Genomic DNA, 57,671 nt, shown 5'->3' with positions numbered 1-57,671 from the left:
GCCAGTTCAGATTACAAATGCTTGATGATGAGCGCTCCAAAGCTGTTCTGCGGAAAGTTTCTCGAGAGGGCAAGTGGGGAAGGAGAATGAAAAAAGGACGTGCCCAGGGCCTCGGGTTGCATAAAGAGTATAAGTCTCGAGCCGCAGTGCTTGTTGAATTACAAACGTTCAAAAATCCGGAGAAAGAATGTAAAGTCACTAAGATTGTTGTTGCGCTGGATGTGAACCGAGTATTGAATCCAACCGGCCTAGAGGCGCAAGTTATCGGTGCGGCAACCGATGCCATTACCTACATGATTCGCACCAGTTTACACCTCGACAATGGCGCAATACGCGAGAGCAGTTACGGCGATTTTGAAATTGCTCGAATGCGTAACACGCCACCGGATATTGAAGTGCACTTTATGCCGCCTAACGGAGAAACACCGGGAGGTGCAGGCGAGTTGGTAGTGCCTGCGGCGGCAGCGGCGATAGCCAACGCATTTGCCAGGGCGACGGGTATTGCACCACGTCGTTTTCCACTTCGTGACTTCTATCCAGAGGGTTAATTCATGCCACAAATTACATTTAATGTTAACAATAACCCGGTTTCTATCGACGCTGAAAACGACGATGAGCTCCTGTATCTCTTGCGTGATCGACTTGGTATTACTGGCCCAAAATATGGTTGCGGTGTTGGCGTGTGTGGCGCTTGCACTATCTTTAAAGACGGGGAACTAGCCCGCCCATGCATTGTTCCGATGGAAGAAGTGGAGGGTGCATCGCTAACCACTATTGAAGGGCTTGCGGTCGATGACATTCTGCATCCGGTGCAAGAAGCATGGATAAACGAAGATGTCGCTCAGTGTGGGTTTTGTCAGGCGGGACAAATTTTAACCGCCGTCAAACTATTGGAGTCTAATCCCAATCCCAACGATGATGACATTGATGATGCTATGAGCGACAACATCTGCCGCTGTGGTACCTATCATAGGATTCGAAAAGCCATTAAACATGCTGCAGCTTTGATTCAGCAGACGACATAAGAGGCTAATTTTTGGGGAAATGGGTTGGTCTGAGAAGAACACCTTAATTTATATAAGCTCAGATCTAATCTGAGTATTTCGCCTATAGGGTTGGCAGTCTTATAGGCTGCTTAAAGCGAATTACAGGAATTTCACCTGCTTTTAATTGGAGGGCTGCTCTACGTACACCTGCCATTCAAATACTTACAAATAGAAAACGGGGACTAGAGTGTTCACTCCATCAAATCATAGGCTCTTTAAAAACAGCCAAGTATCTATCACTGCACTTTTACCAATAGCATTGAGACAAGAGCCACACAAAAAATCGCAACGTTCATCAAAAAAGGCAGCCAAAAGGCTGCCCCAATCAAAACAAAAAAGTATAACCCCGTCTTTTTACGCCTTATCAAACGTCTCGCGCAGTGCTTTGGCGCCACTTAACATAAAACCGTGGTCAGAACCTAATAAGAATAGAGAAACACCTTTTTCTTTCCAGTAGGCCAGTTCTTCTAAATTACCCACGAACATACCCGTAGCCTTTCCTGCCCTGTGGCTTACTTCAACTAAGTACTCAACCGCTTGTTTAACTTTTGGGGCGTCTGCACTGGTTTCGCCAAGTGCTACGGTTAAATCCATTCGACCTATAAACAAGCAATCGACACCGTCAACGTGTGCAATGGCTTCTATGTTGTCAATTGCGTCTAAATCTTCAAGCTGGGCAACAATACTAACGTTTTTGCCCGCCTCTAAATTTTCACTCAGTGGCTTTGTTGTGTAGCCTGCAAATCGGCTTGAACCTGCATAGCCTCTTCCGCCTGCACCGTAGTGGCAATGTCTGACGATAGCACTTAACTGTTCCGCCGTTTTCACATGTGGCACAACCACACCGTCTGCGCCCATATCCAGCACATTTAGCAGTGTTTCTGGGGCATCGTTTGGTGTTCTTACTAGAACAGGCATGTTCCCTGCCCTTGCCGCAAGAATACAGGTGTCTAAATCCTGTCTTGAAAATGGTGCATGCTCAGCATCTAAACACAATACATCCATGCTAGCGTGCGCCAATACTTCAACTACATTGTAATGGGGCGTTTTTATGAACGTACCCAAAAGGCTTTGCTTGTTTTTAAGCGCTTGTTTAAGCATGTGCAGCACCTCCGAAAAAGTTATACAAATGCAGGTTCACTTGTGCGCTTTGCTCAAGCATTGCGAAATGCCCCGCGTCTTCAATCAGCACTAATTCACTATTTGCCGCCAGGTTATGCATTCTTTGCTGCTCTGACGGCGGGCAAAGCACATCGTTGCAACCGCCAATTATCAGCATTGGATGTGCGCAATTAGCTAACAGCTCGCTAGCATCAGGGCGTGTTGCAAGAATTTCGAGCTGGGCTTTATAACGCTCAATTCCCGTATCCTGCGCCATCAGAGCAATTAGTTTCATTAATGCTTCATTGGGTTTATGTAGGTATACATTGCTAAACTGATCGTGAATAAGCGTGTCTAAACCATGCGAAACGGCATAGTTTAGATGCTCGCTTCTGGCTGATCGCCCTTGAGGTTTGTCTGCATGTGCATTGCTGTCTAGCAATGCTATTTTTTCAATTCGCTCGGGAACGCGCGCTAAAAGTTCAAACGCCACCATACCGCCCATTGAAAAGGCGCAAATGCTGAAGGGCTCGCCTTCATCAAAAAGATGTAACGCGTGACTGGCAACATCGCTCAGGTTGTCATGCTGGTCATACTCTAAGGTAATGCACTGATGACCAGCATTGGTTAAGGTCGTTATTTGGTTGGTAAAAACGTTTCCGTTACAAAGGGTTCCGGGTATAAATAATAGTTTACTCATTATCTCTTGGCGCAGCGGCCACTGAGTTTCCTTCAATGAGCTTGCCCGGCCAGTAACGTGTCTCTGGCGGTATATCAGGGCTCTCAATTAAGTTAACCAGGGTTTCTACTGCTGCTTTTGTCATAAAATAGGTTGGCTGACTTACGGTAGTCAGCTGGTAGCTGTGCCACGAAGAAGCACTGATACCATCAAACCCAACAACTGAAATATCTTCAGGTACCCGCAAATTCAGGTTTTCCCGTATTTCGTCAATGGCACCAATTGCCATTGTGTCGTTGGCACAAATAATTGCAGTAGGAAGCGCATTTTTCTCGGCATAAGCACTTAAGCACTCTCTCGCCGAGTCATAGCTGTAGTCGCCATAAACCACGTTGGTGTCGGTAAACCCATGAGATAATAAGGCATTCCTTGCACCACTTAACCTTGCGCGGGCCACATCAGAATCTTTTGGGCCAGCCATAATTAAGAAGTGCTGGTGATGATGGTTAACTAGAATATCCACCAACATGCGAAGGCCTTGGTCATGGTTACAACATACCGAGCTTACACTGTGATCAGGAAGCTCACGGTTATACAACACCACTGGAATATTGTGTTTAGCAAACTGCGTGACACTGTCGGGTTCGAAGTGCGCTGTAAGCGCAACTACGCCGTCGACCTGGTACGCTAATATTTGCTCAATAACCGTTTCTAGCTGCTCTGCGTCATCAAGTGTGAATAACAGCACCCGCTTGTTTTTCTCAGCGATGTGTTTATTTAGCTGTGCCAATACTTCGGGGAAGTTCACATTAGCTCGCGATGAAATAATTACCGCAATCATGCCCGTGCTTTGGTTTATCAACATGCGTGCAATGGCGTTAGGTTTGTAGCCTAACTCCTCTGCGGCTTTTAGCACTTTTTCACGGGTTTTCTTAGATACGCTAACGCCCGGGCGATATACCCGCGACACTGCCGACTGAGAGACTCCTGCTGCATGGGCAACGTCATATGACGTCACCCTATTTTTTTTATTCAATTATTTTTTTCCGTAACGACGTAATCGAATGTCAGCCTGTTCTTTGTGACCTGCAAAACCTTCAATTGCACATAAACGTGAACAATACTCGCCAACCATCACTGAGGCTTCTTCCGTAACACGCTGGTATGTACAGGTTTTTAAGAATTTACCAACCCATAGACCCCCAGTATAACGACCTGCGCCCTTCGTGGGTAGAGTGTGGTTTGTACCAATACATTTGTCGCCGTAAGACACATTGGTTTCAGGGCCTAAAAACAGTGCACCGAAGTTACGCATGTTCTTTTGAAAGTACGGCACGTCTTTCGTCATAATTTGAACGTGCTCAAATGCTAGGTCGTTAGCGACCTCTAACATTTCATCATAGGTGTCGCATACAATGACTTCACCGTAATCTCGCCATGCGACAGAGGCCACATCTGCAGTAGGTAAAATAGTTAACTGGCGCTCTACTTCGGCCATGGTATCTTTACCCAGTTGCTCGCTGTTGGTAAGCAACACGGCCGGAGAATTAAGCCCATGCTCAGCCTGCCCTAGCAAATCCGCCGCACATAATTCGCCATCAACACTGTCGTCAGCAATGACTAACGTTTCTGTTGGACCCGCAAAAAGATCAATACCGATGCGCCCGAACAATTGGCGTTTTGCTTCGGCCACAAAGGCATTGCCCGGCCCAACAATCATACTTACCGGTTCAATAGTATCAGTGCCCACAGCCATAGCGGCAATCGCCTGTACACCACCAAAGGTATATATTTCATCAGCACCGGCTAAGTCCATGGCTACAATTACCGCTGGTGCGGGTTTACCCTGAAACGGAGGAGTAGCAGCAATAACCCGTTTCACACCAGCCACCTTTGCCGTAACAATGCTCATGTGTGCTGAAGCCACCAGCGGATACTTACCACCGGGCACATAACAACCCACACTATCTACAGGAATATTTTTGTGGCCAAGCACTACACCGGGCAGCGTTTCAACTTCAACGTCTTTCATTGACTCACGCTGAATGGTCGCAAAGTTTCGAACTTGTTCCTGCGCCCATTTGATATCGCTAATCTCTTGTTCGGTTAACTGCTCATAACATGCGTCAATTTCTTCACGACTCAACCTAAAAGACTCCGGAGTCCATTTATCAAACTGACCAGAATATTGCGAAACAGCCTCGTCTCCACGTCTTTCAATATCGCTAATTATATTTTCAACTATATCTTTAACTTTCTGATTATCAATTGCTTTTTCTTCAGCCTGCTTGCCTTGCTTCAAGTACTTGATCACGGTCTATTCCTCTACAAAGGTGAATGAGATGTTACATTAATCGAACAAATATTTATCTTGATCTTCACCAAAAATTACATAAGAATGACTTCGAATGCAATTATTATTTTGAGGTGACATGTGGCTTTCTCTCAAGACCTATTAAAAGACAAGACAATTTTGGTTACAGGTGCGGGTAAAGGCATTGGTAAAGCGTGTGCTTTATTGGCTGACATATGTGGTGCAAATGTTATTGCTGTGGCGCGTACCGAGAGTGACCTTGTGGCGCTTAAGAATGAGAGTTCAGAAAGGCTAAGCTTTTGGGTGGGAGATGTTCAAGATAAGGCGCTTTATGAAAAGATCCAAGCACTTCCCCTCCTCCATGGGTTAATCAATAACGCCGGAACGAACCGCGTTGCGCCGATGCAAGAACAGAGCGATGAGAATATTGACGATATTTTGAATTTAAATATTCGCTCTGCATACAAAGTTGCGCAGGCCGCTATTACGCCAATGCTTAAAAGTCAGGCTCCATCCATTGTTCACATGTCATCACAAATGGGCTTTGTGGGCTCTCCTGGCCGCACGCTTTATTGCTTAAGCAAACACGCCATTGAAGGCTTAACGAAAGCCATGGCTGTGGAACTGGCGCCGAATAATATTCGCGTCAATAGCGTAGCGCCAACATTTATTAAAACACCAATGACTGAGCCGATGCTTCAAGAACCAGCGTTTGCTGAAATGGTGATGAACAACATTCCCTTACAACGCTTAGGCAGCGTCGAAGACGTTGCTAACGCGTGCATATTTCTACTTAGTGAATTGTCTATGACCACCACGGGTAGTTGTCTTAAAGTCGATGGCGGTTGGACCGCCCATTAAATACGAGGTATCACCGTGTCAGTATTATCCCAGCGTTTAGTCCGCTATGAAGAATTAATCCCATGCCGCAACGCGTTTATCGATACGCGCTCGCCAGGCAGTGATCAAAAAGAGAACTTCACCATAATTGGCCCAGGTGTCGCCGAAAACCCTGACCAGCATGTTCACATTGCTATTCCGCACGGCTTTAACATTGGCGGAGCTCGTCAGCCTCCCGGCTGCCTTAACTCGCAGCATAGCCACCTAACCGAAGAAGTATTTGTTGTGTCTCAAGGTAGCTGGCACTTTACTACTGGCGTTGAAGGCAACGATGCCGTAGTGCGTATGGAAGAAGGCGATATTATTTCTATTCCTATGGATTTGTTTCGCGGATTTGAAAATGTAGGCGACGGCACGGGATACCTTTACGCAGTATTGGGACAAGACGATCCAGGTCGTGTACTTTGGGCTCCTCAAGTTTTTGATATGGCCAGCGACTACGGGCTTGTCTTGCTCGAAAACGGTGGTTTGGTTGATACTACTCTGGGACAAAAAATTCCTGAAGGCGTTGCGCCTATGCCAAAAACATCGGCAGAACAAATAGCACAACACCGCGTAATTGATGATGAAGCGTTAGAGCAGTGCGTGGTGCGTTTAGCTGATTTCCCGTTTAGCAACAACACGGCATTAACCCAAGGAACAGAAGTTTTGGAAGCGCCGCTTATCGGCCCTGCAAGTGCCGATGAAAAGCTTGGTGAAACAAAGCTAAACTGGTCTCATGGATTCTGCGTTCGCGCCCTTAAATTCAAGCCGGGTGCTTTTATTACTACGCATAAACGCTTCGAGGAAGAAGTAGTATATGTGCAAGAAGGCAGCATAAAAATGCTTGTTGACGGCGAAGCGCTCATTCTTAATAAAGGCGATACATTCACCACACCTATTGGCGCAGCCCGCAGTTTTGCCCAGCAAGGTGATGAGGTAGCATTAATTTATGTGACCCGACGTGGTGACACAGCCAAAGCCCCAGAATTTATTGATTAGAGGCCATTGCGATGTCTACTTTTTCAAATATAGCACTGAAAAAAGCGTTTCTTCCTTTTCGAGAAGCACAGTACGACTTTGACCTCGAAAAGCTAAAAACGCTGGGCGATACCCTTTTTTCACAGGATGCCGCCATTAAGTTTTGTGTGCCTTTTGATGACATGACAGGCCACCGCGAAATGCTAGATAAGGTGTATGCGCCACTGCTGGAGTCTGTCCCCGATCTTGAGCGCCGCGATACCATAATTATGGTTGGCGAGGACGACAAACAATTGCGCTGGTTAGGTTGCTGTGGTTACTACACTGGGCGTCTTGAAAAGCCTTGGTTAGACATCCCTGCGACTGGCGATCAAATTCATATGCGCTTTCATGAATTTTATCGTTTTGAAGGCGACACCATAGTAGAAGTTCAAGCCATTTGGGACTTGCCTGAAGTCATGATGCAGGCAAAGTGCTGGCCGTTTAGTCCAAGCTTAGGTACCGAGTGGCATGTGCCGGGGCCAACAACCCAAGACGGAATACACTTGTTTGAAGAAGACAAGTCGCTTACCGCACAGAGCCATCAGCTTGTGCTTGATATGCTAAATAGTTTAGGAAAATTCGCCGAAGGCGGTGTTGCTGCCATGAACCTAGACAAATACTGGCATCCTAAATCAAACTGGTATGGCCCATCTGGTATTGGTACCGGACGCGGTATTCAAGGCTTTCGCAATACCCATCAGGAAGCGTTTTTAAACGGGATGCCTAACCGCGTGGGCGACCCCGCAAACGGCCATTTGTTCTCCGAAAATAATTATGTGGGGTTCACTGGCTGGCCTGGCATGAGCATGACCATTTCAGGCGATGGCTGGCTTGGTATCGTGCCAAACGATAAGTCTATCACCATGCGTAGTTTAGATTTTTGGCGCAATGAGAACGGCATGATACGCGAAAACTGGGTGCTAATAGACTTACTTCACGTTTACCGTCAACTTGGTGTTGATGTATTCGCCCGAGTTAAACAGTTGACCCGTAACAAGTATCGATAACTCCCGTTAAAGATGCTTTTTGCCCCGTATTACTACTACGTAATACGGGGCTTTTTTATGGTTACCTCAATCCTATAAACTCTCTAAATCAAACGCGCCTTGCTTTGAGAGCTTTTCGTTTAATGGCTTCACTTCTTCACCAAACAAGGTTTCTAGCTGCACTTTATACTGCTGCCACTTTGACTCTAAGTCTTCCAACCGTTTTAGTGCACCAGCTTGTGCAGGCGCGCCCGTTCTGTCGAAGTTATCCATCAAGAAACGTACTTGTCTGTCGAGCATATTCGGCCAGTTAATGTCATCTTCAAAAGTTTGATGTTTGGGCTGAATAACCAACGCTTCCCAGTCGTCGATTGCACTAACAATGCGCTCGATTGAAGCCGACACATCGCTTGCCAGCATTACGTTATCTTCAGACACACCGTTTAATTGCGCTCTAACATCACGGGCTTTTTGCAGGTGAGCAAACAAATCATTGAGTAAAGTTTCTGTAGCCTGAATGCTCTTTTCAACCACTTGAAGCTGCGCTTTATCTGCTTCTTCCCTTGGGTCTGGAAGTACTTTAAATGCGCGGGTTTGTGCCTGTTCACCTACCGTAATTTTCGCTTTGTAGTCTCCAGGCATAACACGGGCGCCGTTCCAACCGCCAAACAGTTTTACGTTCTCGATGCAGTTCAATGGCTTACGACGAAGATCCCATACAAATTCGTTGTAACCCGCTTTTGTTGCAGGGTGTTTAAATTTAACAGGGCTGCGAACGTCTTCGTTACCCTTCGCGCACTTCTCAAATGCACCCGGTGCAGATGACAGTGTGCGAACAAGCTCGTTATCGGCATTAAATATATCAATGCGTAGCGTTTGCTCTTCTTCTAACGCGTCTTTCAGGTAATAACGGAAGGTAGCGCCACGTGGTGGGTTTTTCGCTTGAGGCTGGTCAGTCATGCCACCGCCAGATAGCAAGCGAATGCCATCTACGGGTTCAAACTGAAACAGCGCTTCGCCATCTAGCGACTTATGCACTTCGCGTAATGGTGCTATGTCGTCTAATATCCAAAAGCCTCGCCCTTGGGTCGCTACGACTAGATCATCACCTTTAACCTGCATATCGGTGATCGCCACAGGCGGAAGGTTTAAGTCTAATTCTTGCCAGTGTTTACCGTCGTCGAAACTAATAAACATACCGCTTTCTGTGCCCGCAAATAGCATACCTTCGCGCTCTGTGTCTTCACGCACTACACGAACAAAGGCGTCCTCTGGTAGGCCTTCGTCAATACGCTTCCAACGCTTGCCATAGTTGTCGGTTTTGTAAATGTAAGGAGTGTAATCATTTAATTTATAGCCTGCTACCGCAACGTAAGCTCTGCCTTGTGCGTGAGGGCTAAGTTCTATGGAATTGACCTGCGCTTCTTTTTTATGAGGCGTAACATCTTTCCAGTTTTTGCCTTCATCACGGGTTATATGCAGCTTACCGTCATCGGCTCCAACCCAAAGCTCGCCTTTGTTAACTGCCGATTCGGCAATATAGAAAACCGTATTGTAGTATTCAGCACCAGCTTGCTCGTTCGTTATAGGACCGCCATTCAGCCCCTGCTTTTCTGGCTCGTTACGGGTTAAGTCTGGGCTAATTTCCTGCCAGTTCACACCGCGATCTGTGGTTTTTAAGATCATCTGCGTGCCGTAGTACACGGTGTCAGGATCATGCTTTGACACTACCACTGGGGCATTCCAGTTGGTGCGATACTTTTGATCCCGTGCGTTTCGGCCAAACACATATTCAGGGTAAGGCATAATGGGCCGCGTTAGCCCAGTATCGCGGTTGTATTCGGTTAATGTACCGTTGATTGTAGTAGCGTAGATCAGTGTTGGATCGTCAGGGTTAAACGCAATATGCGCGCTTTCGCCACCACCCACGGCAAACTGATCTTCTATTCCCATGCCATCTCCCCAAGTTTGAGAAGGCGTTGCCATGGTCGAGTTATCTTGCTGTCCGCCATAAACATAGTAAGGATTTAAGTTGTCGGTAATTACACGATAAAACTGCGCCGTTGGCTGATTGTAAATGCTTGACCACGATTCACCGCCGTCGAAGGTAACAGTTGCGCCACCGTCGTTAGCGTTGATCATGTTTAAGCTATTTTCAGGGTTTATCCACATATCGTGGGTATCGCCATGGGGTAACGAAACCGTCTCAAAGGTTTTGCCACCATCAATAGATTTGTGCAACTGCACATTCATTACATAAAGGGTGTTTTCGTCGTTTGGGTCAACTTTGATGTGGTTGTAGTACCACGCACGTGCTTTAAGAATATTGTCGCCGTTCATTAGCGACCACGACTTGCCCGCATCGTCACTGCGATATACGCCGCCTTCTTCAGCCTCGACAATGGCATACAGGCGCTTCGGGTTAGACGCGGCAATATCCACACCGATTTTACCGATAAGCGTAGGCAGTCCTTTTTCTAACTTGTCCCAGCTTTCACCGCCATCCGTTGACTTATAAAGGCCACCGCCCTCACCGCCCGATTTAATAAACCAAGGCGTTCTGCCGTGATGCCACATACTGGCATAAAGAATTCTGGGGTTAGATGGGTCTATTGCTAAGTCAGCGGCGCCGGTATCGGCGTTCACTTTTAACACATGCTGCCATGTTTCACCGCCGTCTATCGTTTTGAATATACCGCGCGCTTCATTAGGCCCCCAAATATTGCCCTGTACTGCAGCCCAAGCTATATCGGGATTGGTGGGGTGTATACGAATTTTGGGGATTTGACCGCGTTTATCTAAACCCACCAGCTTCCAGGTTTCACCGCCGTCTGTAGATTTATAAACACCTTTTCCGTGGCTAGTGGTTACGCCTCGAATAGGGCCTTCACCAGTCCCTACGTAAATAACGTTAGGATCTGAAGGAGCAACCGCGATAGCGCCAATACTACCTACTTTAAATGTTTTGTCGGATATGGCTTTCCACGATAAACCCGCGTTTTCGGTTTTCCAAACACCGCCACCTGCGGTGCCCATAAAATAAAGGTTGGTATTACCTTCAACCCCGGTAACCGCCACCGAACGCCCACCGCGGTAAGGTCCAATAAATCGATACTCCATTTTATCGAAAAGCTCAGGGTTAACGGTATCTTCAAGTGCGAATGCAGAATGCGAGAAACTAGAAAGCGCGCTTACGCAAATAGCAAGCGCAGCCACCATTTTCCCAGAAACCAGTCTCTGTGAAACCATAGAAAGTGCCTTGTAGTGTTTTTATTTTTAATAAGAAGAATTTCTTATACTGCGTTGTTGAGGGCGTTATGGCAAAAGTTTTTGGTATAGAAAAAGCACTTGTTTATGAAAAATAGTGATGTAAACAATCAATTTCCCATGAGGGAAATTCTGCATAGGACATTGTCTTATAGAGCGGCTTACTTATCTGAGCTATAGATAGAAAAAGACTAATAAAAGCAGATAATTAAGAAGCTTCAAATGGACTATTACGTTTATATATTGTTTGATACAAAAACCAATGACGTTTTCTACGTAGGAAAAGGCAAAGGTTTTAGAATTGATCATCATGAAAATGATGCTATCGAGAGTGAAAAAACTGAAAAGATTAAAGCCTTACAAAAGGACAGCCGATTCGGTAAACGAATTGTAGGGCGCTACGCAACTGAAAACGAAGCCCATGCGGTTGAAACTGTGCTCATTAAATGGGTATACGGCTTTGATAACCTTACGAACAAAGTGCATGGCCGTTACTCGGCGTTAATACGTACGATGGGTGATTACGAGAACATTCCAGGTATTGACGTGGAGTACACGCCGAATCTCAATGACGGTTCGTTCACTAAAGCTCAGCAAGAAAAGTTTGTGAAAAACAATATTGAAGCCAAGCTTGAGTCAATCAAAGAAAATATCGAGCCTCTGCTTGAGGATACTGAATATTCAGTCAGTGAGATTATCGGTAAGTCGCCTTCTGACACTGGTTTATGGATAAATAATCCTTCGATGGACGTATCTATAAGACTCAAGCTACCACTAGCGGGAAGAACAATTAGCCCAGAATTCGTAAGTACGAATACAGATAAAGAATCGAAGGCGCGCTTTACAGAGGCCATGGCCCCACTAAAAATAAATAATGGGAGCGTAGGCAGCTACATTGGATTACAGAATTATCTTGAGCGAGCTGGGATTAAAAAAGATATTGAGGTACGCCCAAGAGCTGATGATATTGATGAGATCTTCAATGTCGTAACATTCATGATGGAACAACTTCAAACGAAATATAGTTAGGCGATTGAATAGCCAGGTCCATAGGTTTTATTTGTATGGACCTGAACTAATTCTTAGCTTTCTCTTTAAAAATAATCCCTTAACACGCACTCGCTATTGGAAAGTCTAGCGACAATTCGGTCGCCAAAACCGGGGAAGAACTCGATGGTAATTGAAACGCCTTCTCCTCGGCTTTCCAAAGGAAAACCGCTTAACCACGTTAAGTAGGTCTCTACTTCGTTTTCTGTTAGCACCATTGACTTATTCAATTCATCTTTTGTTGATTGAAGTGTTTCTTTGTCAACATCGCTGCTGCTTACCCTTTGTTGTTTAGGCTCTACAGTGTTAGCTGAATTCGTATGCGGTTGTGTTTTCATGGTGCTTCCTTCAACTCATTCCTACCAGACTAAATGTTTCTTTGTCATCAATACGCAGATTAAACAAAGAACTGGGTTGCCTGAATAAGCCGTTGTCTTAGCGAGTTAACGATTTCATTGTTCATCCCTTTCCTCAGCCCGTACAATAGAGGCACTTCGTTGTTGCAGCGCCAGTGTTTCTGGCTCGCACGGTGTAATTCGACAACTCATTGCTAAAAGAGACTTTTTATGAGAATTCTACTTTCCATTGCCTTCGCTACCATTCTTGCAGGCTGCGCTACTCTCTCTCAACTGGCGGTTTACACTGTATCTAATGCCGAGTTAGAACAAGTGCTTGATAGCCAAGTGAGTAATTTGCAAAAGCAAACGTCACTTGCTGGTATTCCTCTTTATTTAGACGTGGAAGATATGACAGCAACCATAGGCCCAGATGGCAGAGACGTGGTTCAGCTAGGCGCTATTGCCACGGCGCGTATTAGTGCATTTGGGTTGAACTACCCTGCAAAAGTAAGTCTAGCTTTGGAAGGCACGCCTTATTACGACAGTGAAGAAAAAGCGATTTTTGTGCGCTCATTGTCTCTACTTGATAGCACAATTGATGCTGGCGGCTTTAAGGGTAATTTAGCCCCTGTAAGTGGCGAATTCATGCAGCTCATCAACGGCTATCTAGCCACTAACCCCGTTTATCGCTTAGACCCTGCGAACAAAGCAGTAAGCATGCTTTCAACGGTACCTTTACAGTTAACTGTAGAGCAAGGGCAGCTTGCACTTCGACCTAAACAATAATCATTGAAAAAACGTATGATGTGTCGAGATTGTTAATGGTAAAAGGTGCAAAAGTAACCTGAGCCTCGATGCTCGCAAACAGATTTTCCCATTCAGTGAAATAGGCAGGCATAGTGACAGAACGTATCAAAACACTAGATGAATTCGCAAAGCACGTAGATTACTCTTTGCTGAATACCCTTACCCCAGACCCGCAGTCGACGTGCGATGGTGACGACCATGACCCACGCCAAGTGTTCTCAGGTCACTATGTGCCAGTTACTCCGACCCCATTAACAGCACCGACGTACGTTGCTCATAGCGAAACGCTGTTTGCCGAATTAGGCTTAGACGATAGCTTGGCAACATCTAAAGATTTCACCCAGCTGTTCTCAGGAGACATGTCGGATGTACCTGCACCAATGCCCCCCTTCGGTTGGGCAACCGGCTACGCACTTTCAATTTACGGTACGGAGTACACACAGCAGTGCCCGTTTAGAACAGGTAACGGCTACGGTGATGGCCGCGCAATCTCTATTGTTGAAGCGGTATTAAACGGCAAGCGTTGGGAAATGCAGTTAAAAGGTGCGGGTCGCACGCCTTATTGTCGCGGCGCAGACGGGCGCGCCGTATTGCGCTCAAGCGTGCGCGAATTTTTAGTGCAAGAACACATGCATGCGCTTGGCATTCCGACCTCACGTTCGCTGAGCTTGTTTATGTCTGAATCAGACACGGTAGACAGGCCGTGGTATCGCGAAGGGTCTCATTCCTATGAACCTGAAGTGATGGTAGAAAATATAACGGCCATATCCACCCGCGTGGCGCCCTCCTTTTTGCGCGTAGGCCAAATAGAGCTTTTTGCTAGGCGAGCTCGCTGCAACGAACACAGCGAAGCGTTAAACGAACTAGAAGCCATTGTTAAGCACCTTATTGAGCGAGAGTACTCAAGTGAAATTGACACAACCACGCCGTTTGAAGAGCAAGTGGTAACGCTGGCTTCACTATTTCGAGACCGGCTAACGCGTCTTGTTTCTGGTTGGGTTCGAGTCGGTTATTGCCAGGGCAATTTTAATAGCGATAACTGCGCCGCAGGAGGCTTTACGCTGGATTATGGACCATTCGGCTTTTGTGAATTTTTTGAAGCAGACTACCAACCTTGGACAGGCGGCGGTCGTCACTTCTCGTTTTTAAACCAGCCCATTGCTGCGCAAAAGAACTTTGATATGTTCTGTCGCTCACTGATGCCGCTACTTGAAGGCAACAGTGAACAGCTCTCTAAGCTTAACGAGATCAACGACGGTTTTTCTGGCGTTATGGAACGCGCCATGGAGAGTATGTGGGCAACAAAGCTTGGCATTGCCAGCTACAACCACGACTTGCTGATTAAGCTGCTGCAATTAATGCTGCGCACAGGCGTGGACTACAATCTGTTTTTCCGAGAGCTATCGTCAATGCCTGAAGATATGGCGAGCTTGACGAAAAGCTTTTACTACCCGCCTAAAGCAGAGGTCATGACAGAATGGGAAGCATGGCTACAAACGTGGCGTGAGCGCATTGAAAAGGACGCCGAAACACAAGGTGATGTTACAAACGCTATTGCTACTACCGCAGAGAATATGCGCAAAGCAAACCCTAAATTCACATGGCGCGAATGGCTTATTGTGCCTGCCTATAAAGCCGCAGAGAATGGTGACTTTACGCCAATTCACGAACTTCAGAAGATACTTACTGCGCCTTATGATGAGCAATCAATAGAGGTAGAGAATAAGTACTACCAGCTGCGCCCACTTGAATTTTTCAGTGCTGGCGGAGTCGCGCACTACAGCTGCTCTTCGTAATAGCACTTTGAAAAACGTAAAAGGCTTGATAGCGTGAACTCAGTATTCACGCATCGCCTTTACAAATAATGAAAACGCAGGGGAATATTCAGCTCGATTGGGGTAATACAAATAGTAGCCGGGAAATTCATCACACCAATCATCGAGTACACGCTGAAGGTATCCAGCTTCTATATCTTGCTTAACCATATCTTCAGGTAGATAAGCGATACCAAACCCTTTCAATGCTGCGTCCCGAATAAAGAATGACTTGTTGACCGTTAACTGGCCCTCTACGCGTACGTTGACCTCCCTGCCCTCTTTTTCAAAATCCCAAACCAATAACCTTCCATAGGTCGGCAACCTTAAATTTATACATTTATGCGCGGACAAATCTTTTGGGCTTTGCGGAATACCGTGCTTTTCAAAATATTCTGGTGACGCAACAACCGACATTCTTAAAGGAGGAGAAATACTGACGGCAATCATATCTTTAGCCAAGCTTTCCCCTAAACGTACGCCAGCATCGAACTTGTCGGCAACGATATCTGTAAGTGAGTAGTCGACCGACATTTCAATATTTATGTCTGGGTATGCCTCCATGAATTTCACAATTTTGGGCCACAACACATTGCGAGCCGCATGTTCAGCAGAGGAAATTCGAATGGTGCCAGACGGGCTGTCTTTTAGCGCATTTAGCGAGTCGAGTTCGTTTTCAATGTCCTGCAGCCTTGGAGAAACAGACGTGTAGAGCTTACGACCAATTTCTGTCAGCGACACACTTCGCGTTGTGCGGGTAAGTAAACGTAAGCCTAACCGCTCTTCCATCCCTTTTATCGTATGACTTAAGGCCGACTGGGAAACGGAAAGCCGTGCTGCAGCTCGAGTAAAACTCTCTTCCTCTGCTACAGCCACGAAGGCAATCAGGTCATTCAAACGTGTTTTCATATGCAGTACGCCACTTCATGCGCTCCTTTAACCCACAACATTAACTTTATCTTTATTAGACACACCATCGGGAGGGTTAGTAACGACGCGATCCGTTTCATTTAGCCCTTGTGCTATTTCCACAGTTCTCCCCAAATCTCGGGACAGTGAAATAGGCTTTATGATTATCTCGTTCTCTTCGTTGACTGTAGCGACCGAAAGCCCTTGTGCATTAAAGATCAGTGCACTTGCAGGTATGGTAATAGCAGGTGCAGGGCTCTCTAACGTTACTCTGATTTTCGCATAGCCTCCGGGCATCAATAAGCCCTCTTGATTACTTGTACTAAACTCTACGCGCGATGTGCCGCTAAGCGGGTTAACCGTTGAAGTGCGGCGCACAGCCTCTGCTACGAAAACTCTATCAGCATATTCCGGAACAATAAGGTTTGCAGACGACCCCAACTCAACTACAGCGGCATATTTTTGTGGGATCTCCGCAAAGACTCTTAGCTTATCCGCTGAAACTATTCTGAATAAAGGCGGCATATCGCTTGAGCCAGCGTTAACTAAATCACCCACGTCCAAATTTCTCGCCACGATAGTGCCAGAAAAAGGAGCAATGACACGAGCAAGCTGCTTTTGCACCTTCCACTGCTGCAAACTTGCCTGTGCAGCTTTTACTGCCGATTGCGCAGCCAAATGCTCACTTCGCTTTTGCTCTACGTCTTGCTGGCTGACTACCTGTGTTTCAGCTAACCCTAACCACCGGTTGAACGTGCTTTGTGCCAGTGAAGCTTCAACCTTGCGGCGTTCTAACTCAGCATTTGCCTGATACATTTGCTGGTCGATATCCGGCGTCTCCAGTTCAGCAAGCACAGCCCCTTTTTCAACGCGACTGCCTATATCAAAGTACCAATTGCTAACATACCCATCAACTCTGGCGAATATCGCTGTCGCTTGTTGAGCTTCCAATCTTGCTGGCAGTTCAATGACTTTACTTGTTTGCTCAACCGCAGGCGTTACTACTGCGACAGTAGGTATTTGCCGCTGCTCTGTCCATGCTTTGACTTCTTCACTATGAGCTTGCCGGTATAGCGTCCCTTCTACCACGATAGCTACTACAAAAAGGGTAATTCCAACAGCGAAAATTTTCACCTTTTTGGTGTTATTGATGGTTGCGTTAGACATTAGCGTCTCCTGTCGAAGGTTGAACATAGTTTTTGTGGAGCAAACTAAACAAAACGGGAACAAAGAAAAGCGTGGCCAAGGTCGCTACTAATAGGCCACCTATTACGGCTCTACCCAATGGGGCGTTTTGCTCTCCGCCTTCCCCTAAGCCTATAGCCATAGGCAACATGCCTATAATCATTGCCGAGGCTGTCATCAAAACGGGGCGCAATCGGGCGAAACCAGCAGCGATGGCAGCTTCACGAGCGCAGCCCAATTCACGGACTTTTTCACGAGCAAAACTGATAACTAGCACACTATTGGCGGTTGCCACGCCCATACACATGATTGCGCCAGTAAGTGCGGGTACACTGAACGTGGTTTTAGTGGCAAAAAGCATCCATAAAATTCCGGCTATCGCAAAAGGCAAAGCACAAATAATGACAAACGGATCTCGCCAAGACTGAAAATTGATAACAATGACAAAATAGATAAGACCAACCGCGCCTAGCAGCCCCCATAGCAAACCGTTATACGCTTGGTTCATGGTGGCTACTTGCCCTTCAAGTTCAACGGTAGCCCCTTTCGGCTTACTTTCGGCCAAAGAATCAATCACTGAGCGAATATCCTCGCTAACTGCACCTAAGTCTCGCCCTTGCGTTGTTGCAAATATTTGAACTATAGGTCGAATGTTGTATTCCGACACAACACCGCTAATATTCGAGCGAGACAAACTTGCTACAGTACTCAACGTTATTGGAATGTCGCTGGCATTACTGGATGGCTGACTCAGCTGCAAGTTCTCTAGGGCGGACAAAGAGTCCAGTGCTCTCTGAGGTGTTTGCATAACAATGGGATAGCTCACTCCATTTTCAGGATTCAACCAAAAGGTTGGCGCAACTTGCGCTGAACCCGACAAATTCACCACTAACGATTGACTAATATCACGCTGAGTTAGGCCGCCATAGGCCGCTTGGGTTCTATCTACCTCTATGTCTAACGACGGTGACTGTCGACTTTGCTGCACTCTTACGTCAGCAATTCCTGGTATCGCTCTTAACGCTTTAATTAGCGTGTTGGCATAGTCGAAGTTGGCATCAAGGTCGTTCCCTCTAATCTGAATATCAATTGGCGATGGCGCACCAAAATTCAGGACCTGACTGACCATATCAGCGGGCAAGAACGAAAACGTCATATCGGGGAAGCGCTCAGGCAACACTTCGCGCAGGCGTTTAATATAAACGTCTGTTGGCGCGTGATCTTGTGCGAGTGAAATTTGTATGTCGCCGTCTTGCGAACCTATCATTCCATTGTTCGCGTAAATGGTATTCATGCTTGAAATATACGTCCCCACGTTGTCCACCATAGCCGCCAGCTCACGTTCTGGAATGACTTCCCTTATCACCTTTTGTATGTCGCCGAAACGCGCAGCGGTCTCCTCAACACGCAAGCCAACAGGTGCTCTGGCATGAATGGATATTTGACCGCTATCAACGGTAGGGAAGAAATTTCGGCCAATAAACGGCATTAAGGCAAATGACACAATGGCAAAGCTAAGAAAACCCGCTAGGAATAATTTTCGACTCGCAATGGCTTTCGTAAGCACTTGCGAATAGCTATGTTGAAACGATTTAAAACCTTGTTCAAAGCGCTTGTGCCCCTTACTTAACCATAACGCCATTCCAGTTGGCGTGCGCACAGAATGATTGTTGTTTTCTACCAGAAGGTATTTGGCGAGTGTTGGAATGAGCGTTCGAGAAAGAAGAAAAGAAAACAGCATGGACAGCATTACAGCTTCAGCCATTGGAACGAAGAGGTACTTCGGAATTCCCTGTAGAAAATACATAGGTACAAATACAATACATATACACAAAAGCGAAACAAAAGCAGGAGTTGCTATTTGCTGCGCTCCATCAACGATGGCGCTAACAACATCTTTCCCTTCTTCCAAATGAGCATTGATGCTTTCAATCGTAACGGTAGCCTCATCAACCAAAATACCTACTGCAAGAGCCAGCCCCCCTAGCGTCATAATATTTAACGTATGACCAAGAGCAGACATGACTGTCAGTGCTCCGAGGATAGAGAGCGGGATTGATACCGTTACAATGAGGGTTGAGCGCCAACTACCTAGAAACAGCAATATCATCAACGAGGTTAACAGCGCAGCAATAATACCCTCGAGCAAAACCGCGTTAACCGCGTTTTTCACGAAGAGAGATTGATCGCCAATTTGTTTAACTTCTAGCGTGTCAGGCATGGAGGGTTTAACTTCCTCTAAACGACGCTTAATGCCCTCTATGACATCTAATGTTGAGGTATTTCCATTTTTAAAGATGCTCATCAGCACCGAGCGACCGCCGTCTACGTGCACAATATTCGTTTGCACAGCGCTGCCGTCATACACGTCAGCAACGTCGCGAATATAGATAATGGTGCCGTCTACTACGCGTATCGGTAAGTCTCCAATCTCCTCAATGGTTTTAGGAGCTTTATTTATTTGAATGGTATATTCATACTCACCAATCTTTTGCGTGCCAGCAGGAATAATGACGTTCTGCTCTGCCAGCGCATTTGCCACGTCTTGACCTGACAACCCCCTCGCCTGCAACGCGTCGGGGTCGAGGTCTATTTGAATTTGTCGTGACTTTCCACCAAACGGCCAAGGAATAGCCGTTCCCTGAACAGTGACAAGACGAGAGCGCAGCTGATTCATTGCTAAATCAGCTAGCTGTTGCTCGGTTAACCCCTTCCCTGACAATGCCAGCTGAAGCACTGGTACAGTAGACGCACTGTAATTCATAATAAGCGGAGGCTGTGTTCCTGAAGGCATTTGACGAACCATGGTCTGCGCCACGGCCGTCACTTGTGCATTTGCCATATTAATGTCGACAGTGGGATGAAAATAAACTTTCACCACACCAAAACCGTTGTATGACGTCGCCTCCAGATGCTCAATATTATTAACCGTGCTGGTCAACGCCCTTTGAAATGGCGTGGTTATGCGCCCCGCCATTTCATCCGGAGGCAAACCTCGATATTGCCAAGCGATGGCGATGATAGGAATGTCTACATTAGGAAAGATATCCTTGGGCGTTTTTGCTGCCGTTATAGCTCCTAAAATCACGATTAATAGCGCCAACACCATGAAGGTGTACGGCTTATTCAGTGCAACTCTAACCAATGCGAGCATGGTTTTTCCTTAACAAAAAGTGACTAAGACAATGTCGACATATCAATTACAAACCGATACTTAACGTCACCTTTCGCTAGGCGTTCAAACGCTTGATTAACCTCTGATGCCTTAATTAATTCAATATCTGCAGTAATGTTGTGTTTATCGCAAAAGCCTAACATTTCTTGTGTTTCAGCAATTCCGCCAATGTTTGATCCGGAAAAGCTTCGGCGCCCCATAACGATATTAAAGGCACCTATTTCTAGCGGTTCTGGCGGTAACCCCACCAATACAACGCTGCCGTCAATGGCGAGTAAGTTCAAATACTCGTTCACGTCATGTTTGGCTGAAACCGTGTCAATGATAAGGTCTACTTTTGATGCGTATTCGGCCATTTTGACCTTGTCTGTCGAGACCACTGCGTCGTGTGCTCCCAATCGTTTTGCATCAGCTGCTTTATTTTGTGATGTAGTAAAAACAATAACTTCAGCGCCCATCGCTTTGGCCATTTTTATCGCCATATGCCCTAAACCACCAAGACCGACAACACCAACTTTCTTGCCCTTGCCTGCGTTCCAGTGTCGCAACGGTGAATACACCGTAATACCTGCGCATAGCAATGGCGCAGCTGCCGCGAGGTCAAGTGATTCAGGCATTTTTAGTGTGTAAGCCTCTTTACACACATAGCTTTTTGAGAATCCACCTAACGTTTGGCCGCCTGAATATTTATCTGCCGAGTTAAACGAAAACGTTACGCCTTGCTCGCAGAATTGTTCTAACTTGCCATCACACGATGCGCAGCTGCCACACGAATCTACAATACATCCCACCGCAGCGAGATCACCTACTTTGAATTTGGTCACATCACTGCCAATTGCTGTGACTTTGCCTACGATTTCATGACCCGGTACCATTGGATATTGAGACATACCGAAGTCGTTTTGCATCTGATGGAGATCAGAGTGGCAAATCCCGCAATAGAGAACGTCAAACTGCACGTCGTCTGGCATAAGTTCTCGGCGAGAGATAGTAAGGGGACTTAACGTTGTTCCCGCTTTTTCTGCTACAAGTGCTTTTATTTCTGAAGCCATAACGCTCTCCGTAATCATCACTAGCCCCTGTGGCTAGTGCTCTAACTAAGCCATTTACAGATTACTCTGAGAGCGTCAGCTAATTAATTCGTTAAATACGCAAAGACTAATTAGTTTAATTCATGAATATCATTTATTTTCGAGAACAGAATCAGGATTTCGCACGCCGACTAGCGCTATAGCGTCTAGCTGGGTGCGAAATTCTGCTAATTCTTGTTGGCTAAATCTAACGTTCAATGCGCTCTGGTTTTCTCTTATATGATGTAATTTAGTGCTACCAGGGATTGGCACGATGAAGTCTCCCTGAGAAAGTACCCAAGCAAGTGAAAATTGAGCTGGCGTTAAGTTTCGTTCCGCTCCCCAGCTTCTCACTAGATCGAGGATTTTACGATTATTAGCTAGTGCTTCAGGAGTGAAATAAGGCACTGACGATAGTCTTGATTCATCATAAAATCGGCTGTATTCGTTAAACTTATCTGCTAAATAACCTCGGCACACAGCCCCCCAAGGAACAAAACCAATGCCTAGCTCTTTGCAGGTGTCTAGTACCTGATTTTCCATCGCTCTTTCAATAATTGAATACTCGCTTTGCACGGCGCTTACAGGGAATTCCTTGTGAGCTTTACGGATCGTATCGGGCGATACCTCTGACAGCCCAAAGTGCCGGGCTTTCCCTTCTTTAACAAGTTCACCCACTGTGCCTGCAACGTCTTCAATGGGCACGTTTGGATCTGCTCTGTGAAGGTAGAGCAAATCGATACGATCAGTTTGCAGTCGGGATAACATCCCCTCCACAGCCTTTCTGATGGAGGCAGGCCTGGCGTCTCTTCCACTTCGCTGACTGTTGGAAAAATCAAAACCGAACTTACTGGCCAGGATCACGTTGTTTCTAATGGGCTTTAATGCTTCCCCCACCAAAGTTTCATTGGTAAAAGGACCGTAAACTTCCGCTGTATCAAAAAAAGTTACGCCTTCATCGAAAGCGCCTCGAATTACAGGCTCCATTTCAGCAACGCTTCTCGGCGGGTTGTAGCTACCACTGCTCATGCTCATACACCCTAAACCTAATGGCGAAACTTCTAGCTCTCCAAGCTTTCGCGCTATGCGTTCATTAGCGCTTGAATGAACAGCCGATGGTGATTTAGCAATAGCGGACTCGTGAATTCCAGTGGCCATTCCTGCGCCAACCAGCGCAGATGCTTTAATGAAATAACGACGTCCCATAGCTGTAGCTGACTCGTCTTTTGCGTGTTGGTCTTTTTCAATCGACATAAAACCTTCCAAATTGAATTGCATAAACTAGGAAATAGAAAAATGGATGACATCAAACGCTTTTGGAGTTTTTTTGACTCAGATAGATAGCACGGTGCCTGTTGAAGGTAGGCTAATTTACTGGCGTAGAGCTGCGTCAAATGACTGTTTAACCCTACCGAGTCTTACAGGTACACACTATTGAAATTAATCGCTAAGAAAGATGAATTTTATTAATAAATGAGATGTTGAAGGTGTTGGTTGAGCTCACAAAGACTTGCTAGAAAACAGTCCTTGCGAGCTAAATGATGACGCTTTTCGCTCAGCAAAATCGGTTGGGGAGATTACTTCAAATATACGGTTTTACCGGTTTTGGCACTTTCTCTAGCCGCATCAAGAATTTCTACTACCACCATATTGTTTTCCAGCGCAGATAGGTCATAAGGTGATATAGAAATTTCCTCGTTGATGAGTGCTTTGAAATAGTGGAAAGGGTCGTTATATGGCGCAGCTCGTTCAGGCAGGGTAAGTGTTGTTTCTTCAAAGTCGTCGTACCCTTTCGCAATGCGCATTCGGTAGTTATGACGATTGTCGGCATATACTGCGCCTGTCTCACCGTAAATTTCCATATCCTTGCGCCCTATTGGCCAGTTCCAAGACCCTTGCACAATGGCATTGGCGTTTTCATAGCCTAGAATAATGATAGATTCGTCATCTACCTGAGGGTTGTTTTCTGCTTGAAGCTGTTGAGTGATTGCCGTTACGCTCTGCGGCTTTTTCCCTTCCATCAGCCAAGTCATAAGGTTTGCACCATAGCAACCGAAGTCGACAATCGCGCCGCCTCCGTTTTGCTTCGGATCAACAAGCCAGTCTAAAAACTCACTGTTAATGCCAAGTTTCGCTGGCCCCTTATGACCATCGCGTACTATGACTTTGCGAATGTCGCCAACTTCGTCATTCTTTATTGCTTCATACGCTTTGTGATTGGTGGGATACCACGTGGTTTCATAGTTGGTGAGTAGATGAATGTTGTGCTTTGTGGCGAGGGCTTCCATTTCCGATGCGTGTTCCATATTAATCGCAAGGGGCTTCTCAACCATAACGTGAACGCCGCGCGGCGCCGCCTTTTGCACGACTTCTAAATGCTCGTAAATGGTACCAAACGCAGCGACCGCCTGAACGTCTTGTTCAGCGAACATGGCGTCCATCGAATCATACACTTTGTCCATGGAGTAGTTGTGCTGCGTGGCATAACGCTGAGCCAGATCTTTGTTTTGCTCAACAACGCCAACAATCTCAAATTGGCCTTGCTTTTCGCTTTCGAAAATCCAATGAACATGGGTGTGGGTTAACCCAACCACACCTATTTTTAGCTTATCCGAAGCGTGTGCACTGCCAAAAGACAACGCAACCAATAGCGCACTTAAAAACCTGCCCACCGTTCTTCTCATCTTTATTCCTTTAAATGTTTTTTAGACGCTACTAAAGCGCGTCAATCGATTCGCTAGGCTCAGTAAACCACACAGGGCCATCTTCGGTCATATAAAAGTGATCTTCTAAGCGAATACCGAACTCGTTTGGTACTACGATCATAGGTTCGTTACTAAAACACATACCAGATGCTAGCGGGTGAGGATTGTCTTTCACCAAATACGGCCATTCGTGAATATCCATACCGATGCCGTGCCCGGTTCGATGGGGCAAACCTGGTAAGTTATAGTCTGGTCCTAAGCCATCTTTAGCTAAGCTGTCTCGCGCGGCTTTATCAACATCGCCACAGGGAACACCAACTTTTGCAGCGTTAAATGCAGCAAGCTGCGCGCGCTTTTCGCTTTCCCATAATGCTCGTTGCTTATCGGTTGGCTCACCAAAACAATAGGTTCTCGTGATATCAGAGAGGTAGCCGTGCACCTTACAGCCAGTATCAATCAATACTAAGTCGTTCTTCTTTAGTACTTGAGGGTCTTTAACGCCGTGGGGAAACGAGGTGGCTTTTCCAAAAAGTACAATGCAAAAATAGTTACCAGTGGCCCCCACTTTCTTATGTGCATCGTTAATAAATGCTTCAACTTCTGTCGTGGTAATGCCCTCATAAAGCATACTGGCAGTCGCTTTGTGCACAGCTAGGGTCATGTCCATAGCGCGTTGAATAAGCGCGAGTTCACTTTCAGATTTGTGCATGCGACAGTGTGCTGTTACCTCTGCACCATTGATAATTTGCCAAGATTGGCCAAGCATCTTGTTCAAACCATCTACGATAAAAAACTGGGTCGACTCATCCACACCCAATTTATCGCCTCCAGCGGTATTTAGTTTATCTAGCATAGCTATGACAAGCGCATATGGGCTCTCGTGCTCTTGCCAACCAATTATGTCGCCTTCCACTAATTTGCGTTCGTTTAAAGAGTCGATTTCAAAGGTAGGAGCTAGATATACAAGGTCACCTTTTGCAGGCAAAAGCGCACCGACTAAACGCTCACTGGCGTACCACTGCATACCTGTAAAATACGCTAAGTTAGTACCAGCGTTTAAGTAAAGCGCACCAATGCCATTTTCCTGCATATAATGCTGCGCCTTGGCAATTCGGGCTTTGTATTCAGAGAGCTCTATGGGGCGCAGATCGCCTGTCATGTTGACAAGGCTATCTAAAGCCTGCTGTGGTGTTTTTGTACCTATTATTTTGCCCATTTTTTTCGTCCCTACACTGGCGCAAGGCTGATTGTCTATTGGAATGATCATCAGCCCGCCTTAACTATGAATTTATTAAAACGGGCTCACTGTACAACATTCAATAGGAATGTCGAGATAAGCAGAGGTGGCTAGACCTTTTGTACTGCGTACTTAAAGATAAACACTCTCTTATGATTTGCAGCGCTTTAAAGCGCACTTTTCCACGCAGCCTCTGGTAACAAGTACAAGCCTTTTTCGCTTTTTGCACCTTCATTCACGATAAAGCCGATGCCCGCAGCCATGACAGCCAAAGTTACGTCAAAGGCATTAATGCTGTCACCATAGCCCGCAGTTAAGTTAAACATAGAGCCATCGGCTAGAAGATACAGTGTTTTATCGCCCAGTTTATAGGCATTTACATAAGGCATTGGCTCACTGTGAGTAGCCTTGTTTTTAAGGTAAGGCACATCAATTTCTTGGGCTACATGGCCTACGTTTAAAATAAACGTTCCGTCTTTCATGTTGTCTAGATGACTCGAATTCACCACGCCATACGCACCAGTTGCTGTGGCAATAACATCAGCCTGGCTAGCCGCTTCATTTAAATCAACCACTGGCCAGCCGTCGTATTTCGCTTGAAGTGCTCTTGCTGGATCAAGTTCTGCAACTTGAACCTGTGCCCCGAACGCTTTAGCCGAGGCGGCAACGCCCTGCCCAACCAAGCCATAACCAATAACAACCACTACTTTTTCGTGCAGGGTTAGATGAGTGGTTTGGAAGAAGGTTTGCCATGCGCTTAAACCCACCATGTGCCTGTTGTGAAGCCCTTCTTTTACTGGTAAATCATCCCAGTTAAATATTGGATAGTTTGGCGCCATACCATTTAAACGGTTAATGCCAGAGCCCGTTGCTTCTAAGCCCGATACAATGCTCGGTACTGGTTTATTTGCTTTTATATTTTCGTGAAGTCGAGTTGTCAGATCAGCGCCCATTTCACACAAATGGGTAGGTTGCCACGCCAGCGCTTTATCGAATGACTCAGACCAGTCAGCCTCGCTCATATCACGCCATGCATGGGCCGTTGCACCTTTATCAACAAGGTAAGACACCACATCATCTTGCACTGTAGTGGGGTTACACGTGGTAAGAAAAATGTCGCATCCTCGTGAAAGTAGCCCTTCAACCAAAGGCGCCATTTTCAAATCTAAATGCATGTTGCAAGCAAGTTTAACGTTCGACAGATCGGGAAGTGATGCAATGGCATTACGAGTGCGCGGCATATGAAGGCTAGCCCACGCCAACTCTGCTTGAAAATCTTGGTACATGAAAAGGATACTCTGAGAAAATGAAAAGCAGAATCATACGTGAGAATGCTGTATTTATAAATCAGCTAGATACTTCCCTTTATTTCTCCTCTCGGTTATTTTCTCTTATTCTGAATCTTCCTCCCAAACCACCACTTTGTTTCGACCTTTTGCTTTCGCTAGGTACAAGGCTTGGTCTGACTGTTTAATGAGAACATTGACATCCTCTTCGCCTGGCGAGGTTCCTGCCACACCTATACTTACTGTCACTCGTATGAATTTGTTAATGTCGTGGGTGAAAAGGTGTACGCGGAGATTCTCGGCAATTTGCTTGGCGTAATGCACCCGAGTATTGGGCAAAAATACCAAAAACTCTTCGCCGCCCCAGCGAAAGGTAATGTCAGAGCCCCTAACTTGCCCTTTAATTTCTTCAGCGACTTTTTTCAGCACCTTGTCACCCATGTCATGACCATATTTATCGTTGATACCTTTAAACAAATCAATATCAATGAGCATAACCGACATGAACTTATTACTGCGCTTTCCCATCTCCCAAATAGGATAAACCAAGTCTTCAAAAGCTCGCCGATTATAAAGCGACGTAAGTGGATCGAGCCTTGCGTCACGCTCGGCGTTTCTGCGCGCTTGCTGTACTTGTTTGTAGTTAAATGCCAGTGAGATAGATAGCAAAGACATTTCCAACACCATACCGATTTCAATGCCTCTAAATGCCCATTTCGAGTATGGAATAAGCCCCCATGTGGCTAGACTCGACACCATCGCACCGCCGGTTCCGCATAAAATGGCTGGAAGGAAAAATTTAGCTAATGTGTCGCCATTACGGTAGGCAAAAATTCCTATCAACAACATCCAAATCGCTATTGTTGTTAAAACGGCAAGCTGCGACATCACCGCGAAAGAGCGACTTCCAATCAACACAATGGTGACAGCGAGTGCGCCCAATGCGCCATAGATATACTTCCTACAGCGATAGAGCTGTGGTAGATAGAGTTGGGTATTAAGAAACTCGATGGTGAATCTTACCGCACTGAACAAATACAAAAACATTAGCGCAGGCAAAAGCCACTGTTGAAGGAATATCGATTCTGACCAAAGCCACCAGAAACCATGACCGGTATAAGTGAAGTTAAATAGCAAAAACGAGAGAAGGTATAAGGAATAAAGCAGGTAGCGCCGTTCTTTGAGATAGGAGTATAGAACCAAGTTGTAAACCAATAAAATAACGAGTGCGCCGTACAACGCGCCATAAAAATACGCATTTTCCGTTGTCTTGTTTTTAGCAACTACTGGTGGTCCTACGTATATGGGGATCGTCATAGGATCTTCAGAGGAAAATCGAAAAACCACCAGCGTTTCAGGCTGGGTAAATCGATAGAATACAGAAGGCATTCGCGCGTTTTCAAAGCGAGCACTATGCACCTGATTATCACCAAGTTTTACATGACGCTTTCTTTGACCGTTTTCGAAAAAATAGAGGTCGATATCGTCTAGCCACGCATTATCTATTTCTATTTTCAGAGGAAGAAAAGGTACGTTTATTGGGCTATTTTTAGCAATACGAGTAACAAGAACACCATATGTATCTAATTCAACAGCCAACACCCCCCAAACCGTGTTACCAGTGAACCCATAACTAACGCGCCCATTAGTATTTTTTATAAGTGTATTCTGCTGATATTTAGTCAGGATGTCTTCAGCAGTAAGCTGACTACCTTCCTCGTAATACATCCACAGCTTGTCGTTAACTAACTGCATTTTATCTAAAGACGCAGTACTTTTAGCGTAAGCGTGAGAGAGCCCGCCCCACAAGCAATTAACTATTACAAAACCAATAAATAAAAGAAGTGCTTTCATACATCAATTCTTTTGAATAGGGGCTTTTAAACACAGGGCAAGCTTTTGTATCGGCAACCCTTTCTTATATAAATATTAAGTTACGCTTATCAAAACCGTTTGTGAATAGGTTAAATTCATCAATATTCTACAAATGCGTTTTTATGTTGTTTCGTTTCCACATGTAAAGGCTTACGTATCTTTTATGCTTAGTTTTATTACCAGCACGCTGATTCCTGTTTTGATCCTTCTGTTAATGGGATGGCTATTTTTTCGCATTAAATGGCTCAATGAAGGGTTTATAGAAGCTGGATCTAAACTGGTATTTAACGTTGCGCTCCCTGCGCTGTTGTTTTTATCGATAGCGCGAGCAGACTTTTCTAAAGCCGCCAACCTATCGCTGATAGGCGTTGGAGTTATGGGCACGCTCATTGTTTTTGCCGCTCTGATGATTACCTCTCATCTGACCGTGCATCCGTACAAAGCCAGAGGTGTGGTTGTACAAGGCGGTTTCAGAGCCAATATGGGCATTATTGGCCTTGCTTATTGTGCCAATACCTATGGGCAAGAAGGGCTTGCTGTAGCCTCGGTCTATATGGGGTGTATTACTATATTGTTTAACGTATTGTCTGTCTTTGTTCTTAATTTTTATCAAGGCACGTCGCGTTCTTTATTGGGTCAAGTTACTGGCATGGCGAAAAACCCGCTAATTCTTTCCATTGCTTCGGCACTACCCTTTTCCTATTTCGAATGGCAGCTTCCAAGTACACTGATAAAAACAGGGGAGTATTTCGCCCAACTCACACTACCGCTAGCACTTATCTGTACAGGAGCTTCACTACAGTTTCGCTCCTTTTCAAACGACTGGTTAAATATAACAATAAGTACAATAAGTAAGTGTGCCATCTATCCAATGGTCTTAGTTTCTATGGCCTATTTATTTGAGTTTAGGGGAATGGAGTTAGGCATTGTTCTTCTCATGGCTATTTCTCCCACTGCTGCTGCAAGTTATGTCATGGTAAGAAATCTAGGAGGAGACTACCGCTTAGCGGCTAGCATAATCGCGATAAGCACTTTATTGTCTCTACCTATCACTGCGCTTGCTTTTGGCTTACTCCATAAATATCAACTCGTTTAATTAAAAACCACGTACTTTTTCTTTATTCGTGCAAGATAATCACTTACTAACCCCAAATGTCTTATCTTTTTATCGCTACTAAATGAAATAAAATCATATACATCGCTGAGTTAAGGTACATCATCGTGTTTCAGCGATTGGTATTAGCTAGCGAACGCGATACATGCCATATTGTTTGTACGTATTCATGTTATTTCAACCGAGCTTCGTTTATGTATAGTTATGTTAAAACTGCGCTGGCTTACGGCATCATTTTCTTATTTTCTTGGCCTTCTGTTGTAACAGCACAAGAAGACTTGTCCTTTGATATGCGCCTTACTACGATGCCTTATCCGTTTGAAGTAAACCTATTTGAGTTAGCTTCCCAAGGACAACAGCTCGAAATGGCCTACATGTATGTACCCCCAAAAAAGGGAAAAACTGTAGTAACACTCTTTCATGGTAAAAATTTCAACGGCGCGTATTGGAAAACTACCGCTCAGCTATTACAAAGCCACGGCTTCGGCGTACTTATACCCGATCAAATAGGGTTTGGAAAATCATCAAAACCCACTCAATATCAGTACAGCTTTGCGACTCTAGCGAACAATACTCGGCAATTACTAAGTTCTCTAGGCATTGAAAAAAGCATTATTGTGGGTCATTCAATGGGCGGAATGCTCGCTACGCGATTTGCTTTACTCTATCCTGATACCAGTGAAAAATTGGTGTTAATTAACCCAATTGGTCTCGAAAATTATCTTCTTTATCAATCGTATACCGACATTGAAAAAGTTTATCAAAGTGAGCTAAAAAAGACCCCAGAAATGATAGTCAACTATCAAACAAAAAACTATTACGATGGCACATGGAATGACGCATTTGCGCAACACGCCAAATTTCTGCAAGGCTGGATAAATGGGCCTGATTGGACAACGTTAGCCAGAGTAAATGCGCTAACTTACGACATGATTTTCACTCAGCCCGTTGTAGAAGAGTTTAACGCCTTAACGCTTCCTACTGCGCTCATATTGGGCACACGTGATCGCACTGCGCCTGGTAGAGCAAACAAACGAGAAGGGGTTTCTAGAGAATTAGGTCGCTATGACAAGCTAGGTGGCGAAGTTAAATTACGAAATAACAATATTAATGTAATTGAACTAGAAGGATTGGGACATTTACCCCATATTGAAGATTTTGAAAGTTTTGCACCTGTTTTCCTAAAAACTATTGCCTTTACACACATGGAGCAGAAAAACTAAATGCCCCCGTTAAGCAGGCTAATAGATTGTTAAAGAAATATTTAATAATCAGAGTATTAGCTAAAATTAAAAGCGCCGGGTAACTCGACGTTAACCCGGCGAAAAAGGCGTAACAGACGTCGCCCTAATCTGCTTCGATCTCACCCTCTTCAATGGCCACAACGCGACGTGCTTCAACGTAGGTTTTAATAGCCCAAAGTGTCTCTTGGTCTAAGATAGGATCGGTTTGACCTTCAGGAATACCGCCAAGTGCAGGCATGCCTTTCGCCGAGCCAAAACGCAAGCGCTCAACGAACCATTCGTCGTCTTCAAAGCTTTCTGGGTCGAGTTCACGAAGGTCTGGGTTTATTCCGCCAGACTGCGCGTGCAAGCCGTGACAACCTGCACAGTTATTTGCATAAGCTGACTCACCGAACTTGATGACCTTCGTTTTGGTTTCTTCATCAAGGCTTCGATATGGGTTTTCAAACACCCAACCATTTTCAGACTCATCGCCATCAGTGATTGGCGGCATAGCTGAGCTATCTGCTCCTTGAGGGATAACATTTCCATGTGCAAGCACGTGGCCAGACAAGCCAGTTACCACGAGTGCAGCAAACAACATCGATATTTTTGTTTTCATAATTCATACATCCTCAAAAGACTATGAATTAAGTATACGTACGAGGAAATAAGGGGTAACTCTACTTTGGTTTTGAAAGGCTCCTCCTTTGGTAGGAGGCCACAATGATAGCCACTGAAAGCGCAAGCTTTACAATTGCTGCTTCAACGTTAGTGCTAAAGTCAGAGTCGAAATAACGCCCATAAGAATGATGAAGACTTACCTTGCCAACAGGTAAATGAATAGGTGAAGAAAAAAAGGCCAGCGCACCTAGGCGCTGGCCATGTATTAATCACTATTTACTGCTCAGCTAAGGTTAGTTTTTTGCCACCTGCTGATAGCGCTTGGGCAATTTAAACGTCCACACGGTGCCGCCTTGGTTGAAGTGCTTCACGCGTTTTGCAACTTCACCGCCCCATAATGGCACTGCGCCGCCCCATCCAGATAGTACAGAGATGTACTGCTCACCATCCATTTCCCATGTCACTGGAGAGCCAACAATACCTGAGCCAGTTTGGAACTTGTAAACCATTTCGCCAGTTTTGTCGTCAAAGGCCATCAGATAACCTTCAGGGTTACCGGTCCAAACCAGACCACCACCTGTAGTTAACACGCCGCCCCAAAGTGGAGAGAAGTTGTTATAGCGCCAAACGGTTTTACCTGTTTTGGGGTCAATCGCTTTAAGTACGCCGATAAAGTCCTCATTCACTGATTTAATGGTGAAACCAGCACCTAAGTACGCTGCACCTTTCTTGTAAGAGGTAGGCTCGTTCCAGATATCCATTTCCCATTCGTTTGAAGGCACATAGAAGAGTTCAGTATCCTTGGAATAGGCCATTGGCATCCAGTTTTTACCACCTAAGAACGCAGGGCGAGCGACAACCTGTGCACCTTGTTTACCATCAGCTGATTGCGCTGGGCTTCCTGGGCGATTTTCTTCAATGTAGATAGGTCGACCTTTTTCATCCAGTCCCTTTGCCCAGTTTAATTTATCAACAAACGGGAAGCCGCGGATAAAGTCACCGTTTTCGCGATTAAGGACGTAGAAAAAGCCGTTTCTGTCGGCGGTTGCCGCCGCTTTCACTGTCTTGCCGTTTTCCTGGTAATCAAACGAGATAAGCTCGTTTACGCCATCGAAGTCCCAGCCATCGTGTGGTGTGGTTTGGAAGTGCCACACAATTTTGCCTGTATTAGGGTCGATAGCTAAGCGCGACGACGAGAAGTAGTTATCGCCCGGACGTAGGTGAGAGTTCCACGGTGCAGGGTTACCCGTACCGAAGAATAGCAAGCCTGTATCTGAGTCGTAAGTGCCGCCTAGCCACGTTGCTGCACCACCGGTTTTCCATAAATCAGCAGGCCATGTTTTACCTGGCGCGCCGCCTGAAATACCATTTTCGGTTTTCTTACCGTCTTTCCATAAGTACCCCATGTGCCCTTCAACGGTAGGTCTAACCCATAGCTGTTTGCCAGACTTCGCGTCGTAAGCATACACTTTACCGACGATCCCGAACTCACCACCGGAAATCCCTGTAATGACTTTTCCGTCAACTACAATAGGCGCTGCAGTAATGGCGTAGCCCGCTCGGTAGTCTTCAACTTTTTTCTTCCAAACAGTTTTTCCCGTGTCTTTATCCAGTGCTACTAACTTGGCATCCAAGGTGCCAAATATGACCAGATTATCGTAAAGCGCAACGCCACGGTTTATCACGTCACAGCAAGGCATAATGCCGTCTGGCAAACGCGCTTCATATTGCCATAGCTCTTCACCAGTTCTCGCATCGATGGCCCACACACGAGAGTAAGATCCGGTTACATACATCACGCCATCTTTTACCAGAGGCTGCGATTCTTGACCCCGCTGCTTTTCACCACCTAATGAAAACGCCCACACGGGACGTACTTCTTCTACTGTATCGCGGTTGATGGCGGTGAGCGGGCTGTAGCGCTGAGCTTTCAAGCCCATTCCATACGTCACTACGTCATCAGTGGTAACGTGGTCATTTTGAATATCTTTGTCGGTGACAACAGCATGGACAGGAGTTAACGCACTTGCACAAACCAGCATAGATAAGGCAAGTTTTTTAATTGGCATATTATTATTCATAACGGTTCCTAGTTGCATGTAGGCCATAAATGGTCTGTTTCAGACTATTCGTTAGGATTAGCATAGCTAGGGGGGATGTCGATGCCTATGCAACAGCGGAGTGATTTGACTCCTCCTTTAGGAGGAGGAATGAAGGGCTATTTTCCCTTTTGTTTAACACCTTTACGCTTTCACGTCTTTTTAAACTAATGCGTGACTGATAACGGCGCTAGAGGTGAGAAGGCAATTGGCCATAGAGTTATTGCCTAATGTACTATCGCTATGAACGCTATTGGTCACATGCTTTTATACTGAATTATCTTATTCTGAACTTTCATTCCCCGCAAAATAAGGCGGCATCTCGTAAATAGTTTTGTATTTCTCAAATAACCGTTGCATATCACCCTCTACCACCATTCGCGTAATTACATCACCAATTTCATAGCCTAGTGCGCGATAATTAGTATGAACAGCAAGTCCTATGTCCCACTTTTGCTTTCCGATGAGCGGAAACGCGTTGCTTGCAAGGCGATATTGCTCATTATCAACAAACTGACTGAGGTAGGATATTTGCGAGCGCAATCCCATTACCGCTTCGACGGTTCCTGCTTTCATTGCGTCAAACGCTTCTGCGTTTGAGCCATAGTGCGATGTTTTTTCTCGCAATCGGCCGCCAAACGCTGACGTTAAGTAAAAGTGGGGAATGCTGTCTATTTCCGCACCAATCGTGTGATACTGAAACATGCCCATGGTTTCCACTTCGGGCAAGGTGTGCGTGTTGTGAATGATTTGCCAGCTTTCACGCTGATAAGGGGCAAACATATGAACAAGCTCATTAACCAATAAGCCCACGTCGTCACGTTTTTGAGAAAAACTGGGGTCGTAAGGCGCGCGCATCATCACATCGGCCTTAATGCGGTGGATAATATGGCCCTTCCATAGGTAATTTCTGAAATCGTCTTCTGTCGTTTCACCTGGTGTCATCCATATCAGTTCTAGCTCAACACCAAGGGCGCTCGCGATTTCACGGGCGATATCAATATCAATTCCAGTGGGGCTGTCGTTTTCAATAAATGAAAATGGAGGATAGTCGGTGTACACCGCAATTCTAATTAAACCGCTGTCTTTAATATCGTCTAACGATCTTGCTTCCCCGAACGCAGAAAGCGCAGAACCCGTTATCAGGCAGAGTAAAATGAAAATAACTCGAAAAGGTTTAACTAACTGCACAGCTTACCCACTTATTCAATCGAACTTCTTAAGCATACTAAGGGGTTAGCGTGATTTTACTAATGCTACTTTAGCGCCATAGCATTCCTCCTTTAGGAGGATGTTCTTCGGGAAAATTGCCATATACCCTTATGTCAGACAAACAGATATCAGCAAAAGCATGCAGCTGAGCTCGGGGTGGTATATGGCAAAGGGTGTAAAAAGCACGGTTGAAAGACGATTAACCGGTAAGCGTTATCAAAAGTGTGTAGCGTCACTTTTTTGCTGCGTTCTGTTGTCGTTTTTAAACAGCGCGCTCGCGTTTAATGAAGCGCAACCTTCACATGCTCAACAAGCTGCACCACAGGCCTCTTTTGCCACTATTGTGGTCATTTACATAAAAGTTGCAGGCACATCTCCACCAGGCACACCAGACTATTTAAAGTCCCCCAGCAATGAGGGGACAGCTGGCGCAAGTGTGGCGATAGAGGATGCCAATATCACGGGAAAATTTCTTGGTTATCAGTTTGAGTTAACTGAAATCAGTGTGCCTTCTATCGGCGAACTACAAGCTTCTTTAGCTAAAACACACCAGCACTCTAGATCAAGTGCTAACGCAAATCACAAAGAAATAAGCAGCAATCAGCAAGGCAACATTGCACCCGTTGTACTACTGGACATGCGAAGCAGTGATAAGGTAAAGGCTGCCTCAATTGAGCAGTTGATTGCCACTATACAACGCACGCTTCCTAATGCCGTATTTTTTAACGTAGCTAATAGCGATGATTTGCTGAGACAAAATTCATGTCGCCTGCCCTTGTTTCATACAATCCCCAGTTATCAGATGAAAGCCGACGCGCTAGCCCAGTGGTTTCGCACTAAGCGTATTGACGAGATATTTGCAGTTTACGGAAAAACCGCTGACGATGCTGCATACCTAGCCGCGTTCAAACGCAGCGCTAAGAAATTCAAGCTTTCACTTGTTGAAACTAAACAGTGGCAGGACAGTTTTGATTTACGCAGGGCTGCCTTTGCTGAAATTCCTCAATTTACGCGAACAACCGAAACCTATCAGGCTGTTTTTACCGCCGATAGCGCGGCGCAATTCGCGTATAGCCTACCCTTTAACACCTATTATCCCGTACCTGTGGTAGGTGCTGCCGGCCTAAAAGCTCTAGGTTGGCATTTTACCCACGAACAATGGGGCGCCCGTCAGCTTCAAAGCCGTTTTAACGACGGGTTTAACAGACACATGAATGAAGTCGACTTCGCCGCGTATCTTGCAGTAACGGCGGTGGCAAATGCTGCGCAGCAAGGAAGCGATTTAACGCAGCAGGGAATACTTAAAACCTTGCTTAGCGACCACTACACGCTGGGTGCCTATAAAGGCCGCCCTCTTTCTATTCGCCCCTACACCCACCAATTTCGTCAGCCTATTGCGCTGGCCCACGAAGACGCATTGGTGACTCATGCGCCCCTTGAAGGCTTTCTGCACCAAACCAACGAACTGGACACATTAGGCGCAACACACACTACCTGTAAGGACAAGTTATGAGCTATCGCTTTGCACTCTTGCTTGGCAGTTTAATGGCAAGCTTTGCCTTTGCACTTCCTCAAGCCTTTGCACTTCCTCAGGCGTATGTCACTAACGAAAAAGACAACACGCTATCTGTCATTGATATGACGACATTTGATGTGATTGAAACTATCGAGGTTGGAGAGCGACCCCGAGGGTTTATTTTAAGTGCAGACCAGTCCCACGCGTATATCTGTGCCTCTGATGCTGATCGCATTCAAATTATGGATTTGTCTACCCATTCCATAGTCGGCGATCTTCCCTCAGGTGCAGATCCTGAAACCATAGCATTACATCCTAACGGCACCACTATTTACACCGCTAATGAAGACGATGCCCTTCTTACTGTTATCGACATTCCAACCGCTCAGGTCATTTCTCAGATAGATGTAGGCGTAGAGCCTGAGGGGCTAGCTGTGAGTCACGACGGCAGCATGATGGTAGTCACATCAGAAACCACTAACATGGTGCACTGGATAGATACCAAAACGCACGAAAATATTGCAAATAGCTTAGTTGATGCAAGACCCAGAGATGCTCACTTTACCAAAGATGACAAGTACCTTTGGGTAAGCTCCGAAATAGGTGGCACCGTTAGTATTTTCAATACTGCTACTAAGCAAAAAGTGAAGACCCTTTCCTTCGCCATTAAAGGCGTTTATCGCGACAAGGTTCAGCCAGTGGGTATTGTGCTTATGAAAGATAAGCCCTACGCCTTCGTGGCGCTTGGTCCAGCGAATCGCATAGCGGTCATCAATACCGATACCTTTGAAGTGGAAGACTACATTTTGGTTGGGCGACGAGTGTGGCAATTAGCGTTTAACCAAGATCAGTCTTTATTGCTGACCACTAACGGTGTGAGCGGTGATGTTTCTGTCATCAATACCCACACGTTAAACGTAGAGCATACGGTAAAAGTGGGGCGATACCCTTGGGGCGTGGCGGTTAAATGGAAATAGCGGTTCAAGCAGTTTCACATCAGTACGGCAGCCACAACGCGCTGGACAATATAAGCCTTTGCCTAAAACCAGGCTTAACCATGCTGCTTGGACCAAATGGCGCAGGCAAAAGTACCTTATTTGCGCTTATTACGGGCCTTCAAAAACTCACGCAAGGCAGCATTACCTTTGATGGTGCTACCCTGTCTCAATCTCGCACAAGTATTATGGCGAAAATGGGCGTGGTATTTCAGCAAAGTACCTTAGATATCGACTTATCAGTGAAACAAAATTTGTCCTACTTTGCTTCGCTCCACGGCATAAGTACCACTAGCGCGCTATCTCATATTCAAGGCCTGCTCGACGAGCTCGATCTTACGAGTAAGCTCAACACAAAAATTCGCAACTTAAATGGCGGGCACAGACGTCGGGTCGAGTTAGCTCGCTGCCTTATTCACAAGCCATCTTTGCTGCTATTAGACGAGCCCACCGTTGGCTTAGACATAGAATCCCGTCATCTTATTTTGCGGGTAGTACAAGCGCTAGCTCATTCGCAAAACGTAAGTGTACTGTGGGCCACGCATTTATTTGAAGAAGTGAAGCACAACAACAACTTGATAGTCTTATCAAAAGGACAAGTGTTAGCCCACGACCAATGTGAAGCCTTGTTAGCCAAGTATCATCAACAAGATATTGAGCACCTTTGGCAGCATTTGATGCAGGAAGGCTCCTGATGTATTGGCGCTGTTTTGTGGGCGTACTTACCCGAGAGATGCTGAAGTTCTGGCAGCAACGCACACGCCTGTTAAGTGCATTAGTTCGCCCGCTGCTTTGGCTATTTGTTTTTGCAGCAGGGTTTCGTTCGGCCCTGGGTCTTTCAATGACCGAGCCTTACGAGAGTTATATTTTATACGAAGAGTATATTGTACCCGGGCTTGCCGCCATGATTGTGCTTTTTAATAGTATGCAAAGTTCATTGTCCATGGTGTACGACAGAGAAATGGGCAGCATGAAAGTACTGCTGTTAAGCCCGGTTCCCCGCCCTTTTCTGCTAGGCAGCAAGCTTATAGCCAACACCTTGGTAAGCGCTATTCAGGTGTACATCTTCTTTGCCTTTGCGCTTTTACTGGATGTACGCCTATCTGCGTTGGGATACGTTTATGCGTTGCCTGTTATTGCGCTACTGTCATTGTTTTTAGGTTCGTTAGGACTATTACTGGCAAACTATATTAAGCAGCTAGAGAACTTTGCCGGGGTCATGAATTTTGTCATTTTCCCGTTGTTCTTTCTATCAAGCGCCCTATACCCGCTTTGGAAAATGCGTGAGGCCAGCGAATGGCTGTATCAGATTTGCGCCTTTAACCCCTTTAGTAGCGGCGTAGAATTACTGCGATTTGCGCTCTATGAAAAACTCGAACACAACGCGCTAGCCGTTGTACTTTGTCTTACGGCTATCACTTTTATTTTGGCTGTTAGAAGCTTTCGCCCCAAAGCCTCAAAAGGGCGCTTCTCGTGATAAAAGCAAACCTAACCTGGGCTAATGAAAGCAATAAAGTTGAAACGTTAGACGATAGTGACTGCTTACTTATTTTAACTACGCCCGAGTTATTAGCGAGCCAACTCTTTCACTTTTCAACACCCGCTAAGACATACATTGAGCAGGTTTTTGACGATGAAGGTTTTGCAGGAAATAAAGGCCAATGTGTATTAGTACAAGGCCTTAAGGCGTTTAAAACAAGTTACATCTCAGACACTGAAAACAGCGGAAAAAACAAAATTAGCCAACAATTAGCTGAAGTAAAACGGGTACTGTTTTATGGTGTCGATTTTGCGCTTTTTGAAGCGTCAGATGCACCCAACGTCTCTAGCTGTGCCTCGACTTTATCTAAAACTAATGACCCTTCCATGGTTAACCGCTCAAGCTACGCTAGCGATTCAAACTCCGCGTTTTATTCGAAAAGCACTAGTGACTTGAAGCAAACTAACGCGCCAGCATTTCGCTACTTAGAACAGCAGTTCGATGCATTGTTTAAAAAGCTTAAAAGCTTGTCGGTAACCTTGGAAAAGCTGGCGTTAATGGCGCTTTCTACCACTGAAACAGCAAGCAGTGACCCTGTTAACACCATTGCAAGCCACTCACCATTTCTGAGTGCGCTACTTAGAAGCTATTTCAAGCACGGTTATCACTTTAAGGGCTATAAGACGAATAATCGTTCGGTTTCTAGCAGTCGAGCCCGCGATGGCAACAACAACGCAACTAGTGTTGAAAAAAACGCCGCAACTAATGAAGCAATTAACCAAGCAACTGATATTAGGGGCACGCTGTCTCTTGCATTAGATGCCAAGCATTTTAATAACGCGCAAAAGCGTCTCGTTTCACACACTATCCGCTATGAATCAGCCCTGAATGCCGCGATGACGTGGGCTAAAGATCTCGCCCACATGCCAGCCAACTTATGTACGCCAGATTACCTGGCCGAACAAGCTCAGCATCTGGCGCAAACCTTTAATACGGTGTCTTGCGATATACTCAATGAAAGTGCGCTAAAGCAGTTAGGCATGAACGGGTATTTAGCGGTAAACGCAGGTTCACAGTTCGCTGCCACCATGCCTATTCTTCGCTACACAGCCAAAGGTTTAGAGAATTCACCGCCAGTAGTGTTAATTGGCAAAGGTGTAACCTTTGACAGCGGCGGCATAACGTTAAAACGCAGCCCTGATATGCGCCATATGATTTACGACATGGCAGGCGCTGGCTGTGTATTGGGCGTCATTCAGGCGGTTGCCACACTGGGGTTAAATATAAATATTATTGGTATTGTGGCGAGCGCTGATAATGCGATTGATGGCAAAGCCTATCGCCCGGGTGACATCATTACTATGCACTCAGGAAAAACCGTGGAAGTCATGAGCACCGATGCAGAAGGGCGTATGCTTATGGCCGATGCAATCAGCTACGCGAAACAGTTCTCCCCCTCGGTTATTATTGATATTGCAACCCTAACCGGCGCGACCATTAGCGCACTGGGGCACAAAGCCACTGCACTTTTTAGCAACGCTCCAGCGCTTGAAAGTGCGTTAGTTGAAGCGGGTGAACTGGCTAACGACAGGTGCTGGCCTTTCCCACTTTGGCCAGAATATCAAGACGCCATTACCTCTCAGCACGCGGATATGATGAATACGGGCATAAACTCTCCCGGTGCTATTTCGGCAGGCTGCTTTCTCTCTCGCTTTGCTGACGGCACCCCGTGGGCTCACCTCGATGTGGCAGGAACCGCTTTTACCTACACCAAATCGTTATCGGCGACCGGCCGCCCTATCCCTTTGCTGTTATCTTACTTAAGCAGCTGCGCTATACAAAATAATCAATAAATCATCAAAATTCATGACAGTTCTCCTCCCTTAGGAGGATATCTGTTAACACATATTCAACATATACTCAGTCATGCGTTTAATCATAAAGAAGAGGAACAATTATGTGGACTAAACCCCAATACACAGAAATGCGCCTTGGTTTTGAAGTAACTCTTTACATCAATAACCGCTAGGCAACGCCCTCTGGGATGATGAACAAAAAGGCTGCCGATGCAGCCTTTTTTTACTTGTAGTATGGAGTAGTTATGCACGTATTGATTCTTGGTGCTGCCGCTGGGGGTGGATTTCCGCAATGGAATTGTCACTGCCCAAATTGTAAGGGTTTACGCGAAGGTAAAATAAAGGCGAAAGGCAGAACACAGTCGAGCATTGCTGTCAGTAGTGATGGTAAAAATTGGGTTCTCATCAATGCCTCCCCCGATTTAAGGGAGCAGATAAATAGCCATCCACAGCTGTGGCCCGACGCCCATGTGTCTCGCGGCACACGCATAAGCGCAATTGTGCTTACCGACAGTCAAATAGACCATACGACAGGCCTGCTAACATTGCGCGAAGGCTTACCCCTTCCCGTTTATTGTACCGATGTTGTGGCCGAAGACCTAACCACCAGCTTCCCGCTTTTTACCGTATTAAAACACTGGCACGGCGGACTACAGCAGCATTCAATTAATACCGATTATCATCAACGCTTTGTACCAAAAGGGGCAGAAGGCCTGACTTTCCAACCCGTGGTATTAGAGTCTAATGCGCCCCCTTACTCGACGTATCGCGACAACATTGTGCCGGGCAACAATATCGGCCTGAAGATAACTGACGACACCACGGGCAACGTGCTTTTTTACGCGCCGGGATGTATGCAGGCAAACGACACAGTAAAACAAGTAATGCGCGAATCTCACTGCGTGCTATTTGACGGTACGCTGTGGGCCAATGAAGAAATGATAGATCACGGCTTTAGCAACAAGCTGGGCACTGATATGGGACACATGCCGGTTAATGGAAAGGGCGGAGCCATTGCGCTGCTAAATGAATTTAACGTTAAGCGTAAAGTACTAATTCATATCAACAACACAAATCGCGTGCTTGACGAAGATTCCAGTGCTTATCACAGCCTGTGTGAGCAAGGCATTGAATTGGCTTACGACGGTATGGAAATTGAGGTGTAGTAATGACAGAAAACGCATGGTCTAGACAAGAATTCGAACAAAAACTGAGAGAAAAAGGCGCTTACTACCATATTCATCACCCCTTTCATAAACGTATGAATGAAGGACACTGCAGCGTTGATGAAATTCAGGGCTGGGTGGCCAACCGACTGTATTATCAAATGGCAATACCGGTTAAAGACGCGGCAATTTTAGCGAATTGCGAAGATCAATCGGTACGCAGAACTTGGATCCAACGAATTATCGATCACGATGGACGGGAAGGTGAAGACGGACTGGGCGGCATAGAAGCCTGGTTGCGGTTAGGCGAAGCGGTAGGCTTGAACCGCAGTGAATTACTTGATGAAACCCACCTGTTGCCAGCGGTTAAATTTGCAGTAAATGCCTATGTGAATTTTGCCCGCCGTGCGTCGTGGGAAGAGGCTGCCTGCTCATCGTTAACTGAAATGTTCGCCCCTGAAATACATCAAAGCCGATTAGATACCTGGCCTGGGCACTATACATGGATTGATAGTGAAGGCTTTACCTACTTTCAAATGCGGTTAAGTCAGGCGCGCCGTGATGTAGAGCATGGCCTGCAGATAACCCTTGACCACTTTGTTACCCGACAACAGCAAGAACATGCGCTCAATATACTGCAGTTCAAAATTGATATTTTGTGGAGCATTGCTGATGCCATTTGCTTTGCCTATGAATATAAGAGAAAGCCGTTTGATGGTATTGCCGACCAGCGGGTGTGCCATATAGGGAGGTTTTAATGATGTCGAATTTACAATCACAAACCGAGCACCACTTAGATGCTGATAGCGTCGGTGCTGATAACGTGGAAGATAACATTGAAAATAGCAGCAGTCACAACAACGAGGGCGGCCGCACAAGAGACAAAATAGCTTCTTTAAATCCGCTTTTTCGCATGCAGTACGAGAAAGCTCAGGGTTGTTATGTTTTGTTGTTCCCCGAAGGAATGATCAAACTTAATCCTTCTGCGGCAGAAATTCTTAAGCGTGTGGATGGCAGCAATACGGAAAATGCCATTTGTGCTGAGCTTCGCCAGGCGTTCCCTGATGCACCTGAAGATTTAGAAGAAGATGTTCATGCATTTCTGGTCCATGCCGAGCAAAAGAAGTGGATCCGCTATGACGAATAATACAGACGTTGATTTACAAACCGACGTACCAAATACCATAACGCCTCCGCTGTGGCTCCTAGCCGAAATTACTTATCAGTGCCCATTGCATTGCCCCTATTGCTCAAACCCAGTAAATATGGAAGAAACATTTAATGAGCTCTCTACTGAGCATTGGGAGCGTGTACTGCGTGAAGCGCGGGAAATGGGCGCCGTGCAATTGGGCTTTTCTGGCGGAGAGCCATTGCTTCGAAAAGACTTAGAGCACTTAGTCGCTTATGCGCGGGCTTTGGGTTTTTACACCAACTTGATCACCTCTGGCATTGGCATGACAGAAAAACGTATTGCCAAACTCAAAGAAGCCGGCCTTGACCACATTCAGCTGAGCTTTCAGGCAGCCAATGCTGAAGTCAACGACTTAATAGGCAACAAGCGTCACTCATTTGAACAAAAACTTAAAATTGCGAAGCTGGTAAAACAATACAACTACCCTATGGTGCTTAACTTCTGTATTACCGCGCAGAACATTCACGAAATAGAAGACGTGATGGCGCTCAGCGAGCAGCTGAACGCTGATTTTGTCGAGTTAGCTACCGTACAGTATTACGGCTGGGCCTATGAAAATAGAGACCATTTGCTGCCTACGTCACAGCAGCTACAGGAAGCTGAGGCCGCAGTGAACCGCTACCGCGCGCAGCAAAACGGTAAAGGGCCAACCTTCATATTTGTGTCGCCCGACTACTATGAATCTCGCCCTAAGGCGTGCATGAATGGCTGGGGCACAACGTTTTTAACCGTAACGCCAGATGGCAGTGCCCTTCCGTGTCACAGTGCAAAGATATTGCCCCTTCGTTTTCCTAATGTGAAAGAACGCTCGTTGCACGATATTTGGCACCAAGACTTTAGCTTTAATCATTTCCGTGGCGATAGTTGGATGCCGTCGCCCTGTAGGGACTGCGATGAAAAAGATAAAGACTTTGGCGGCTGCCGATGTCAGGCCTACCTGCTAACAGGTGATATGTATAAGACGGATCCGGTTTGCAGCAAGTCGCCCGATCACCATTTGATGAAAGGCATTACCGATAAAGCAGGTACTGCACCGTCGAAGGCACTACAGTATCGGAAGGTGGAAAAGCCGATTCCCATTCTAGAAGTAAGTGCTACGAGGTAAGTACTAGGAAATAAATGGGCTGCGATAAGTACGAAACAAAAAGAGATACCGTTAAACCGCAATGATAAAAGTGTATGTCTGAATTTCATTTCATTGATGCCGGCTCTGGGTCAAAAGTACATAGCGTTGTTTTTGCGCTAAAAACCCCTGCAGCAGGCCACACTGGGTTGTCTCATTTAGCTGAGCACATGAGCTTTCGACGCTCTCACCCATACCCTGCTGCCCACGAGCTTTTTACGGCCAATACACTTCTGCCTGTTACTATTAACGCTACCACACTCGCCGAGTACACCTTCTTTTTCGCTTCATCTGAAAAAGCGAACGTGCTGCTTGATGCTGTAAATTACCTGTACTGTGGCCTGCTTAACCGGGATTACGGTACCGATGAGGTTATCTTAGAGCGTGACGGGGTTATTTTTAACGAGCTCGCCATGCTAGAGACAAACAGCGACTATGCATTAAACGCCGCTATTCGATTAACCGATACCAATAAAAATGCCTATCAACACGCGGGTGGTTTTACACAAACCATAGGCAGCAACAGCATTCAAGCGCTTCAAGACTACAAACGCCAGTGGTATCAGCCAAGCAATATCACCACGCTGGTTTATAGTAATTCAGCCCACTTTTTTGAGCAGTGCAAGGAGGTTGTTACAGCCGTGAGCGAAGAAATAGCCCTGAGCGCGCAAACAGCCCTGAGCGCAATGAAAGCGCAGAGCGTGGAAACAGCCTTGAGCGCTGAAAAAACCTTGAGCGAAGAATCAACACTGAACAGAAACGCCTCTCTGAGTCAGCACGCATCTCAACGTGAACACTCACATTTAGACAAAGAAGCCTCTCTTGATGCGCAAATGACAAAAGGCGAAAACGAATCAATAAGGCATGTATTAACCTGGTGGTTTCCTCAGTGCTTTTTAAATGGTTTACTACAGCAAGAAGCAACACTTAGCACCGTAGCAGGCCTTGAAAACACTTTATTTATCGACCCCGAAATCAATCAACAAGGCAATTTTGCAATTCGCCTCGTCGCAGACGAAGCGATGAAGGAAGTAGCAAGCGAGCTTTCGATAGAAGCACTTCCAAAGCTTTCACAAAATCTAACACACAAGCTCGTGAGCGATGATTATGATAAAAGGCTGCGACAACTAAAACATGTGGTATCCGCGTGTCTTGCCTCATTTGATATTAGACCTTCAAAGCCAATGCCAGACACTGATAAACACGCAGATGGTGTGGGGGCGGCTATTCGCTATTTTGCGCAACTAACAGATGCGTTGGATTCGAACAAGTGTACCGCCAAAGATTGTGCCACCAAAAGCGCTTATTTGGCGAGTGCTAATAAGGTATCGCTCTCCTATTTGCGGCCTCTACCTTCACCTGAAAAGTCAATCGCTCGCGAGCGGATTAGAAAGGCACGTAAGGGATTTTCCGCGCAAGCCAGCGCTTCCAATAGCGACCAGTCACTTTTAGTGCCGCGTCTTACCTCTAAATACCGACATTTTATTGCGTTAGAGCACTTGCCTGCACTTCCACGTTTATTGCAGCCACTCGCCAACAATACCACCAATTTGAAACGCTTTAACGCTGAACACATTGCTTTGCATTTAACGCCGTTTTCCACTCCATCGCCCTCAATAACTCTAGAGTCGGCTTCTCAAAACCCTGCTTCTGGTTATTTGGCCTCGCACTGGGTGTATCGCATCGCGTTCTATCAACAGTCAAGACTACAAGCGGTACTGGCACACCACCTTTTCTGGCAACCAAGAACCTCGGGGGAATGCTACGCACTGGGCGCTGCAACCTATGAAAATAACCTTTTTCTATTTGGTGCCAGCGACACAAATATCACAGAGCGAGAAAACTGGTGTCATAAGGTTTTATCGATTCTCTCGTAGGGAATTCGGGAAAAAACACTGCTACCAATTTATGATACTTCCTCCCACTTAAGGAGGATATTTTTAGGGAATGGTTAAGGCAATACTGAAAGTATAAATAATAACGAAGCAGTCAAGACCATGCCTACGCGAATTTCTACTAAAAGCTCTAGCCAAAACGTTGCACAATCCCCAACACATCAACTTGCCCGTTCACCATTTGCTCTTGCGATTATTGCAAGCGCTGTAACCTATGCGTTTAGCTCTGCTGCAGAAGCTAACGATGCAATGGACCACTACGAGGTTATAGAGGTACAGGGAGCGACACCGCTTAGCGCCAACAGCAATAACTCTGCTGTATTTGGTAACGTTCAGACACTCACCCAAGACGATATTGAAGGGAGCGTCAACCGTTCACTACCGGAGCTACTCAAAACTCAACTGGCAAGCGTGAACCTAAACGATGTTCAAAACAATCCGTTTCAACCCGATCTGCAATACCGCGGGTTTACTGCCTCTCCGCTGCTTGGTCTACCTCAGGGCATTTCGGTGTACTTAAACGGCGGTCGGGTTAATGAAGCGTTTGGCGATACTGTGCATTGGGACCTAATGCCTCTAGATGCGATAGATACCGTTTCTTTGTACTCTGGTTCAAACCCTCTGTTTGGCCAAAACACGCTAGGCGGCGCCCTTGCGCTAAGAACGAAAACAGGGTTTAGCTTCAACGCCAACGAAATAGATTTACAGGCTGGACAATTCGGCCAGAAAGCCGCGTCTGTGGAATCAGGTGGTCATAACGATCACTGGGCGTATTATGTAAACCTGAATCACTATGAGGAAGATGGCTGGCGCGACTATTCGCCATCTGAAGTGCAGCAAGTATTTACATCGCTTGCCTATAAAAGTGACAAAATGCATCTCGACATGAACCTGTTTATGGCCGATAACGAGTTACTCGGCAATGGTGCATCGCCTATTGAACTGCTGGATATTGAAGGAAGAGAAGCGGTCTACACCCACCCCGATCAGACCAACAACGAACTTACGCACGTTAATATAACCGGTGATTTCGTTTTAACTGACACCTTATCTTTAACCGCCAATATGTTTTATCGCGACACACAAACTCAATCAATCAACGGCGATGACAGTGATTTTGGTGCCTGCCAGTTCGCTGATGGACGCGTAACACTGTGTGAATTTGAAGATGATGACGACGATGATGATGATGATGCTCCGCTTGATAGTGATGATGGCGACGACGATGATGACGATGATTTGCCTGTTGTAGGCGAAGGCGACGATATAGAAGCGGTTGAATTCATTGGCTTTGATGACGACACCGCGCTTGCCGAAATATCAGATGTGGACGCAGATGAACTTGATGGAACATACAATACGGGCCGGACAGACGCCAAAGCTACTGGGTTATCTTTTCAGCTAGCAAAACAATATGCCTTAAGCGGCTTCAGTTCAGAGTTAATTGTTGGTGCCAGCTACACCAAAGGAGATGTTAACTACGCCGCTGATACTACATTTGGTATTTTGGAAAACGAATCTGCACAAGACTCACGCACCGTTTTACCCATCGACGGGCTCATGGCACAAGAAGCCAGGGTTAGATTAGATGTAGACACCACCGCATGGTCGCTATTTTTCATGAATAGTACACAGCTCTCTTCAGCCGTATCACTCAATCTTGGTGGACGTTTTAACCGAGACCATATTGTTATGGAAGACCTGATTGATGACGGTGAAGGTTCATTGGACGGCAATCACCGTTTTACCCAATTTAACCCAGCGGTAGGTGTAGACATTACTATTGATGAGCAAAGCCAGTTGAATCTTGCAATCAGCCAGTCTTCAAGAACGCCAAGCCCAGCAGAGTTAAGCTGTGCAGATGAAGACGACCCGTGCCGCTTACCGAACGGTTTTGTGGCCGATCCTCCTCTTGATCAGGTGGTCACCCAAACTATTGAAGCGAACTACACCACACGCATTGATAACATCGACCTGATGCTAAATGTTTTTCACAGTAGAAGTAAGGACGACATTATCTTCCAACAAGCAGGCTCTGTTGCCTCTCGCGGATACTTTATTAACGTTGATGAAACCCAGCGTCAGGGCGTTGAATTCAGCGTAGGCTCAACGTGGGAAAAACTAACCTACCGGTTAAACTACAACTATCTTAACGCAACCTATGAATCAACATTCACGTCGTTTAGCCCCTTTAACCCTCAGGGTCCAGACAGACTCGTAACACCAGGTGACAAAATTCCAGGCCAGCCAGAGCATTTAGTCAAGCTCTACGCAGATTACGCCTTAACGGATAAAGCGCGTTTAGGCGCAGAAGTTATTTCAGCATCTAGTCAGTACTTTAGGGGCGATGAGGCTAACGAAAACGAAAAGATTGACGGATACGTTATTGCAAACATTTATGCATCGTACCGGTTCAACGACACATTTACCGCATCGCTACGTGTGAATAATGTGTTCGACAAAGACTATGAAACCTTTGGCACGTATGGCGAGGCTGATGAGGTGTTAGAAGACATTTATCCCAACGTAGAAGGTGCAGAGTTCGTGGGCCCCGCACAACCGCGAATGGTCAGTGTAAATCTAAAAGCGAGATTCTAATCAGATAGCATTTGTTACCACACGCGCTTTTATCCACACAAAAGCTGCTAAAAAATAAAAAACGCGACTTACTTTTTCACAGTAGTCGCGTTTTTTATCATTTATACATTTAATTTTCCCGCTACTAAAGAAGGAGATTAACACGCCTTACGGCCGATGGTTCAAAATTCAATAGAACCTATTATCAATTTACTGGACACCGAAAGCATTAAAACCAGTCAAAAATAAAAATAAAAAGCCACTGTAATTAATCAACATTACCAATATTGGGACAGTAAAATGAAAAAGAATACATTTACAAAAACCTGTTTATCTATTGCCATTTTAAGCACAGTCAGTAGCCATAGTTTTGCCCAAGACGAGCCCTATTCATGGAATATCTCTGGATGGATAAATGAAGGCTTAACCTATTACGACGACGGTGTGGGTAGTGATGTGGCACAACTTTCAGACAACGGTACAACGCTAGGCAGCCGTATTACGCTTTCAGGGAATTATAAACTGGAAGAACAAGGCATGGACGTGGGCTTTGAAGTCATTATTGAGCCTCTTTCAGGCGCACCCAACTACGCCGGTGGTGGCCATCAAACGCCGCTTTTGTTTGCCAATCAGGATAACTTAGACACCTTCAACGGCGGCGACATTGGCCTGTTGGGCAGTAGCCTCTACTTTGGTGGCGACTGGGGTAAAATCACCGTTGGTTTACAAAGCCTTCCCACCGATAACATTGCCGTTCTAGCCGATCCCTCTGGCACAATCTGGTCGGGAATTTCTCCATTATTTAGAGCAAATGGCTTCTTTATTCGAGGCGTAGAAGAAGGTTCAACCAATGTCGCGTGGGGTCAATTTGCTCAGTGCTTAGCTACGCCTGGCTTGGGTATTGGTATTGACTGTAACGGTATATATCGCAACGGCGTGCGCTACGATCTCCCTCAAATGGGCAACGTGAGTATTGCAGTAGGTTATGCAAACGACGAAATTTACGATATTGCGGTTAAGTATGCGGCTGAGCACGAAGGCTTCAAAACTAACCTTCATGCAGGTTACTCAGTGAATAAAGATGGGGGTAGCAATGTTGGGGGCAACAGTTCAACTACGCTACAACTGCAAGCAGGGCTCATGCATATTGAGTCAGGTGTATTTGGGGTAGCCACTTATCAGATGGAAGAGGCTGACGACGCGATTGTTGGGTCGGGTGACGATACGGATGCCTATTACTTTAAAGCAGGTATTAGAAAACAGTTTAATCGCTTTGGTGATTCTGCTTTCTATGCTGAATATGCCAGTTATAACGACCAATACGGCATGGCTCATTTAGATGGCGTTACCGGCTCAGAGCTTAGTCAGTGGGGTGTTGCAGCAGAACAATATTTTGGCTCGCGCTTCTTGGTGTACGCGAAATACGAAAATCTAAGTTTAGATATTGATGGTTCAGAATCTGCGCAAGGAATTTATAACAGCGCAGAAGACTTAACCCTAATTCAACTAGGTGGCACTGTGTTCTTTTAATTGAGAATTAAAAATCAGTCATATTTTAACATTGAACTTATATCTAATTACTCTGAAATTTAAAAATTACTCGATTCATTTAATTAATGATAAAAAAATGATTATTTTTACACTTAAATAAGAAATTAAAATTAAGCTAAAAGATATGACATAAAAAAGCGAGATTGACTCTCGCTTTTCCTATTGAAAAAGGAAAGATCATGAAAAATATATCTCTATTTTCATTACGTTCAGCTCAACCCATTCTGTTAGCCCTACTCTTCATAACGACAGTACATATCGCAGACGCACAGGTCATATTTCAGGAGGACAAAAACAATTTTATTCGCCTTGTTAAAAAGCAAAACGAAACAGGCAGTGACATGCGTGCCAACCAACACCCCTTCACGCTGCAAGAGCAGGATGTATCCGCCATACTTAGCGCTATTCAGGTGGTTAAGAACAAAAATACGTCAACACCGCTTTTTTCCAACGAACAAGTTGCGTTACTTGCCGCCTATCTGCCTGAGGCGCTGCGAACAGCGACTGCTCAGCAAGACGTAATTTTTGCCCTTAGTAAAGAGAAGCGCTATTTGGCAGGCCTTAAAACTCAAACGTATTACGTTGCAGGCAGTATTTTCGTTGCAGACGACCAGCTCAATATTCTTATTGGCGAGTTCGACAAAGTAGCCAATAAAGCCTACGAAATGGCTTATGATCCTACTTCTCAGGGCTTGGTAAAATACGACTTTGATTTTGGTAACCGGAAACAAGCAAAGTTCTCATTCGATTCCCCACTTTCTTTTTCCGCACCTGGTATAGAACTGAAAACGAAAAATCGCTTCGATTGGGTGGTCGCACCGACTCAGCTGGCATTTGAAGCACCTGTAGAAAAGGAAACACTTTCCCCAGCGAATAGGGAAAACACACCCAGTAAGAAAGACGTAGCTGGCTCGGCCCCCTTACCAGCAGAAAACGATATCGTTGCTCGTTTTAAACGGTTAGACGCACTAAAAAAGGCAAACCTAATTAGCGAAACAGAATACGCCGAAAAAAGAAGGCAGTTACTTGACGAGTTATAGAACGAAAGTCCCGTCAGTACTGGTCTTACGTGCTTTTTTATTATAAGCCATTGGTCTTATTAGGCCTGATTTAATGTTATATTAATGTTAACATTGTAAACACGTGAAGTGACTGTTTAGCTTTTAATATTTCGGAGAATTTGGTCACTTTGAAGCGTTTCATTTACGCCATAATTTTGTCTTACTAAAAGGCTTATGTGTGAATAAAACGCCAGCCCAAATAAGTCACAAGGCCAGCGGCAAATGTCGCTTTTTTAGCTGAGGGAAAGACCATGCACCGTATCTTGATAATTGACGACCACCCTATTTTTCGTCACGCAATGATTACTATCTTAGGGAAAAAGTTTCCCGACTCAGAAACCCTCGAAGCCAATTCAATTTCTGAAGCGTTAACGTTGCTAGAGCAAGACGCGAAGTTCGACTTAATCATGCTTGATTTAAATATGCCGGAAACCTGTGGCTTAAACGGACTTTTAGAAATTCGAAACCAACACCCTAATGTACCTGTAGTGATTATTTCCGCTGAAACGGAAAAGCAAAATATACTGCAAACCATTTCTTATGGTGCCGTTGGCTTCATTTCAAAAAGCAGCAAGATTGAAGAAATCGCCACATCTATCGAGAGTATTTTTGAAGGGAACGTGTGTTTACCATCAGAGATATTGAGAACGCCGTCTACCAGAACACGCATGACCAATGACAACGGTATTTCGCCTGAGCAAATTCGTTCATTAACACGAAAAGAGCTGACTGTACTGAAATATCTAACTCAAGGGTTAGCCAATAAAGTGATTGCCTACGAGCTTAATATTTCTGAAACCACGGTTAAGTCTCACGTCTCATCTATTCTCAAAAAATTAGGCGCCAGCAACCGAGTAAAGGTTGTGGCCAGTGCCGCGAATATCGACTTTAACCAATACGTATTTAATTAAGACCTGTTGATCTTTGCGGTGCACCGAAGATTAACAGACCCCATGTTCCTATACTTTTAGCCATTCAAGCTTGAGACTAGCGCCGCCTTAAGCACCTCGGAGTTAACAGGTTTGTGCAGCAGCTGAATGTCGGTGCCTTCAAGTTCATTCGCTAACGCTTTTGAGTGATTAGCGGTGCAAATCATAATGGGCATTGAAGGCGCGATTTTTCTTACGCGTTTCGCAATGTCTAAACCGGTTTCTTCTTCATCTAGGTGGTAATCGACAATAAGCATGTCGCACTCGTCAAAACTGCCATTATTTACAGCACTGCATTGTTCAAAACCTGAGAAAGTGTCTACTTCCATGTCCCAGTTTGCGAACAACGTTTGCATAGCAATGCGCATATTCGCATCGTTATCAATGTGCCATATATGCTTATCCAAAACGTAATCTGGTAACGATGGCTCCAAAGTATAAAGATAGTCTTGTTCCTGACTCGTATCACACACTTCGGTAATAGGAATGGTCACCGTGAAACATGCGCCTACGCCCTCTTTCGAGCGCACTCGAATATCGTGCTCTAGCAACTTACTCATTTTATCTACAATGTATAATCCCAGACCCAAACTGTAAGAGTAGTTAAAATCGTTTTCTAATCTGGAAAACTCTTTAAAAATAACTTTCTGATCGTCTTCGCTTATACCCACACCTTGATCATAGATGCTAATTTCTAGGTTCTCATTCACCTTTCGTGCTGCCAGTAACACCTTGCCGTTGGCACCGTATTTCATTGCATTTATTAGTAAATTTCGCAATATTCGAGAAAGTAAGTTCACGTCTGTCACCACGAAAGCTTCTTTCAAGCGATAGCGAAAATCTACACTGTAGTCTTTACTGATATGCGTAAACTCTTCGGCTAGCTGCATAAGTAACGGCAATACATTTTCTTGCTGCTTATCGGGCTGTAACACCCCAGCGTCCAGTTTGGATGTTTCAATAAGCGTGCGAATAAGGCCATGTAAATCAGACAGTGAATTATCGAGGGCGGTAACAATGGGGCTGGATGAACTATCCACTTGATCTTTCAATGTTTCGTTGAACAAGATGGCAGCGCTAAGGGGCTGCATAAGATCGTGGCTAATAGCAGCCAAAAATTTGCTCTTTGAATCAATCGCTTCTTGAAGGGCGATGTTGGCGTGATTGAGTTCACGGGTACGCTTTTCTACATTCGATTCTAATTGGTCTTTAGCCGCTTTAAGCTGGAGTTGGCTTTCTACCTGCTGCGACACGTCTGTTGCCAAGACAAAGTGCCCGGTGATATCGCCAGATTCATTGAAATGAGGCAAATAAACTTTCTGTAAAAAGCCAACGTCGCCATGAGCATTTTTTTCTTTGCTTTGAAAGCTCACCACTTCGCCTTGGTTAACACGGCGCAAGTACTGAATAAGATTGGGGTAAACCTCTTTCAGATGGCTTCGATCCATAGGCATATCATTAATGTCTTGCTCACTAACGCCATACCAATCGCGATAACCTTTATTGGTGTATTGAAACTTTTTATCGGTACCAATGTAAGCAATAAGCGCCGGTACATTATCGGTTATCATGCGGATCCAGCTTTCGTTTTGCTTCAGCGTTTCCGCGTAGTGATGCTGCGATGTAACATTGGTGAACGTGCACAGCGTATTGCCGTCGGGCAGTGTAGTGATGTTGCGTTCAACCACCAGTTGCTCGTGGATAATCTGTGTACTTGGCCCCACCGGGTTTAAGTTGAGCCCGCTCCAGTGACGGTTATTTTGAAGGGCATAAATATTCTTACTGTTTACCAGTACGTGCTGGGGCACGTTTGACTGGGTCAAAAACGTGTTATTCCAAAACGCAATGCCTCCTTCTTTATCAATGAGCAATATTCCAACATCAATATTATCGATAAGGCTTTGCAACAGCTTGTTTTTCTCTTTAATGACTTGCTCGTAACGATTCGATTCAAGCAGTTTTACTTCAGTGATGTCGTTAAACAGAATAACGTTCCCGCCTTCTTGCGTGGGTCGATTGGTCAGCTGATACCATCGCCGGTTCGACAACTGATAGATCATCCTGCCTTCGACATCAGCAGGCAGGGCGCGGCGAATAACCCCGGAATGCTTGGCAGCTTGGGTGATATCGTAATAGTTATCGCCAATTTTAGGGGTGATGGAAAGGTCATCCCAAACAGTTTCAAAGTGCCGATTAAAGAAGATGATCCCGCCCAGTCTATCTAGCAACACCATCGCCTGATTAGTGCTTTCAATGGCGTCGTGTAAACGCTGTTTAACCTGATGGGTTTCTTCGTGAGCCCGCACCAGTTCGGCGTTTGACTGCTCCAGCTTTTGCAGTACTGACTGTAGTTCTTCGGTTTTCTGGCTCACTTTTTCAGAAAGTTGAACTGAATGTTCGAAGGCGCGGTAGCTGTGATGATTAAAACCACCCTCTTCCATGCGATACATCAGCGCTGCGTTTATTTTTTCAAGCTTTTCGTTTTCACGCCGTTGCTCGTAAAGGGCCTTTTGGAGCGCTTCCACGTCGGTAAATTGATTATTGGGCTGCAAAATACACCCCCGTAAACGTTTGGTTCAAGTGAACCGAGTGAATATGCTCGCCGTAGGCATTGAAGCCCGCGACATTGTACCTTTGCTGTAGCCGTCTTATTTCGAGGTCGTTTTTGCCCTGTTGAATTTCGAGCCTTCGCAAAAAGCAATCGCAAGCATAGACAAACTCGGGCTCGCCAAGCTGAGCGCGCAGCTTGTCTAGTTTACTTTCTAATGCTTCAATGCAGTCACCCAGCTGAACAAATGTAAGAATAATGCCAATATCTACCGCGCAGTAGAAGGTAATGGCGTTAGTGGCCAAATCTACTTTTTGAATAGAGCGGATGAAATATTTGCCACCTACCATCACTGCAAGGGGAAACATGGAAAACACATCCGGCGTTAAGTCTTCAGCTTTCATTCCCAATAAACTGGCGTAATACTGCGCAGCAGGTTCACCGTTAATCTCATACACGGTTCGCGACTCAGGATCGGCGTGGGTGACCACCAGTTTCGATACGGGAGAGTTAATGTGATCAATGGAGAACACGGTGAAGGGCTTTCCCGTGCCAACAAGCAGCAGTACTGCTGCGTCTCGATGAAATTCACCGTTGTAAAACACATAGGTGGCTTCAAGCTTTAAATCGTCGCCAGCGCTACCGCCTAAGTGTGGAATATTGCCAAATGCGGTCGCAAAGGTTTCTAGAAAATGTTCCTCATGGCGGGTAAGCCCATCGAGCACAGAAATAACGAAGTGCTGCTCTGTATCGTAACGACGCTCCCTCCCCTGTAAGGCTCGCCGCAAACCACTGGCAATATCGTGGGCTTCATCAAAGTTTACTTCGCCTAAATTAGGCACCAATGCTGTGGCAATAGAAAATTCGTTTTTCAAAAACGCTACGGCCAAAAGTTTTTCTGTTCCGTACCCATTTTTATTAAATTCTCCAGCACTGGTGCAGCCAACAATATTCACGTGCGGAAAACGTGCGGAGATTTCCTTTGCTACGGTGTCTAAGTCAAACAGCGTGCTGGTATGAAAGAGTAATAGCTCTATTTCATCGCACTTAACGTTGGCTAAAATCTCATTGGCCACATCACGGCAGGCTTCTTTAGCACCGTATAAACTAGAATGGTTGTCATCGTTAACCTTGCTATTAGCAGGTTGACTAAGTGCGGACAGGATTGAGGTTTTTGACACGCGTTGGCACCTTTTTCTTTTTATATTTATCGATTTTGCACAAGTCAGGGTTATCTAACGTAACCACACACTCAAGGCACTGAATACATTCAGCATAGTCAATGCTGCCGTCTTGTTCTATAGCATCAATACCACATTTCTTTTGTTTGCACAGCTGACACGGATTACCACAGGCATCTTTACGTGTAAGCAATTTAACTAAAGGGAAACGCCCCAGAATGGCAAGCCCCGCTCCCAACGGACATAAATAGCGGCAGTACACTTTATGAATTTTTAAACTAAATAGCAGTAATAAAACCGAATACAGTACAAAAGGCCAATATCGAACAAAGTGTAGGGTTATGGACGTTTTAAACGGCTCTATCTCAGCGAGCTTCTCCGCAAGGTTTAGCGAATAGAATGAGCACGCGACTAGGCCTATAAGCAATACATATTTAATTTTTTGCGCCCGTTTGTGGTGCTGTGGCTTAATTCTAATTTGTTTTATCCTGAGCTTTTCGGCCAGTATTCCCATCATTTCCTGAAGTGCTCCGAAGGGGCAAAGCCAGCCACAAAATAGTCCCCGTCCAACGATAAACAACGAGACAAATACAAAGCTCCACAAAATAAAAATGACCGGGTCGAGAAGATATACCTCTAAGGAAAATCCGTCGACAATATCCAGTAGCAGCGTGTATATGTTGACGACAGACAGTTGCCCTTGAGCATAAAAGCCAATAAAAAACAGCACGAACACAAGGGAAAATGCCCGCACTGTATGCACAAACTTGGTGTAAGGCGTTAGCCTTTGCTGGAATGCAAAAAACAACGACAGCGCTACAAGATAAACAACGGTGATGCTTATCGTTAAGGTTCTGTCCCTCCAAATTTTCTGCCACAACGGAATGGGCTTCGCTAACTGAGCCTCAGGATTTTCCATAAATAGTTCACTAGGCAGTGTCACTTTCAAAGGGAACAGATGCTCATCTTGCTCGAAGAAACTCGGCTTAAAAGGCACACTAATCGCTATTTCCATTTCTTGGTCAAGTGACAGCCCACCTTTCGATTTTACTCGAAGTACTTTGATCTCGTTGTAGTCGGGCAATGCTTGTGAAAATGCGGGGTCATAGAAGCTATAAAAATCGATATCGCGGATAGCTGTGGGAAAGCCGCCTTGAGATACCCGTAAATGCTCAGGAGTGGTTTGGGGAATAAACTCATCGCTGATAAAACTGAACCCTTTCGTATTCAGTACCATCAGTGCCATTTCACCCGGATTTAGATTTTCCTGTAACCGAGCAAATTCCTCTTCATCTAGCAGGTTTTTCCCCACAATAGGAAGACTTAAAAACGCATAGTAGTGTTCGGCAATGATGTCACCATCAAGAGCAAACTCGCTTTGAATATCGTCAACCGCCCGAACCACTTCTCTCGAAAGCCCTTCGGTATTTTGCTGAGTAATCTGGTGCTTTTGAATGTAGCCGTTGTCCACCAATTCGCTAAAAGTAAGAGGTTCGTAAAAGTCTGGATTGATAATATTGTTGCTAGGCGCAACAAAGCCATCGAGCTTAGCTCTGGCAACGGCTAATGCAGATGTCACGATGGTA

At 45.5% G+C, this 57,671-nt stretch carries 46 protein-coding genes (2 of these 46 cut by a window edge); 25 read left to right on the top strand and 21 right to left on the bottom strand.

Annotation, left to right across the window (positions count from 1 at the left end):
- Both AWH61_RS08155 and AWH61_RS08150 read left to right on the top strand, forming a co-directional pair.
- On the top strand, nucleotides 1–548 hold the end of the coding sequence (locus AWH61_RS08155; protein WP_075176759.1) for a molybdopterin cofactor-binding domain-containing protein. It extends 1,774 nt beyond the left edge of the window; only the last 548 of its 2,322 coding nucleotides appear in the window; the start codon falls outside the window, past its left edge; it ends in the stop codon at nucleotides 546–548.
- A gap of 3 nt (nucleotides 549–551) precedes the next feature.
- Nucleotides 552–1,025: a (2Fe-2S)-binding protein gene (locus tag AWH61_RS08150; protein WP_014950646.1), complete on the top strand. Its 474-nt coding sequence runs from the start codon at nucleotides 552–554 to the stop codon at nucleotides 1,023–1,025.
- Between the two features lie 375 nt (nucleotides 1,026–1,400).
- Here the strand turns inward: AWH61_RS08150 and AWH61_RS08145 are convergent, their stop codons facing one another.
- The 4 genes from AWH61_RS08145 to hisD are packed head-to-tail and all read right to left on the bottom strand — an operon-like array spanning nucleotide 1,401 to nucleotide 5,140.
- Nucleotides 1,401–2,147, bottom strand: coding sequence for an HpcH/HpaI aldolase family protein (locus AWH61_RS08145; protein WP_075176758.1), 747 nt, complete (start codon nucleotides 2,145–2,147; stop codon nucleotides 1,401–1,403).
- A complete protein-coding gene (locus AWH61_RS08140; protein WP_075176757.1) occupies nucleotides 2,140–2,847 on the bottom strand; it encodes an alpha/beta fold hydrolase in 708 nt (235 codons plus the stop codon). The genes AWH61_RS08145 and AWH61_RS08140 overlap by 8 nt, the downstream gene beginning before the upstream one ends.
- Nucleotides 2,840–3,862 carry a LacI family DNA-binding transcriptional regulator gene (locus AWH61_RS08135; RefSeq protein ID WP_014950649.1) on the bottom strand — a complete coding sequence of 341 codons (1,023 nt, stop codon included), beginning with the start codon at nucleotides 3,860–3,862 and terminating at the stop codon, nucleotides 2,840–2,842. Before AWH61_RS08135 ends, AWH61_RS08140 begins: the two co-directional genes overlap by 8 nt.
- A complete protein-coding gene (hisD, locus tag AWH61_RS08130) occupies nucleotides 3,863–5,140 on the bottom strand; it encodes a histidinol dehydrogenase (protein WP_075176756.1) in 1,278 nt (425 codons plus the stop codon). It abuts the gene before it with no gap.
- 120 nt (nucleotides 5,141–5,260) lie between these two features.
- Between hisD and AWH61_RS08125 the strand changes: the two genes are divergently transcribed.
- The 3 genes from AWH61_RS08125 to AWH61_RS08115 are packed head-to-tail and all read left to right on the top strand — an operon-like array spanning nucleotide 5,261 to nucleotide 8,049.
- On the top strand, nucleotides 5,261–6,001 hold the full coding sequence (locus tag AWH61_RS08125; RefSeq protein WP_075176755.1) for an SDR family NAD(P)-dependent oxidoreductase: 741 nt from the start codon (nucleotides 5,261–5,263) through the stop codon (nucleotides 5,999–6,001).
- A 15-nt stretch (nucleotides 6,002–6,016) separates the two neighbouring features.
- Nucleotides 6,017–7,021, top strand: a complete 1,005-nt coding sequence (locus AWH61_RS08120) for a cupin domain-containing protein (RefSeq protein ID WP_075176754.1) — start codon at nucleotides 6,017–6,019, stop codon at nucleotides 7,019–7,021.
- Nucleotides 7,022–7,032: 11 nt separating this feature from the next.
- Nucleotides 7,033–8,049 (top strand): ester cyclase, encoded by a 1,017-nt coding sequence (locus AWH61_RS08115; protein WP_075176753.1) that lies wholly within the window; start codon nucleotides 7,033–7,035, stop codon nucleotides 8,047–8,049.
- A 72-nt stretch (nucleotides 8,050–8,121) separates the two neighbouring features.
- On the opposite strand, the gene AWH61_RS08110 is transcribed toward AWH61_RS08115, so the two are convergent.
- The gene (locus tag AWH61_RS08110; RefSeq protein WP_075176752.1) at nucleotides 8,122–11,277 is read right to left on the bottom strand and encodes a WD40/YVTN/BNR-like repeat-containing protein; all 3,156 of its coding nucleotides are present in this window, start codon (nucleotides 11,275–11,277) and stop codon (nucleotides 8,122–8,124) included.
- Between the two features lie 240 nt (nucleotides 11,278–11,517).
- Here AWH61_RS08110 and AWH61_RS08105 point away from each other — a divergent pair, with 240 nt between their 5' ends.
- Complete coding sequence (locus tag AWH61_RS08105) at nucleotides 11,518–12,324, top strand: GIY-YIG nuclease family protein (protein ID WP_075176751.1); 807 nt, start codon at nucleotides 11,518–11,520, stop codon at nucleotides 12,322–12,324.
- Nucleotides 12,325–12,389: 65 nt separating this feature from the next.
- Here AWH61_RS08105 and AWH61_RS08100 read toward each other — a convergent pair whose 3' ends face one another.
- Nucleotides 12,390–12,680, bottom strand: a complete 291-nt coding sequence (locus AWH61_RS08100) for a hypothetical protein (protein ID WP_075176750.1) — start codon at nucleotides 12,678–12,680, stop codon at nucleotides 12,390–12,392.
- Nucleotides 12,681–12,908: 228 nt separating this feature from the next.
- Here AWH61_RS08100 and AWH61_RS08095 point away from each other — a divergent pair, with 228 nt between their 5' ends.
- Both AWH61_RS08095 and AWH61_RS08090 read left to right on the top strand, forming a co-directional pair.
- Nucleotides 12,909–13,466: a YceB family lipoprotein gene (locus tag AWH61_RS08095; protein ID WP_075176749.1), complete on the top strand. Its 558-nt coding sequence runs from the start codon at nucleotides 12,909–12,911 to the stop codon at nucleotides 13,464–13,466.
- 113 nt (nucleotides 13,467–13,579) lie between these two features.
- On the top strand, nucleotides 13,580–15,283 hold the full coding sequence (locus AWH61_RS08090; RefSeq protein WP_075176748.1) for a protein adenylyltransferase SelO: 1,704 nt from the start codon (nucleotides 13,580–13,582) through the stop codon (nucleotides 15,281–15,283).
- A 39-nt stretch (nucleotides 15,284–15,322) separates the two neighbouring features.
- On the opposite strand, the gene AWH61_RS08085 is transcribed toward AWH61_RS08090, so the two are convergent.
- The 9 genes from AWH61_RS08085 to AWH61_RS08045 form a co-directional block, all read right to left on the bottom strand.
- Nucleotides 15,323–16,210: a LysR family transcriptional regulator gene (locus AWH61_RS08085; RefSeq protein WP_039226007.1), complete on the bottom strand. Its 888-nt coding sequence runs from the start codon at nucleotides 16,208–16,210 to the stop codon at nucleotides 15,323–15,325.
- A gap of 27 nt (nucleotides 16,211–16,237) precedes the next feature.
- Nucleotides 16,238–17,377 (bottom strand): efflux RND transporter periplasmic adaptor subunit, encoded by a 1,140-nt coding sequence (locus AWH61_RS08080; RefSeq protein WP_075176747.1) that lies wholly within the window; start codon nucleotides 17,375–17,377, stop codon nucleotides 16,238–16,240.
- Nucleotides 17,370–20,549 (bottom strand): efflux RND transporter permease subunit, encoded by a 3,180-nt coding sequence (locus AWH61_RS08075; protein WP_075176746.1) that lies wholly within the window; start codon nucleotides 20,547–20,549, stop codon nucleotides 17,370–17,372. The genes AWH61_RS08080 and AWH61_RS08075 overlap by 8 nt, the downstream gene beginning before the upstream one ends.
- Nucleotides 20,550–20,572: 23 nt before the next feature.
- Nucleotides 20,573–21,622 carry an NAD(P)-dependent alcohol dehydrogenase gene (locus tag AWH61_RS08070; RefSeq protein WP_075176745.1) on the bottom strand — a complete coding sequence of 350 codons (1,050 nt, stop codon included), beginning with the start codon at nucleotides 21,620–21,622 and terminating at the stop codon, nucleotides 20,573–20,575.
- 129 nt (nucleotides 21,623–21,751) lie between these two features.
- The gene (locus AWH61_RS08065) at nucleotides 21,752–22,894 is read right to left on the bottom strand and encodes an aldo/keto reductase (RefSeq protein WP_083605926.1); all 1,143 of its coding nucleotides are present in this window, start codon (nucleotides 22,892–22,894) and stop codon (nucleotides 21,752–21,754) included.
- A 323-nt stretch (nucleotides 22,895–23,217) separates the two neighbouring features.
- Nucleotides 23,218–24,324, bottom strand: coding sequence for a Gfo/Idh/MocA family protein (locus tag AWH61_RS08060; RefSeq protein ID WP_075176744.1), 1,107 nt, complete (start codon nucleotides 24,322–24,324; stop codon nucleotides 23,218–23,220).
- A 31-nt stretch (nucleotides 24,325–24,355) separates the two neighbouring features.
- Nucleotides 24,356–25,561: a M24 family metallopeptidase gene (locus tag AWH61_RS08055; RefSeq protein ID WP_075177106.1), complete on the bottom strand. Its 1,206-nt coding sequence runs from the start codon at nucleotides 25,559–25,561 to the stop codon at nucleotides 24,356–24,358.
- Nucleotides 25,562–25,749: 188 nt separating this feature from the next.
- Entirely contained in the window at nucleotides 25,750–26,868 is a 1,119-nt protein-coding gene (locus AWH61_RS08050; RefSeq protein WP_075176743.1) for an adenosylhomocysteinase, read from the bottom strand.
- 105 nt (nucleotides 26,869–26,973) lie between these two features.
- The gene (locus AWH61_RS08045) at nucleotides 26,974–28,722 is read right to left on the bottom strand and encodes a sensor domain-containing diguanylate cyclase (RefSeq protein WP_075176742.1); all 1,749 of its coding nucleotides are present in this window, start codon (nucleotides 28,720–28,722) and stop codon (nucleotides 26,974–26,976) included.
- Between the two features lie 184 nt (nucleotides 28,723–28,906).
- Here AWH61_RS08045 and AWH61_RS08040 point away from each other — a divergent pair, with 184 nt between their 5' ends.
- Entirely contained in the window at nucleotides 28,907–29,839 is a 933-nt protein-coding gene (locus AWH61_RS08040) for an AEC family transporter (protein WP_044583767.1), read from the top strand.
- 212 nt (nucleotides 29,840–30,051) lie between these two features.
- A complete protein-coding gene (locus AWH61_RS08035; protein WP_075176741.1) occupies nucleotides 30,052–31,080 on the top strand; it encodes an alpha/beta fold hydrolase in 1,029 nt (342 codons plus the stop codon).
- 124 nt (nucleotides 31,081–31,204) lie between these two features.
- On the opposite strand, the gene pedF is transcribed toward AWH61_RS08035, so the two are convergent.
- The 3 genes from pedF to AWH61_RS08020 all read right to left on the bottom strand — a co-directional run bounded on the left by pedF (nucleotide 31,205) and on the right by AWH61_RS08020 (nucleotide 34,994).
- Nucleotides 31,205–31,702, bottom strand: coding sequence for a cytochrome c-550 PedF (gene pedF / locus AWH61_RS08030; protein ID WP_014950662.1), 498 nt, complete (start codon nucleotides 31,700–31,702; stop codon nucleotides 31,205–31,207).
- A 295-nt stretch (nucleotides 31,703–31,997) separates the two neighbouring features.
- Nucleotides 31,998–33,785, bottom strand: coding sequence for a PQQ-dependent methanol/ethanol family dehydrogenase (locus AWH61_RS08025; RefSeq protein ID WP_014977357.1), 1,788 nt, complete (start codon nucleotides 33,783–33,785; stop codon nucleotides 31,998–32,000).
- Nucleotides 33,786–34,085: 300 nt separating this feature from the next.
- A complete protein-coding gene (locus AWH61_RS08020; protein WP_075176740.1) occupies nucleotides 34,086–34,994 on the bottom strand; it encodes a substrate-binding periplasmic protein in 909 nt (302 codons plus the stop codon).
- A gap of 184 nt (nucleotides 34,995–35,178) precedes the next feature.
- Between AWH61_RS08020 and AWH61_RS08015 the strand changes: the two genes are divergently transcribed.
- The 15 genes from AWH61_RS08015 (at nucleotide 35,179) to AWH61_RS07945 (ending at nucleotide 52,338) form a co-directional block, all read left to right on the top strand.
- Entirely contained in the window at nucleotides 35,179–36,528 is a 1,350-nt protein-coding gene (locus tag AWH61_RS08015; protein ID WP_249922619.1) for a type 1 periplasmic-binding domain-containing protein, read from the top strand.
- Nucleotides 36,525–37,508, top strand: coding sequence for a PQQ-dependent catabolism-associated beta-propeller protein (locus tag AWH61_RS08010; RefSeq protein ID WP_075176738.1), 984 nt, complete (start codon nucleotides 36,525–36,527; stop codon nucleotides 37,506–37,508). The genes AWH61_RS08015 and AWH61_RS08010 overlap by 4 nt, the downstream gene beginning before the upstream one ends.
- On the top strand, nucleotides 37,499–38,221 hold the full coding sequence (locus AWH61_RS08005) for a lanthanide ABC transporter ATP-binding protein PedB/LutE (protein WP_075176737.1): 723 nt from the start codon (nucleotides 37,499–37,501) through the stop codon (nucleotides 38,219–38,221). Before AWH61_RS08010 ends, AWH61_RS08005 begins: the two co-directional genes overlap by 10 nt.
- Nucleotides 38,221–39,003: a lanthanide ABC transporter permease protein PedC gene (locus AWH61_RS08000; protein ID WP_049588477.1), complete on the top strand. Its 783-nt coding sequence runs from the start codon at nucleotides 38,221–38,223 to the stop codon at nucleotides 39,001–39,003. Before AWH61_RS08005 ends, AWH61_RS08000 begins: the two co-directional genes overlap by 1 nt.
- Entirely contained in the window at nucleotides 39,000–40,859 is a 1,860-nt protein-coding gene (locus AWH61_RS07995) for a leucyl aminopeptidase (protein WP_075176736.1), read from the top strand. The genes AWH61_RS08000 and AWH61_RS07995 overlap by 4 nt, the downstream gene beginning before the upstream one ends.
- A gap of 104 nt (nucleotides 40,860–40,963) precedes the next feature.
- Nucleotides 40,964–41,035, top strand: a complete 72-nt coding sequence (pqqA, locus tag AWH61_RS20330; RefSeq protein ID WP_071953288.1) for a pyrroloquinoline quinone precursor peptide PqqA — start codon at nucleotides 40,964–40,966, stop codon at nucleotides 41,033–41,035.
- Between the two features lie 72 nt (nucleotides 41,036–41,107).
- On the top strand, nucleotides 41,108–42,028 hold the full coding sequence (pqqB, locus tag AWH61_RS07985; protein ID WP_039225988.1) for a pyrroloquinoline quinone biosynthesis protein PqqB: 921 nt from the start codon (nucleotides 41,108–41,110) through the stop codon (nucleotides 42,026–42,028).
- A 2-nt stretch (nucleotides 42,029–42,030) separates the two neighbouring features.
- Nucleotides 42,031–42,786 (top strand): pyrroloquinoline-quinone synthase PqqC, encoded by a 756-nt coding sequence (gene pqqC, locus AWH61_RS07980; protein ID WP_075176735.1) that lies wholly within the window; start codon nucleotides 42,031–42,033, stop codon nucleotides 42,784–42,786.
- A complete protein-coding gene (gene pqqD, locus AWH61_RS07975; RefSeq protein ID WP_075176734.1) occupies nucleotides 42,786–43,175 on the top strand; it encodes a pyrroloquinoline quinone biosynthesis peptide chaperone PqqD in 390 nt (129 codons plus the stop codon). Before pqqC ends, pqqD begins: the two co-directional genes overlap by 1 nt.
- Entirely contained in the window at nucleotides 43,165–44,325 is a 1,161-nt protein-coding gene (pqqE, locus tag AWH61_RS07970; RefSeq protein ID WP_014980247.1) for a pyrroloquinoline quinone biosynthesis protein PqqE, read from the top strand. The genes pqqD and pqqE overlap by 11 nt, the downstream gene beginning before the upstream one ends.
- A 74-nt stretch (nucleotides 44,326–44,399) precedes the next feature.
- On the top strand, nucleotides 44,400–46,220 hold the full coding sequence (locus tag AWH61_RS07965; RefSeq protein ID WP_075176733.1) for an insulinase family protein: 1,821 nt from the start codon (nucleotides 44,400–44,402) through the stop codon (nucleotides 46,218–46,220).
- Between the two features lie 120 nt (nucleotides 46,221–46,340).
- Nucleotides 46,341–48,836: a TonB-dependent receptor gene (locus AWH61_RS07960; RefSeq protein ID WP_075176732.1), complete on the top strand. Its 2,496-nt coding sequence runs from the start codon at nucleotides 46,341–46,343 to the stop codon at nucleotides 48,834–48,836.
- Nucleotides 48,837–49,115: 279 nt separating this feature from the next.
- On the top strand, nucleotides 49,116–50,345 hold the full coding sequence (locus AWH61_RS07955) for a porin (protein ID WP_014977371.1): 1,230 nt from the start codon (nucleotides 49,116–49,118) through the stop codon (nucleotides 50,343–50,345).
- A 200-nt stretch (nucleotides 50,346–50,545) separates the two neighbouring features.
- A complete protein-coding gene (locus AWH61_RS07950) occupies nucleotides 50,546–51,406 on the top strand; it encodes a hypothetical protein (protein WP_069944931.1) in 861 nt (286 codons plus the stop codon).
- 272 nt (nucleotides 51,407–51,678) lie between these two features.
- Nucleotides 51,679–52,338, top strand: a complete 660-nt coding sequence (locus AWH61_RS07945) for a response regulator (protein WP_014950680.1) — start codon at nucleotides 51,679–51,681, stop codon at nucleotides 52,336–52,338.
- 56 nt (nucleotides 52,339–52,394) lie between these two features.
- On the opposite strand, the gene AWH61_RS07940 is transcribed toward AWH61_RS07945, so the two are convergent.
- The 3 genes in view from AWH61_RS07940 to AWH61_RS07930 are tightly spaced (each overlapping or abutting the next) and all read right to left on the bottom strand, a layout consistent with a single transcriptional unit that may run on beyond the window.
- Nucleotides 52,395–54,908, bottom strand: coding sequence for an ATP-binding protein (locus AWH61_RS07940; protein WP_075176731.1), 2,514 nt, complete (start codon nucleotides 54,906–54,908; stop codon nucleotides 52,395–52,397).
- Nucleotides 54,895–56,085 carry a nitric oxide-sensing protein NosP gene (nosP, locus tag AWH61_RS07935; protein ID WP_075176730.1) on the bottom strand — a complete coding sequence of 397 codons (1,191 nt, stop codon included), beginning with the start codon at nucleotides 56,083–56,085 and terminating at the stop codon, nucleotides 54,895–54,897. The genes AWH61_RS07940 and nosP overlap by 14 nt, the downstream gene beginning before the upstream one ends.
- Nucleotides 56,054–57,671, bottom strand: the 3' portion of a protein-coding gene (locus tag AWH61_RS07930) for a 4Fe-4S binding protein (protein ID WP_075176729.1). Its footprint extends 479 nt past the window's final position; 1,618 of the gene's 2,097 nt are visible here — the last part of the coding sequence; its start codon lies beyond the right edge, outside the window — the gene reads right to left on this strand; the stop codon is at nucleotides 56,054–56,056. The genes nosP and AWH61_RS07930 overlap by 32 nt, the downstream gene beginning before the upstream one ends.

Origin of the sequence: Alteromonas sp. W12, assembly GCF_001924945.1 — a bacterium.
Taxonomy (GTDB): Bacteria; Pseudomonadota; Gammaproteobacteria; order Enterobacterales; family Alteromonadaceae; genus Alteromonas; species Alteromonas macleodii.
This window is presented reverse-complemented; position numbering and strand designations above follow the sequence as displayed.

Coding starts and splice junctions, on each gene's coding strand:
- AWH61_RS07960 (WP_075176732.1), top strand. CDS start 46,341: ATGCCTACGCGAATTTCTACTAAAAGCTCTAGCCAAAACGTTGCACAA.
- AWH61_RS08035 (WP_075176741.1), top strand. CDS start 30,052: ATGTATAGTTATGTTAAAACTGCGCTGGCTTACGGCATCATTTTCTTA.
- AWH61_RS08055 (WP_075177106.1), bottom strand. CDS start 25,561: ATGGGCAAAATAATAGGTACAAAAACACCACAGCAGGCTTTAGATAGC.
- pqqC (WP_075176735.1), top strand. CDS start 42,031: ATGACAGAAAACGCATGGTCTAGACAAGAATTCGAACAAAAACTGAGA.
- AWH61_RS08150 (WP_014950646.1), top strand. CDS start 552: ATGCCACAAATTACATTTAATGTTAACAATAACCCGGTTTCTATCGAC.
- AWH61_RS08145 (WP_075176758.1), bottom strand. CDS start 2,147: ATGCTTAAACAAGCGCTTAAAAACAAGCAAAGCCTTTTGGGTACGTTC.
- AWH61_RS08065 (WP_083605926.1), bottom strand. CDS start 22,894: ATGTCGATTGAAAAAGACCAACACGCAAAAGACGAGTCAGCTACAGCT.
- AWH61_RS07955 (WP_014977371.1), top strand. CDS start 49,116: ATGAAAAAGAATACATTTACAAAAACCTGTTTATCTATTGCCATTTTA.
- AWH61_RS08110 (WP_075176752.1), bottom strand. CDS start 11,277: ATGGTTTCACAGAGACTGGTTTCTGGGAAAATGGTGGCTGCGCTTGCT.
- AWH61_RS08010 (WP_075176738.1), top strand. CDS start 36,525: ATGAGCTATCGCTTTGCACTCTTGCTTGGCAGTTTAATGGCAAGCTTT.
- AWH61_RS07945 (WP_014950680.1), top strand. CDS start 51,679: ATGCACCGTATCTTGATAATTGACGACCACCCTATTTTTCGTCACGCA.
- AWH61_RS08100 (WP_075176750.1), bottom strand. CDS start 12,680: ATGAAAACACAACCGCATACGAATTCAGCTAACACTGTAGAGCCTAAA.
- AWH61_RS08005 (WP_075176737.1), top strand. CDS start 37,499: ATGGAAATAGCGGTTCAAGCAGTTTCACATCAGTACGGCAGCCACAAC.
- AWH61_RS08085 (WP_039226007.1), bottom strand. CDS start 16,210: ATGAAAACACGTTTGAATGACCTGATTGCCTTCGTGGCTGTAGCAGAG.
- AWH61_RS08045 (WP_075176742.1), bottom strand. CDS start 28,722: ATGAAAGCACTTCTTTTATTTATTGGTTTTGTAATAGTTAATTGCTTG.
- pqqD (WP_075176734.1), top strand. CDS start 42,786: ATGATGTCGAATTTACAATCACAAACCGAGCACCACTTAGATGCTGAT.
- AWH61_RS08025 (WP_014977357.1), bottom strand. CDS start 33,785: ATGAATAATAATATGCCAATTAAAAAACTTGCCTTATCTATGCTGGTT.
- AWH61_RS08050 (WP_075176743.1), bottom strand. CDS start 26,868: ATGTACCAAGATTTTCAAGCAGAGTTGGCGTGGGCTAGCCTTCATATG.
- AWH61_RS08040 (WP_044583767.1), top strand. CDS start 28,907: ATGCTTAGTTTTATTACCAGCACGCTGATTCCTGTTTTGATCCTTCTG.
- AWH61_RS07965 (WP_075176733.1), top strand. CDS start 44,400: ATGTCTGAATTTCATTTCATTGATGCCGGCTCTGGGTCAAAAGTACAT.
- AWH61_RS08015 (WP_249922619.1), top strand. CDS start 35,179: ATGGCAAAGGGTGTAAAAAGCACGGTTGAAAGACGATTAACCGGTAAG.
- AWH61_RS08080 (WP_075176747.1), bottom strand. CDS start 17,377: ATGTCTAACGCAACCATCAATAACACCAAAAAGGTGAAAATTTTCGCT.
- AWH61_RS08070 (WP_075176745.1), bottom strand. CDS start 21,622: ATGGCTTCAGAAATAAAAGCACTTGTAGCAGAAAAAGCGGGAACAACG.
- AWH61_RS08075 (WP_075176746.1), bottom strand. CDS start 20,549: ATGCTCGCATTGGTTAGAGTTGCACTGAATAAGCCGTACACCTTCATG.
- pqqB (WP_039225988.1), top strand. CDS start 41,108: ATGCACGTATTGATTCTTGGTGCTGCCGCTGGGGGTGGATTTCCGCAA.
- pedF (WP_014950662.1), bottom strand. CDS start 31,702: ATGAAAACAAAAATATCGATGTTGTTTGCTGCACTCGTGGTAACTGGC.
- AWH61_RS08000 (WP_049588477.1), top strand. CDS start 38,221: ATGTATTGGCGCTGTTTTGTGGGCGTACTTACCCGAGAGATGCTGAAG.
- AWH61_RS08095 (WP_075176749.1), top strand. CDS start 12,909: ATGAGAATTCTACTTTCCATTGCCTTCGCTACCATTCTTGCAGGCTGC.
- AWH61_RS08060 (WP_075176744.1), bottom strand. CDS start 24,324: ATGAGAAGAACGGTGGGCAGGTTTTTAAGTGCGCTATTGGTTGCGTTG.
- AWH61_RS08140 (WP_075176757.1), bottom strand. CDS start 2,847: ATGAGTAAACTATTATTTATACCCGGAACCCTTTGTAACGGAAACGTT.
- AWH61_RS07950 (WP_069944931.1), top strand. CDS start 50,546: ATGAAAAATATATCTCTATTTTCATTACGTTCAGCTCAACCCATTCTG.
- AWH61_RS08115 (WP_075176753.1), top strand. CDS start 7,033: ATGTCTACTTTTTCAAATATAGCACTGAAAAAAGCGTTTCTTCCTTTT.
- pqqE (WP_014980247.1), top strand. CDS start 43,165: ATGACGAATAATACAGACGTTGATTTACAAACCGACGTACCAAATACC.
- AWH61_RS08105 (WP_075176751.1), top strand. CDS start 11,518: ATGGACTATTACGTTTATATATTGTTTGATACAAAAACCAATGACGTT.